49 protein-coding genes (1 of these 49 running past the window's edge) are annotated in these 56588 nt (G+C 72.8%); 11 read left to right on the top strand and 38 right to left on the bottom strand.

Annotated features, from left to right (window positions below; genetic code table 11):
- Nucleotides 1–181 precede the first annotated feature (181 nt).
- The 24 genes from cysD to B086_RS0127715 form a co-directional block, all read right to left on the bottom strand.
- On the bottom strand, nucleotides 182–1114 hold the full coding sequence (cysD, locus tag B086_RS0127600) for a sulfate adenylyltransferase subunit CysD (RefSeq protein WP_018569667.1): 933 nt from the start codon (nucleotides 1112–1114) through the stop codon (nucleotides 182–184).
- Nucleotides 1111–1692: an adenylyl-sulfate kinase gene (cysC, locus tag B086_RS0127605; protein ID WP_051115933.1), complete on the bottom strand. Its 582-nt coding sequence runs from the start codon at nucleotides 1690–1692 to the stop codon at nucleotides 1111–1113. Before cysC ends, cysD begins: the two co-directional genes overlap by 4 nt.
- Before the next feature lie 19 nt (nucleotides 1693–1711).
- Nucleotides 1712–3013 (bottom strand): condensation domain-containing protein, encoded by a 1302-nt coding sequence (locus tag B086_RS0127610; RefSeq protein WP_018569669.1) that lies wholly within the window; start codon nucleotides 3011–3013, stop codon nucleotides 1712–1714.
- The gene (locus B086_RS40975) at nucleotides 3013–4539 is read right to left on the bottom strand and encodes an amino acid adenylation domain-containing protein (RefSeq protein WP_018569670.1); all 1527 of its coding nucleotides are present in this window, start codon (nucleotides 4537–4539) and stop codon (nucleotides 3013–3015) included. Before B086_RS40975 ends, B086_RS0127610 begins: the two co-directional genes overlap by 1 nt.
- A complete protein-coding gene (locus B086_RS0127620) occupies nucleotides 4536–4811 on the bottom strand; it encodes a phosphopantetheine-binding protein (RefSeq protein WP_018569671.1) in 276 nt (91 codons plus the stop codon). The genes B086_RS40975 and B086_RS0127620 overlap by 4 nt, the downstream gene beginning before the upstream one ends.
- 32 nt (nucleotides 4812–4843) lie before the next feature.
- Nucleotides 4844–5227 carry a VOC family protein gene (locus B086_RS0127625; protein WP_018569672.1) on the bottom strand — a complete coding sequence of 128 codons (384 nt, stop codon included), beginning with the start codon at nucleotides 5225–5227 and terminating at the stop codon, nucleotides 4844–4846.
- Between the two features lie 37 nt (nucleotides 5228–5264).
- A complete protein-coding gene (locus B086_RS0127630) occupies nucleotides 5265–6515 on the bottom strand; it encodes an MFS transporter (RefSeq protein WP_026252829.1) in 1251 nt (416 codons plus the stop codon).
- 125 nt (nucleotides 6516–6640) lie between these two features.
- Entirely contained in the window at nucleotides 6641–7390 is a 750-nt protein-coding gene (locus B086_RS40980) for a sulfotransferase family protein (protein ID WP_018569674.1), read from the bottom strand.
- Nucleotides 7387–8475, bottom strand: coding sequence for a M20/M25/M40 family metallo-hydrolase (locus B086_RS40985; RefSeq protein ID WP_018569675.1), 1089 nt, complete (start codon nucleotides 8473–8475; stop codon nucleotides 7387–7389). Before B086_RS40985 ends, B086_RS40980 begins: the two co-directional genes overlap by 4 nt.
- Nucleotides 8472–9296, bottom strand: coding sequence for a [LysW]-aminoadipate kinase (locus B086_RS0127645; protein ID WP_051115934.1), 825 nt, complete (start codon nucleotides 9294–9296; stop codon nucleotides 8472–8474). Before B086_RS0127645 ends, B086_RS40985 begins: the two co-directional genes overlap by 4 nt.
- A 2-nt stretch (nucleotides 9297–9298) precedes the next feature.
- The gene (argC, locus tag B086_RS0127650) at nucleotides 9299–10309 is read right to left on the bottom strand and encodes an N-acetyl-gamma-glutamyl-phosphate reductase (protein WP_018569677.1); all 1011 of its coding nucleotides are present in this window, start codon (nucleotides 10307–10309) and stop codon (nucleotides 9299–9301) included.
- The gene (locus tag B086_RS0127655) at nucleotides 10306–11193 is read right to left on the bottom strand and encodes an ATP-grasp domain-containing protein (protein ID WP_018569678.1); all 888 of its coding nucleotides are present in this window, start codon (nucleotides 11191–11193) and stop codon (nucleotides 10306–10308) included. The genes argC and B086_RS0127655 overlap by 4 nt, the downstream gene beginning before the upstream one ends.
- Nucleotides 11186–11353, bottom strand: coding sequence for a hypothetical protein (locus B086_RS0127660; protein WP_018569679.1), 168 nt, complete (start codon nucleotides 11351–11353; stop codon nucleotides 11186–11188). The genes B086_RS0127655 and B086_RS0127660 overlap by 8 nt, the downstream gene beginning before the upstream one ends.
- 85 nt (nucleotides 11354–11438) lie before the next feature.
- Nucleotides 11439–12368: a transketolase family protein gene (locus B086_RS0127665; protein WP_018569680.1), complete on the bottom strand. Its 930-nt coding sequence runs from the start codon at nucleotides 12366–12368 to the stop codon at nucleotides 11439–11441.
- Nucleotides 12361–13224 carry a transketolase gene (locus tag B086_RS0127670; protein WP_018569681.1) on the bottom strand — a complete coding sequence of 288 codons (864 nt, stop codon included), beginning with the start codon at nucleotides 13222–13224 and terminating at the stop codon, nucleotides 12361–12363. The genes B086_RS0127665 and B086_RS0127670 overlap by 8 nt, the downstream gene beginning before the upstream one ends.
- An 8-nt stretch (nucleotides 13225–13232) precedes the next feature.
- Nucleotides 13233–14498: a DegT/DnrJ/EryC1/StrS family aminotransferase gene (locus B086_RS45700; RefSeq protein ID WP_018569682.1), complete on the bottom strand. Its 1266-nt coding sequence runs from the start codon at nucleotides 14496–14498 to the stop codon at nucleotides 13233–13235.
- Entirely contained in the window at nucleotides 14495–15571 is a 1077-nt protein-coding gene (locus tag B086_RS44760) for a BtrH N-terminal domain-containing protein (RefSeq protein ID WP_018569683.1), read from the bottom strand. Before B086_RS44760 ends, B086_RS45700 begins: the two co-directional genes overlap by 4 nt.
- Entirely contained in the window at nucleotides 15568–16152 is a 585-nt protein-coding gene (locus B086_RS44765) for a hypothetical protein (protein WP_158679243.1), read from the bottom strand. The genes B086_RS44760 and B086_RS44765 overlap by 4 nt, the downstream gene beginning before the upstream one ends.
- On the bottom strand, nucleotides 16149–16727 hold the full coding sequence (locus B086_RS42105) for a GNAT family N-acetyltransferase (protein ID WP_018569685.1): 579 nt from the start codon (nucleotides 16725–16727) through the stop codon (nucleotides 16149–16151). Before B086_RS42105 ends, B086_RS44765 begins: the two co-directional genes overlap by 4 nt.
- A 49-nt stretch (nucleotides 16728–16776) precedes the next feature.
- A complete protein-coding gene (locus tag B086_RS0127695) occupies nucleotides 16777–18003 on the bottom strand; it encodes a cytochrome P450 (RefSeq protein ID WP_018569686.1) in 1227 nt (408 codons plus the stop codon).
- Nucleotides 18004–18111: 108 nt separating this feature from the next.
- Nucleotides 18112–20763, bottom strand: coding sequence for an acyl-CoA dehydrogenase family protein (locus B086_RS42110; RefSeq protein ID WP_018569687.1), 2652 nt, complete (start codon nucleotides 20761–20763; stop codon nucleotides 18112–18114).
- A gap of 37 nt (nucleotides 20764–20800) precedes the next feature.
- Nucleotides 20801–24001 carry a non-ribosomal peptide synthetase gene (locus tag B086_RS0127705; protein WP_158690435.1) on the bottom strand — a complete coding sequence of 1067 codons (3201 nt, stop codon included), beginning with the start codon at nucleotides 23999–24001 and terminating at the stop codon, nucleotides 20801–20803.
- A 661-nt stretch (nucleotides 24002–24662) separates the two neighbouring features.
- Nucleotides 24663–27794 carry an amidohydrolase family protein gene (locus tag B086_RS0127710; protein ID WP_018569689.1) on the bottom strand — a complete coding sequence of 1044 codons (3132 nt, stop codon included), beginning with the start codon at nucleotides 27792–27794 and terminating at the stop codon, nucleotides 24663–24665.
- 164 nt (nucleotides 27795–27958) lie between these two features.
- Entirely contained in the window at nucleotides 27959–28459 is a 501-nt protein-coding gene (locus B086_RS0127715) for an Lrp/AsnC family transcriptional regulator (RefSeq protein ID WP_018569690.1), read from the bottom strand.
- Between the two features lie 141 nt (nucleotides 28460–28600).
- Between B086_RS0127715 and B086_RS0127720 the strand changes: the two genes are divergently transcribed.
- Together B086_RS0127720 and B086_RS0127725 are read left to right on the top strand one after the other, a co-directional pair.
- Nucleotides 28601–29287, top strand: coding sequence for a nitroreductase family protein (locus B086_RS0127720; RefSeq protein ID WP_018569691.1), 687 nt, complete (start codon nucleotides 28601–28603; stop codon nucleotides 29285–29287).
- Nucleotides 29288–29402: 115 nt separating this feature from the next.
- Nucleotides 29403–31394, top strand: coding sequence for a hypothetical protein (locus B086_RS0127725; protein ID WP_158690436.1), 1992 nt, complete (start codon nucleotides 29403–29405; stop codon nucleotides 31392–31394).
- 36 nt (nucleotides 31395–31430) lie between these two features.
- Here the strand turns inward: B086_RS0127725 and B086_RS0127730 are convergent, their stop codons facing one another.
- A complete protein-coding gene (locus B086_RS0127730; protein WP_018569693.1) occupies nucleotides 31431–32294 on the bottom strand; it encodes a class I SAM-dependent methyltransferase in 864 nt (287 codons plus the stop codon).
- Nucleotides 32295–32429: 135 nt separating this feature from the next.
- Between B086_RS0127730 and B086_RS0127735 the strand changes: the two genes are divergently transcribed.
- Nucleotides 32430–33014, top strand: a complete 585-nt coding sequence (locus B086_RS0127735) for a TetR/AcrR family transcriptional regulator (protein WP_018569694.1) — start codon at nucleotides 32430–32432, stop codon at nucleotides 33012–33014.
- 62 nt (nucleotides 33015–33076) lie between these two features.
- On the opposite strand, the gene B086_RS0127740 is transcribed toward B086_RS0127735, so the two are convergent.
- From B086_RS0127740 to B086_RS0127760, 5 genes are all read right to left on the bottom strand, one after another.
- A complete protein-coding gene (locus tag B086_RS0127740) occupies nucleotides 33077–33586 on the bottom strand; it encodes an inclusion body family protein (RefSeq protein ID WP_018569695.1) in 510 nt (169 codons plus the stop codon).
- Nucleotides 33587–33616: 30 nt separating this feature from the next.
- Nucleotides 33617–35446 (bottom strand): thiamine pyrophosphate-binding protein, encoded by a 1830-nt coding sequence (locus B086_RS0127745; protein WP_018569696.1) that lies wholly within the window; start codon nucleotides 35444–35446, stop codon nucleotides 33617–33619.
- Complete coding sequence (locus tag B086_RS0127750) at nucleotides 35443–37569, bottom strand: flavin monoamine oxidase family protein (protein WP_018569697.1); 2127 nt, start codon at nucleotides 37567–37569, stop codon at nucleotides 35443–35445. Before B086_RS0127750 ends, B086_RS0127745 begins: the two co-directional genes overlap by 4 nt.
- A gap of 348 nt (nucleotides 37570–37917) precedes the next feature.
- Nucleotides 37918–38745, bottom strand: a complete 828-nt coding sequence (locus tag B086_RS0127755; protein ID WP_018569698.1) for a M55 family metallopeptidase — start codon at nucleotides 38743–38745, stop codon at nucleotides 37918–37920.
- Nucleotides 38746–38911: 166 nt separating this feature from the next.
- On the bottom strand, nucleotides 38912–39265 hold the full coding sequence (locus tag B086_RS0127760) for a beta/gamma crystallin domain-containing protein (RefSeq protein WP_018569699.1): 354 nt from the start codon (nucleotides 39263–39265) through the stop codon (nucleotides 38912–38914).
- A gap of 470 nt (nucleotides 39266–39735) precedes the next feature.
- On the opposite strand from B086_RS0127760, the gene B086_RS0127765 reads away from it, so the two are divergent.
- The gene (locus B086_RS0127765) at nucleotides 39736–40101 is read left to right on the top strand and encodes a hypothetical protein (protein WP_018569700.1); all 366 of its coding nucleotides are present in this window, start codon (nucleotides 39736–39738) and stop codon (nucleotides 40099–40101) included.
- Here the strand turns inward: B086_RS0127765 and B086_RS0127770 are convergent.
- Entirely contained in the window at nucleotides 40050–41228 is a 1179-nt protein-coding gene (locus tag B086_RS0127770) for a response regulator (RefSeq protein WP_018569701.1), read from the bottom strand. The genes B086_RS0127765 and B086_RS0127770 overlap by 52 nt on opposite strands.
- 525 nt (nucleotides 41229–41753) lie before the next feature.
- Here B086_RS0127770 and B086_RS41010 point away from each other — a divergent pair.
- Both B086_RS41010 and B086_RS0127780 read left to right on the top strand, forming a co-directional pair.
- Nucleotides 41754–42656 (top strand): GNAT family N-acetyltransferase, encoded by a 903-nt coding sequence (locus B086_RS41010; RefSeq protein ID WP_018569702.1) that lies wholly within the window; start codon nucleotides 41754–41756, stop codon nucleotides 42654–42656.
- Nucleotides 42657–42763: 107 nt separating this feature from the next.
- Nucleotides 42764–43312 (top strand): GNAT family N-acetyltransferase, encoded by a 549-nt coding sequence (locus B086_RS0127780; protein WP_026252832.1) that lies wholly within the window; start codon nucleotides 42764–42766, stop codon nucleotides 43310–43312.
- A 23-nt stretch (nucleotides 43313–43335) separates the two neighbouring features.
- Here the strand turns inward: B086_RS0127780 and B086_RS0127785 are convergent, their stop codons facing one another.
- The 5 genes from B086_RS0127785 to B086_RS0127810 form a co-directional block, all read right to left on the bottom strand.
- The gene (locus B086_RS0127785; protein ID WP_018569704.1) at nucleotides 43336–44004 is read right to left on the bottom strand and encodes a DUF5825 family protein; all 669 of its coding nucleotides are present in this window, start codon (nucleotides 44002–44004) and stop codon (nucleotides 43336–43338) included.
- Between the two features lie 53 nt (nucleotides 44005–44057).
- Nucleotides 44058–45971, bottom strand: a complete 1914-nt coding sequence (locus B086_RS0127790; RefSeq protein WP_018569705.1) for a RiPP maturation radical SAM C-methyltransferase — start codon at nucleotides 45969–45971, stop codon at nucleotides 44058–44060.
- Between the two features lie 144 nt (nucleotides 45972–46115).
- The gene (locus tag B086_RS0127800; RefSeq protein ID WP_018569707.1) at nucleotides 46116–47990 is read right to left on the bottom strand and encodes an alpha/beta hydrolase family protein; all 1875 of its coding nucleotides are present in this window, start codon (nucleotides 47988–47990) and stop codon (nucleotides 46116–46118) included.
- The gene (locus tag B086_RS0127805; protein ID WP_234029390.1) at nucleotides 47987–49216 is read right to left on the bottom strand and encodes an MFS transporter; all 1230 of its coding nucleotides are present in this window, start codon (nucleotides 49214–49216) and stop codon (nucleotides 47987–47989) included. The genes B086_RS0127800 and B086_RS0127805 overlap by 4 nt, the downstream gene beginning before the upstream one ends.
- Before the next feature lie 489 nt (nucleotides 49217–49705).
- Nucleotides 49706–50395, bottom strand: coding sequence for a CBS domain-containing protein (locus B086_RS0127810; protein WP_018569709.1), 690 nt, complete (start codon nucleotides 50393–50395; stop codon nucleotides 49706–49708).
- 247 nt (nucleotides 50396–50642) lie between these two features.
- Between B086_RS0127810 and B086_RS0127820 the strand changes: the two genes are divergently transcribed.
- The 5 genes from B086_RS0127820 (at nucleotide 50643) to B086_RS41020 (ending at nucleotide 54734) form a co-directional block, all read left to right on the top strand.
- The gene (locus B086_RS0127820; RefSeq protein ID WP_018569711.1) at nucleotides 50643–51239 is read left to right on the top strand and encodes a hypothetical protein; all 597 of its coding nucleotides are present in this window, start codon (nucleotides 50643–50645) and stop codon (nucleotides 51237–51239) included.
- A gap of 289 nt (nucleotides 51240–51528) precedes the next feature.
- The gene (locus tag B086_RS41015; protein ID WP_018569712.1) at nucleotides 51529–52230 is read left to right on the top strand and encodes a hypothetical protein; all 702 of its coding nucleotides are present in this window, start codon (nucleotides 51529–51531) and stop codon (nucleotides 52228–52230) included.
- The gene (locus B086_RS0127830) at nucleotides 52217–52669 is read left to right on the top strand and encodes a universal stress protein (RefSeq protein WP_026252833.1); all 453 of its coding nucleotides are present in this window, start codon (nucleotides 52217–52219) and stop codon (nucleotides 52667–52669) included. Before B086_RS41015 ends, B086_RS0127830 begins: the two co-directional genes overlap by 14 nt.
- Before the next feature lie 72 nt (nucleotides 52670–52741).
- Nucleotides 52742–53407, top strand: coding sequence for a CBS domain-containing protein (locus tag B086_RS0127835; protein ID WP_018569714.1), 666 nt, complete (start codon nucleotides 52742–52744; stop codon nucleotides 53405–53407).
- A 103-nt stretch (nucleotides 53408–53510) separates the two neighbouring features.
- Nucleotides 53511–54734 (top strand): serine hydrolase domain-containing protein, encoded by a 1224-nt coding sequence (locus tag B086_RS41020; protein WP_018569715.1) that lies wholly within the window; start codon nucleotides 53511–53513, stop codon nucleotides 54732–54734.
- A 51-nt stretch (nucleotides 54735–54785) separates the two neighbouring features.
- Here the strand turns inward: B086_RS41020 and B086_RS0127845 are convergent, their stop codons facing one another.
- Nucleotides 54786–55709: a class I SAM-dependent methyltransferase gene (locus B086_RS0127845; protein WP_026252834.1), complete on the bottom strand. Its 924-nt coding sequence runs from the start codon at nucleotides 55707–55709 to the stop codon at nucleotides 54786–54788.
- 92 nt (nucleotides 55710–55801) lie between these two features.
- Nucleotides 55802–56588, bottom strand: the 3' portion of a protein-coding gene (locus B086_RS0127850) for an NAD(P)-dependent alcohol dehydrogenase (RefSeq protein WP_018569717.1). The gene runs 320 nt beyond the window's last position; only the last 787 of its 1107 coding nucleotides appear in the window; its start codon lies beyond the right edge, outside the window; its stop codon occupies nucleotides 55802–55804.

Here is a 56588-nt window from a genome sequence, read left to right on the forward strand (position 1 = left end):
CCGTCCTGGCCGCGGCCGGCGGAGGCGCGTTCGACGGCTTCGAGCTGGTCGCTCAGGACGGACTTGGAGTCGTGCAGGAGGCGGCCGACGAGGGTGGACTTGCCGTCGTCGACGGATCCGGCGGTGGCGAAGCGCAGCAGGGTGGTGGCCGCGAGGTGTTCGGGTGTCACGGTGGTCATCTCTAGAAGTACCCCTCGCGTTTGCGGTCTTCCATCGCGGCTTCGGAGAGTTTGTCGTCGGCGCGGGTGGCGCCGCGTTCGGTGAGGCGGGAGGCGGCGATCTCGGTGATGACCTTCTCGATGGTGGCGGCGTCGGAGTCGACGGCGCCGGTGCAGGACATGTCGCCGACGGTGCGGTAGCGGACCTGCCGCTTCTCCACCTGTTCGCCCTCGCGGGGGCCGCCCCAGGCGCCCGGGGTCAGCCACATGCCGTCGCGCCGGAACACCTCGCGTTCATGGGCGTAGTAGATGGCGGGCAGGTCGATGTCCTCGCGGGCGATGTACTGCCACACGTCCAGCTCGGTCCAGTTCGACAGCGGGAACACCCGCACGTGCTCGCCGGGTGCGTGGCGTCCGTTGTAGAGGTTCCACAGCTCGGGGCGCTGGCGGCGCGGGTCCCACTGGGAGAACTCGTCGCGCAGCGAGAACACCCGCTCCTTGGCCCGCGCCTTCTCCTCGTCGCGGCGCCCCCCGCCGAACACCGCGTCGAACCGCTCCGTGCGGATCCTCTCCGTCAGCGGCAGCGTCTGCAACGGATTGCGCGTCCCGTCCGCCCGCTCACGCAGCACCCCCCGGTCGATGTACTCCTGCACCGACGCCACATGCAGCCGCAGCCCGTACCGCTCCACCGTGCGGTCCCGGTAGGCCAGCACCTCGGGGAAGTTGTGCCCGGTGTCCACATGCAGCAACGCGAACGGCACCGGCGCCGGCGCGAACGCCTTCAACGCCAGACGCAGCATCAGGATCGAGTCCTTGCCCCCGGAGAACAGGAGCACCGGATTCTCGAACTCCCCCGCCACCTCACGGAAGATGTGCACCGCCTCCGACTCCAGCGCATCCAGATGCGAGAGGGCGTAGAGAGGGCCGGTGTCCAGGTCGGTGTGACGGGAACTCATATCAGACGCCTTTCCCCCAGCAGGTTCAGCAGAGCCGACGCCGATTCGGCGACGGACTGCACATGTGCGGGTATGCGCAGATCAGGGGCTTCCGGGGCCTCGTACGGGTCGTCGACACCGGTGAGTCCGGACAGCTCGCCCGCGGCCTGCCGGGCGTACAGGCCCTTCACGTCGCGCCGGGAGCAGGTGCTCGACGGTGTGGCGACATGTACTTCCAGGTAGGGGGTGTGGGACGCCTGATGTCGTCGTCGCACCGCCTGCCTGCTGTCGGCGTAGGGCGCGATGGCCGGCACCAGCACCAGGACGCCGTTGCGGGCGAGCACTTCGGCGACCAGGCCGATGCGCTGCACGTTGGTGTGCCGGTCCGCGCGGGTGAAGCTCAGGCCCGAGGAGAGGGTCTCGCGCAGTTCGTCACCGTCGAGCACCTCCACCCTGCGTCCTGCGCCGCGGAGGTGTCCGGCCACGGCGCGGGCGATCGTCGTCTTGCCCGCGCTGGGCAGGCCCGTCAGCCACACCGTCGCACCGCACTCGCAGGCGCGCCGCTCCGGACCGGATCGCGGCTCAGTTCTCACCGGCATGTCGCTCTCCTTCTGGACGTCATCCGATCTCGGCCAGCCTGTCGAACAGGGTGCGCACCGGTACGTGAGGGTCGTCGGCGGCCGTCGACAGGGCGGTCAGCCACTGCTGGAGCATGTCGACCGCTTCGTCGGCGGTGAAGTAGTCCGTGGCGTAGTCCGCCCGTACGTTCCAGCCCTCGCCGTCGGCGACGACGTACTGGAGCCAGTCGAACTTCGCGGAGGCGCCCGCCACGTACACCCGCTCGCAGCGCAGTCCCGGCAGCGTCAGCCGGCTCGGGATCTCGTCGAGGACGAGGCAGATACGGCCCAGGTGCTCGCCGGACAGCACTCCCCGGGTGCGGGTGACACCGCCGCCGAGCATGGCGTAGGGCACCTGGCGGTGCCGCAGCACGTCCAGCGAGCTGCGTTTCGCGGCGGCGCACACCTCGGCGAACGTGGCCCGCGCGGGGACCTGGAACCGTACCGGCAGCAGGTCGGTCAGACAGCCGAAGACGTCGTCGAGGTCCGGTTCGCCGCGCCGGGACACCGGGATGCCGATGACGATGTCCTCGCCGTTCACCGCCGCCGCGGTGACGGCCGTGCAGGCGCTCATCAGCACGTGGGGCGTGGTGCGCAGCGTGCGGGCCGCCGCGCGGACGGCCCTGCCCAGTCCGGCGGGGACGGTGGCGCGCACGCAGTCGCAGTCGGGGCCGCGCCGGGCGGCCGCCGGGCGGATCCGGGGCGGCAGGTGGGTGAGCGGCGGTGCCCCGTCCAGGTAGCCGGCCCAGAAGGCGAGGTCCTGCGGTGCGATCCCGGCCGCCCGCGCCCGGACGGCGTGCTCGCCGAGTGTCAGGGCGGGCGGGGTGAGCTTCGCCGGTTCACCGCCGGTCTCCTCGGTGTACAGGGCGGACAGCTCGTGGTCGAGCAGTGCCAGGGAGGCGTCGTCGACGGCGATGTGATGGATCTGGAGGAGCAGCACGTGTTCGTCGGGCGCGTAGTCGTACAGCGTCAGCCTGGCCGGAGACACGGTCAGGTCGAGGGGGCGCCGGCCGGCCCGGCGCAGGGTGTCGTGCAGGTCTCCGCCGGGCCATGGGAGCCGTTCCAGGGGGACGGTGCCGGCCGGGTCGATGCGCTGTACCGCGCCGGTGTCGTCCAGCTCGAACCGGGTGCGTAACGCGGCGTGCCGTCCCACCAGCGCGGCCAGGGCGCGTTCCAGGGCCGGTACGTCGAGCGGTCCGGCGAGGTACTGCGCCCATGTCTCCAGGAACGGCGAGGGGTCCGGCATGAACTGTTCGGCGATCCAGAGCGCCTCTTGCTCGAAGGTCTGCGGGAAGGCGCGCATCACACCCGGCGCCTCTCCAGAGCGGGCAGGTCGACCTTGCCGTTCTCCCTGCGGGGCAGGTCGTCCAGTTGCTCGAACCTGCCGGGGACGGCGTAGGCGGGAAGCAGCGCGCCGAGGGCCGCGCGCAGCTCCCGCGGGGTCAGCTCGACGCCCTCGACGAGGGTGTAGACCAGCGCGATGTGTGCGACGGTGCCGCCCTCGTCCGTGCGCGCCACGGCGGCGCAGGTGCGGATCTGCGGGACGGTGGACGCGGCGGCCTCGATGTCGCCGAGTTCGATCCGGTTGCCGCTCAGTTTGATCTGCCGGTCCCGGCGGCCGTGGAAGTGCAGGACGCCGTGGTCGTCGAAGACGCCCATGTCTCCGGTGCGGTAGGCGCGGCGCCGCTCGCCCGCCATGTCCAGTTCCGGGAACTTCTCGCGGGTGAGGATGTCGTCGTTGAGGTAGCCCAGGGCCACCCCGGGGCCGAGTGCGACGATCTCGCCGCGTTCGCCGCGCGGTGCCGGTGAGCCGTCCTCGCGCAGCAGGATCACCGTGGTGCCGGGCACCGGCACACCCGCCGGGATGCCCGCGGGGGCGTTCCTGTCGTCGGGTCCCATCCGGTGGACCGTGGTGAGCATGCAGTTCTCGGCCGGTCCGAAGCCGTTCCAGAGGGGCAGCCCGGGGAAGCGCCGCAGGAACATCTCGACATGGCGGGGAGACTGCTTCTCGCCCCCGACGTAGAGCGTCTTCAGTCCCTCGAAGGCGTCCAGGTCCTCGTCGACGACCAGGTTGAACAGCGAGGTCGTGAGCCAGACCGTGTCGATCCCCTCGTCGGTGACGAGGGAGCGCAGCCGGCTGGGCATGAGGTGGTTCTCGTCGACGACGACCACGGCGCCGCCGGTGGTGAGCTGGCCCCACAGCTCGAAGGCGTACATGTCCCAGGCGGCGGGCGCGACCTGCGGGGTGAGGTGTCCGGGCCCGAAGCCGTCCAGGCCGCCCGGTCCGAACATCCGGGTGACCGCCCGGTGGGGTATGAGCACCCCCTTGGGGACACCTGTGCTGCCGGAGGTGAAGAACACCATGGCGGGATCGTCCAGGGCGGCGTGCACCGGCTCGAACCGGTCCGCCCGCGCGGACCCGGCGAGCGCGGTGAGGGGGACCGGGTCGAGGGCACGGGTGACGCCGAGGGGTTCGCCGCCGGGACGGCCGACGACGACCGGGCGGTCGAGCTGGCGGAGGATCGACTCGATGCGGGGGGCGGGCCAGCGCGGGTCGAGGGTGGCGTAGGCGGCGCCGCTCATCAGCACGCCGAGCTGGAGGGCGACCAGTTGGGCGCCGCGCGGTACCAGCAGCGGCACGATGTCGCCGGGCCGTACGCCCCATGCGGTGAGCTGCCCGGCCAGTGCCGCCGCCGCGTCGGTGAGGGTGCGGTAGTCGATGCGTTCGTCGCCGTGCACCAGGGCGAGGTCGCGGGGTGCCGTGGCGGCGTGCTCCATGACCGCGGCGTGCACGGTGCGCGGCGGCGGTGTGTTCGTCGGCTCGTTCACGCCGCACCGAGCCGGATCTGCTCGGCGAAGTCGGCCAGTTCATCGTGTTCGAGCAGCCATGCGGGGTCGACGCGGATGCCGAGGCGGCGTTCGACGCGGGCGCAGATCCGGATGGCCGACAGGGACGCGCCGCCGAGGTCGTAGAAGCTGTCGCGCCGGCCGACCCGGTCGACGTCCAGCACCTCCGCGATGACGGCGGCGAGCACCTCCTCCAGTTCGTCCGCGGGTGGCTCGTACTCGGCCTTGCACACGGCGTCGCGGTTCTCGGTCACGGGATCTCCTGTTCTCGTCTGGTCGGCTCGGCTCACGATTCCGTGGGTGCGTCGGTGTGCCGCGAAGCGGTCAGGATGCAGAACTCGTTGCCCTCCGGGTCGGCCATGACCACCCAGCCGCCGCTCTCCCGGAAGTCGGTGACCAGGCTCGCTCCCAGGGAGAGGGCGCGGGCCACCTCCTCGTCCTGCGAGCGGTCCTTGGGCCGCATGCAGAAGTGCACGCGGTTCTTCACCGTCTTCGCGTCGGGCACGAGGATGAAGAGCACCGTGTAGCCGTGTTCGGTGATCACGTAGCACTCGTCCGAGCCCGGCCGCACCCCCTCCTGCGGGGAGAACTCGGCCATTTCGCACCACCACCGGGCCTGCGCGTAGGGGTCGCGGGCGTCGATCGTGGTGTGGGACAGGGTCAGGCTCATCTGGTGCGCTCTTTCCGGATCCGGTGCGGTGTCGTGGTCAGGCGATGGGTTCGGCGGCGGTGGGGTGGACGGTCTGCTCGGCTTCGCGCAGCGCCCGGGTCGTGACGCGTGAGGCGAAGACGAGCGCGGCGAGCGCCAGTCCGATGCCGCACACCACGAAGGTGCTCCGGGGTCCCAGCCAGCGTCCCAGTCCGCCGCCGAGGAAGGCCCCGACGGGCACCGCGCCGAGCACGATCAGGCGGTATCCGGCGGTGGCGCGGCCGAGGAGTTCGTCGGGTACGGCCGCCTGGCGGAGCGTGCTGACCACGATCTGGTTCAGCGCCGTGGCGATCGCGGCGAAGAACATGAAGACCTCGACGAGGAAGACGTTCCCGCTGAGGCCGAGCACCACATAGCTGGCGGCGGGCACGAGCGCGGCGAGCCAGGTGACCGGTCCCCCGCCGATGGCCGGGACCACGCGTGCGGCGATCAGCGAGCCGATGACGGCTCCGACCGCCGGTACGGCGATGAAGATGCCGTACCAGGAGTCGGAGACGCCCAGGGGGCCGGTGGCCAGGAGGACGAGCAGGCCGCCGGTGGCGGACGAGAACAGGTTGATCGAGCCGGAGATGAACGCGACGCGACGCAGCAGCCGGTGGTTCCAGAAGTAGGACCAGCCCTCCTTGATGCTGCGCACGACCTCGCCCGGGGTGTGCTTGGCGCCGCTGGTGTCGCTCGCGGTCGGCAGCATCCGCGGCAGGGTGAACGCGGCCAGTGCGGCGAGGGCGAAGAGTCCCGCGCTGGAGGTGAAGACGAGGATCGCCGAGATCGCGAACAGGGCGGCGCCCGCGGTGGGCCCGACGAAGTTGTTGATGGCCGACTGGGTGGCGAACAGACGGCCGTTGGCCCGTTCGAGATCGCTCCGTTTGACCAGGCGCGGCGGGACGGTCAGGGCCGCGTTGTCGACCAGTGTCTCGGCCGTGCCGGCGAGGAACACGGCCAGATAGAGGATGGTGATGTGGCGCAGGTCGGCCACGAGGGTCAGGACCAGCAGGCCGAATCCGACGGCGCGGATCACATTGCCCCAGACCATGATGAGGCGTCGGTCGATGCGGTCGGCGAGTGCTCCGGACGGCAGCGTGAACAGCAGCCACGGCAGGAACTGGGCCACCGTCATGCCGGAGATGAGCAGGGGGTCGCGGGTCATCGTCACGGCGAGGAGGGGTACGGCGGCCAGCACCAGCCCGTCGCTGAGGTTCGATAGGCCCTGCGACCACCACAGCTTGGTGAAGCTACGGCCCAATGTCATGTCCGCTCCTCTGTCGTCCTTGCCGGTACCTGTTGCTCGTGTCCCACGCGCCGTGCGGCAGCGTCAATCTAGTGTCCTGAGCCCTGCCACGGACGGTGGTTGTGCCAGTCGAACTCGCTTGCTCCTCAAGGGACTTCGGGCTTTCGGTCGCCGTCCTTGCCCAGGGCCGCCGTGATCAGCTCGTAGTACGGCAACTGGTCGCGTTCGAAGGCGGCGGCGGTCCGCTCCAGTTCGTCCGGCAGGGGTCCCTTCCCGGCCGGGGCGGCTCCGAGCGCGCTGGACTCGCTGGCGCCGGCGTGCCAGCGCCCGGTCGCCCGCCAACTGGGCGGCGGCTCCTTGCGGAAGGCGAGCGACTCGGGCAGGAACGCGATGTCCATGGCCACGCAGTACCGCCGCATCTCCGCCTCCGGGTCACCGGCCACCCGGTCGCCGTCGACCAGGTGCATGGGCAGCCCCGAGGACGTCACGGTCGAGACGATGTCCCACAGATGTCCGAAGCCCATCGCCGCGGAGGTGGCGTCGGACTGCATCCTCAGGTGTGAGCGGACCGTGTCGCCGGGGTCGCGGACCATCGCGGCGTGCCGGCACCGCTTCAGGAAGGCCGGGCCGGCGGCGAGCCGGTCGAGGGGGAAGTCGGTGGTGTCCTTGAAGAAGACGGGCCGGTCGGCCGCCGCGTCGACGAGCGCGGCCATCACCTGCTCCTGGCCGGTGCAGGTGCGCCCGGCGACCTCGGCGGTGCCGAAGTCGCACACGCGCGAGAACGGCTCATGTATCACCAGGAAGTCGCCGCGCTCGTACATCGCGCGCTCGAACGCGGTCGACCGCGAGCGCGGTACGCACCACAGCGCCAGGAGGTCCGGCTGCCGCTCCGTCATGAGGCCGCCTCTCGGAGGGAGTTGTCCAGTTCGCGCAGGGCCGTGCGGAGGATCCGTACGCCGTCCAGGTACTCCTGGACCAGGATGTGCTCGGTGTCGGTGTGGTCCTGGTGGCAGTCCCCGGGACCGTAGGTCGCCATCGGCACCTGCCAGCTCCTGCTGAGCGTGTTCATGTCACTGGTGCCCGTCTTGAGCTTGTGGACGGGCCGCAGCCCTTCGAGGCGGATGGCGCGGGTCAGCGCGCGTACGCACGCCGAACCGCGCGGCACCATGACGGCGGGGACGTCGTACACCGGGACGACGTCGATCCCCTCGCCGAGGGTCGCCGAGACCTGCCGCAGCAGCTCCTCGGGCGAGAGGCCCGGGGGTGTGCGGAACACGAGGGAGCACGCACCGGAGAACGGTTCGAGGCGGCCGTCCCTGACGACCAGGCCGACGTCGCCGAAGTTCGCGTTGCCCCGGGTCCCGTAGGTGTCGAGGAGCCGGCCGAGCGCCCGTACCAGGATCTCGCCGGCCTTCGGCCCGGGGGTCGCGGTGTGGGTGCGCGGGACCTCGCACCGCACCTCGAACTCGGCCATCCCCTTGTAGCCGATGGTCACCGCCGACGCGCCGCTGGGTTCCCCCACGATGACGGCGTCGGGCACCGGCACGGTCGCGCGGACGTGTTCGGCGCCCCGGGACCACAGGGTCTCCTCCTCGACGACGCCCACCCAGTGGACGCGGATGCCGAGGTCGCGGCTGCCGAGCGCGGCGACCAGCATGGCCGCCAGCGGGCCCTTGGCGTCCACGGCGCCGCGGCCGCGGACGAGGGTCCCGGTGTGTTCGAAGGGGACGGCGCCCGGCACGGTGTCCAGGTGGCTGAGGAGCATGACCGTGCGCGGTCCGCGGCCGACCAGGGCGTGCACGTTGCCCGCCTCGTCGATGTGGCTCCGCGCGCCGTGTCCGGCCGCGATGTGCCGCAGCCGCTCGGCCAGGCGCCGCTCGTCGCCGGAGACGGACGGTGTCGCCACTGCCTCGGCGAGCAGTGCGACGGCTTCGTCGTCGGTCAACTCGCTTTTCTGGGTGCTGAGATGTTCGATCGTCACGGCGTGCCAAGACCCTTCCCGATGAGGGTTCCGCTCCCTCGTAGAGCTTTCGCGACGGGCGAGTCCACCCGTCCGTCACACACCTGAACCGCCTGTGCGCCGTTCTCCAGGGCCTCCACCGCGGCGGCGACCTTCATCCGCATGCCGCCCGTCAGCTCCGGCACCAGTCGTCCCGCCTCGTCGCGGCTCAGTGCGGCGATGACGGACGAGGGGTCGGCGGGGTCGGCGAGGACGCCCGGCGCGTCGGTGAACAGGAGCAGCCGGTCCGCCTGCCAGGCCGCCGCGATCGCGCAGGCCATCCGGTCCGCGTCGACGTTGGTCGCCTGCCCGTCGGCGGTCATGCCCGGGGGGCACACGACGGGGACCATGCCGCAGGTGTGCACCGCGTCCAGGACGGCGGTGTCCACGCCGGTGATCCGGCCGGCGAAGTTGTCGCGCACCACGCGCACAGAGCCGTCGAAGACCGCGCGCACGGCCGCCTTGCGTACGGTGCGCACCAGTCCTCCGTCCATTCCCGACAGGCCCACGGCCGTCACACCGCGGGCGGCCAGTTCCGAGACGATCCGCGCCTGGGTGCGGCCGCGCATCGCCATCATGAGCGCGCCGAGCGTCCGCTCGTCCGTGTAGCGCGTGACCATCCCGTCCGGCGAGCGCAAGGTGCGTCGCGGCAGCCCGAGTTCGCCGAGGGTGTCGTCGATGTCCCGGGAGCCGCCGTGCACCACGGTCACGCGGTGGCCGCCGCTCAGGGCGGCGATGTCGTCGGCGATCCGCGCGCTGTCGTCCTGGAGGCTGCCGCCCCACTTCACCACGAGTCTCATCATGTTCACACCGGATGCAGGCCGGGAAACGTCAGACCGCACGTCTCCGGAAGACCGAGCATGAGATTCATGCACTGGACCGCGCCGCCCGCGGCTCCCTTCATGAGGTTGTCCAGGGCGCCCATCACGAGCGCCCTGCCGCGGTGGTCCGCGACGATCCCGACATCGCAGTGGTTCGAGCCGAGCAGGACCTTGGGGTCCGGGTAGCGGTAGGTGCCGCGCGGACTGTTCACCAGGCGGACGAACGGCTCGGCGGCGTAGTCCTCGCGGTACATGGCGAGCAGTTCGCGTTCGCTCACCTCGCCGACGGCCACCTTGGTCACCGTCTGCACGCCGCGCACCTGCGGTGTCGCGGTGACCGTCATGGAGGCCCCGACACCGAGCGCCTCGACGACCTCCGCCTCGTGCCGGTGGTCGAACGGCGCGAACACCCGCAGCACACCGCTGCGCAGCGCGTGCGAGTTGGCCGGGCCGCTGGAGGCGCCGGAGCCGCTGCTGCCGGTGCGCGCGTCGATCTGCACCTCCTGGAGGAGGCCGCGGGCCGCGAGCGGCGCGAGGCTCAGGATCGCGCTGGTGGCCATGCAGCCGGGGACCGCGACCCGGTGCGCGTCGGTGATCTGCTTGCGGTGGAGTTCGGGCAGGCCGCGCACGAAGGCCCTGGCGTGCTCCCCCTCGCGCCGCCAGCCGTAGTAGCGCTCCATCAGGGCGCCGTCCTCGATCCGGAAGTCGGCGGTCAGGTCCACGATCTTCGGTGCGAGCGCGGTCGTCTCGTCGAGGATCTTCGCCGTGGAGCCGTGCACCCCGGCGAGGAAGACGAGGTCGGCCGGTTCCAGGTCCGCGCACCTGCTGTAGCGCAGTCCGCTGCCGCGCAGCGGCGGGTGCGCGCTCTCGACCGCCTTGCCTGCGTGGGTGTCCGAGGTCACGGCGGTGACCTCGACCCCGGGATGGTGGACGAGCAGGCGCAGCAGCTCGCCGCCCACGAATCCCCTGCCGCCCACCACCGCGACGCGCTTCATACGGGCACCTTCACATCGGTCGGCTCGGACACACATGCCTCCACGATCCGCGCGGCGACATCGACACCCGTCGCCCGTTCGAACCCCTGGAACTCCACGCGGGAGTTCACCTCCAGCACCAGGTGGTGCCCGTCCGCGCCCTCGACCAGGTCCACCCCGGCGATCCGGGCGTCCACGGCGGCAGCCGCCCGGACGCACAGCCGCTGGATCTCCTCGTCCGGCGGGTGCTGCTCCACCGTCGCTCCCCGGGCGACGTTGTTGCGCCAGTCGCCGCCCGCCCGGACGATGACGCCCACGCAGACACCGTCGACCACGATGCCCCGGATGTCCGGCGCGCCGGGTCTCACCGCTTCCTGCACGATCACCGTCCGCGTGACGGCCGAGGGCAGCGCGGCGCAGTGTTCGAGCACGGCGTCGGCCGCGTACCGGTCGGTGATCAGGCTGACCCGGTTGCCCCACGACGAGCTGAGGGGCTTGACCACGGCCGGGTAGCCGACCGTCTCGATCGCCTCCCTCCCGGCTTCCGGGGACGGCGCCAGCAGCGTCGTCGGGGTGGGGATGCCGAGCTGCCTCAGCCGTACGTAGGTGGACCACTTGTTGCCGCACACCCGGCTCGCGGTCGCGCCGTTCACCGGATACGCGCCGAACGCTTCCAGTGACTCGGCCGTGAGCGCCGCGCGCTGGCTGGAGATCTCCCGGTTGAGGACCCGCATGCCCCCGAGCCGCTCGGCGTCCCGCGGTGCGAAGGACAGGGTGCGGGGGTCGAGCCGGACCGCGGGGATGCCGCGGCGCTCCAGTTCGTCCAGGAGGCGGCGCTCCTCGTAGCGGACGGTGGACAGGAGGATCCCGACCGGCCGCGGCCGTCTCCCCGGGCGGTCACTCACCCCAGTCCTCTTCGGGCTCGGGCGCGATCGCCAGGGCCAGCGGGGCCGTCGACTGGATCTCCAGTTCCGCCGCGCACCCCGGGCAGCTCACGATCTCCCCCTGATAGCTGTCCGCCGGTATCTGCAACGGGCCGGCGCAGCTGACGCACTGCGTGTCCATCTCGTCTGTCCCTTCTCGAACGGTTCTCGGACGGTTCTCGGTGGGTTCTCGGTGAGTTCTCCGTCGGCTCTCGGTCGGCTCTCGGTCACCGCGGGCCGGTGACGGACTTCAGCACCTGGCGGAGGACGGAGTCGGCGGTGAGCCCGCCGGCCTCCAGCAGGGACGCGTGGGTGCCGGGCGGGAGGAAGCCGGTGACGCCGATCGGGAGCCACGGGATGCCGCGGGCTCCGACCGCCGCGGCGAGCTGCGCGCCCATTCCGCCGGAGGTCCACGCCTCCTCCAGCGTGACCAGCAGACGGCACTGTCCGGCGAGGGCCCGTCCGGTCGCGGCGGCGGCCTCCTGGTCGACGGTGTGGGCGTTGACCACCTGGGCGCTGTGTCCCTCGTCGGCCAGGGCATGGGCGACGTCCAGGGCCGTGGAGAGCATCTCGGGTCCCGTCGCGACCAGGGCGATGTCGCGGCCGGGCCGGACCACCTGGGGTACGCCCAGTTCCGGTGCGGGCACGCCCGCGAACAGCGGCGACGCCTTGCGGCCGAGGCGCAGGTAGGTCGGGCCGTCGTGACGCAGGCACTGCTCCAGCAGCGGCGCCGTCTGGTGCGCGTCGGCCGGGACGACGACGCGCATGTGGGGCAGCGCGCTCATCAGGGCCAGGTCCTCGGTGGCGTGGTGGGTCGGCCCCAGCCAGCCTCCGCTGGCGCCGCCGTGGGTGCCGACGATGCACACCCGGCGCCGCGGATAGGCGATGTCGAGCTTGATGAACTCGAACGCCCGGCTGACGGCGAAGGCGCCGAACGTGCAGACCAGCGCCCGCCGTCCGCAGTGCTCGGCACCGGCGGCGAGCCCGATGGCGGCGTTCTCCGCTATGCCGACGTTGAGGTAATCCATCTCAGCTGTCGGTTTGACGCTGCCGGTGTCGGTGTCGACGACGAGTACGCCGTGCCGTACCGCGAGTTCCGGCAGGGCGTCCGCGAAGGCGGCGCGGGTGCTCGCCCGCTCCGCTGTGACCTCAGGCATGGCCGGGCGCTCCCTTCGTGCCGCCGGGCGGGGCCGTTTGGCGCAGTCCGGCCAGGACGCGTGCGCGTTTCGCGGTGTCGAGCCGCACGAAGTGGGAGACGGCCCGGCCCGCGAGGACACCGGTGCCCTGTGCCTTGACCGTGCGGCAGACCACCGCGGTCGGCCCGTCCGTCTGCGCCGCCTCGTCGAAGGCCGCGCAGAGGGCCGCCGGGTCGTGCCCGTCCACCTCGACGGTGTGCCAGCCGAAGCCGTTCCACCGGTCGGCCACGGGCGCGCCGGGGCTCACCTCGCCGACGGCCCCGGTCTGCTGGAAGCCGTTGACGTCGATCACCGCGACGAGGTTCCCGGCGTTCAGGGCGCGGCTCACCTGGGCCGCCTCCCACACGGATCCTTCCTGCAACTCGCCGTCGCCGAGCAGCACATAGGTGCGGGCGGGTGTCCCGCCGCGCCGACGCTGCGCCCAGGCGGTGCCGTTGGCGAGGGCGAGGCCGTGGCCGAGGGAGCCGGTGGCGAACTCGACGCCGGGGACGGCGGCGTTGCCGTGGGTGGCCAGCCTGCCGCCGGGGCGGCAGAAGGTGCCGATCTCCTCCGGTGCGATGAAGCCGCGCTCGGCGAGTACGGCGTAGAGGGCCATCGCCGCGTGCCCCTTGCTCAGGACGAACATGTCCCGCTCGGCCCGTCCGGGATCGGCGGGGTCGACGTTCATCGTGTGGAAGAACAGCGCCACCAGGATCTCCACGCAGGACATCGATCCGCCCAGGTGGCCGCCCTCGGGGCCGGAGCACATCTCCACGATGTGCTCCCGGACGCGGTGGGCGCGGGCCGCGAGCTGTTCGCGGGCCGCCGGCTCGTGCACGGATCTGGTCAGCGGTCCGCACCTTCCGCGAGTTCCGCCAGGACCTTCAGATGCGACCAGACCTTCTCCAGGACATCGGCGAAGTCCTGGAGCAACGGCCCGGCGTCGGGCGGCAGATGGCGCTGCTGGAGGGTGAAGCTGCGGTCGACGACGTCCTGGGTGACCGGCCACGAGCCCGGCTCCTGGGGGCATATGGACCGCAGCGCGGGCTGCTCGGGGACCGGCATCATCTGGTACCTGGTCGCCGGCAGGCCCTCGGCGCGCAGGGCCCGGATCAGCAGGTTCCGCGCCGTCGCGGTGTCCACGCCGGGCAGGAGCCGGCCGAGGTCGACGACGAACCGCAGGATGTGCCACGCGTGCTCGTGGCCTTCGGGCTCCGCCGGGCACAGCAGGCCGTCCAGGTGCTCCAGCCGCGCCAGGAAGGCGGCGACATTGGACCTGCGGGCCGCGTGGTACTCCTCGAACCGCTCCAACTGGCTGGCGGTGTAGGCCGCCTGGACGTTGCTCAGCTTCGCGTTGAAGCCGAGCCGGTGGCTCACGTACCGCCGGGGGCGGTCCGCGCGGATGGTCTCGCCGAACTGGCGCAACTGGACGATCCGGTCGGCCACGCCGTCGTCGTCGGTGACGACGAGTCCGCCTTCCCCGCAGGTGGGGAGGTTCTTCGTCATCTGGAGGCTGAAGGTGGCGGTGTTGCCCGAGGCGCCGCACAGGGTGTCCCGGTACCGGGCGCCCTGGGCCTGGGCGGCGTCCTCGATCACCACGCAGCCGTGGCGGCGCGCGATGTCGCCGATCGCCTCCATGTCGGCGCTCAGGCCGTGCAGGTGCACCGGGACGACGGCCTTGGTCCGCCCGGTGATCTGCGCGGCCAGGCTCCGCGGTGACATGGTGAAGGTGACCGGGTCGACGTCGGCGTAGCGGGGTGTCGCCCCGACGTGCACCACGGCCATCGCCGTGGCGACGAAGGTCAGCGCGGGGACGACGACCTCGTCGCCGGGGCCCACCCCGTGTGCCAGGAGGGCGAGTTCGATGGCGGTGGTGCCGTTGCTGACGCCGACGCAGCGCCGTACGCCTAAGTAGTCCGCCCAGGCTCTCTCCAGCCGCTCGACGGCGGTCGGGCCGCCGGTGCGGTCGGAGACGAAGACATTCGAGTCCAGGACCGAGAGCACCGCCGCGCGGTCGGCGTCCGTCGTCCTCGGCCAGTCCACCGGCGCGAGCGTACCCAGTACGGGCTCGCCCCCGGTGAGCGCCAGGGTGTCCGCGGCTGCGCCGTTCATGAGGCGTCCGTCCGTTCCGTCGACAGGGCGAGCCGCCAGTCGACGGCCAGTTGTTCGTAGGCGTGCGACAGCTCTTCGCCCCGCCGCCGGATCAGTTCCGGTGCCCCGGGGGTGTGCGCCGCGTGCGCGCTCAGCAGCCGCACGTTCGACCAGGCGGAGACGACCCGGTCCGCCGAGGCCGCGACCTCGGCCAGATGGCCGGGGCGCGTACGGAGCGCGCACTCCTGGGCGAACCGCCCGTGCAGGTACGCCTGCGCCTGCATCGCCCAGCCGAAGGTGTACGCGGGCCGCAGCCGGGCCGGGTCGGCGCTGTGCTCGTCCAGCCGCTCGACGAACCGGCGCAGCCCGCTGCGGCCGGTCCAGACGCGGTCGGCGGGGCCTGCCGTGCCGGTGTCCCACCGGTCGAGGTTGCCCCTGAGCGCCCGTACGACCTGGTCGTCGGTGAGCGGTCCCGGTTCCGGCCGCACCTTCACCGTCAGCACCCGGCCGCCGATCTCCCGGCTGGAGAAGAACACGTCCTGGGTGTCGGTGGGGTTGCCGGACGTCCAGCTCTCCACCAGGTGTTCGGCGGCCAGCCACCCCTGGAATCCCGGTGGTTGGGCGTCGGAGACATAGAACTCCAGCTGTCCGCCGCCGGTGCGCCGCCAGGCGGGCACCACGACGAGGTGGGCCGCGTGCACATCGTGGTAGGCGGGGCGGAAGGGCAGATGGTAGTTGTCCACCGCGACGATGACGGCGGCGTGCTCCTCGATGAGGCCGATCAGGTCGTCGGCGTCCTTCCCGGACGTCCAGGCCGACTCCACGTCGTGGTAGGGGCACAGGTCGGCCGCCACACCGCGGCTGCTCTGCGCGGGACGGTAGAACTCCTCGCACATGACGTCGTCGGGCGCGAACGCGAACTCGCAGGCCCGGCCGAGCACTTCGACCGGCCGCAGACCGTGCTCCAGCAGGATGCTGCCGAGGGTGGTCTGTAGACAGCTCAGCGGATCCTCGTACCACTGGGGGTAGGTGCCGGTGGTGCCGTCCCACCGCGGAGCGCGCAGTGCCGTCCCGGTCGTACCGCTCGCGTTCACGACTGGTCCCCTTCGTCCGCCGGCCGGCCGTCCGCCCGCCGGCCGACCAGCGTCATGGCGAAGAGGTGCACGGCCGGGTTCTTGGGCAGTGACATGGCACCGAGCGGCTGCCGGGAGGTGATCGGCACACGTTGGCACCAGAGTGTGATACCTATGCGTTCCTGCACGTGGTACGGGTAGTGGATGACGTCGGTGCGCAGCGCGAGCTCCTCGCCGTAGCCGGACCGGCCCTCCCACAGGTCGGAGAGCGCCAAGTGGTCGCGGTCCACCGAGCCGTTGGTGAAGTGCCAGGTGAGGACGTCTCTGACCCGCCGCTCGCCGCAGCCGATGACATAGAGCCAGTCCCAGCGCCGCTCGGGGACCGCTATCCGCTGTCCCGAGCACAGCACGTTGTCCGGGCCCCGCCCGTCGAGCGGTGCGCTGCGCAGCGGCACACCGTCCACGACGGCCTCCAGCGGCTCGCTCCGCGCCGGGAGCGAGTTCCGCCAGATGTTCAGCCGTCCGTCGGCGAGATTGTCGGGTGTGGTCGCCGCCTGGTTGTTCAGGAACGGCTCCAGCACGAGCATCTTGTGAACTGTCAACGGAGATCCTTCCGTACCAAGGCTCTGCGCTGTAGGCGGGGTTCGACGACGGTGAATCCGCAGGATTCGAAGGTGCTCACCCGGCCGTGGAAGCTGTGGCGGTCGAATGCGGCCCCGGGATCGCGGTCGTCCTCGGGGAATGCCTCGATGAATTCCGCCTTCTCGTCCCGTGCCCACTGGACCGCCCGGTCGACGAGCACCTTCACCAGTCCCCGGTGGCGGTGCTCACGGGCCAGGTAGAGGCACACGATGGACCAGATGCGCTCGGGGTCGTCACCCTCGACCAGCTTCGCCGCCCGGGATCCGCGCAGCCGCGGGAAGGCCGCCCGGGGACCGGCCCCGAGCCAGCCGACCGGGACGCCGTCGACCGAGCCGAGGACGCCCACCCGCTCGCCGGACGTGACCAGGTCGCGAAGCCGGTCCCGGCGTGCCGCCGTGCCGCAGCCGGAGCGCTCCTTCGATGTCATCCGGAAGTACGTGCACCAGCAGTTCTCCACGAGTCCTTTCGGTTCGAAGAACTCGCTGACGGCGGGCCAGTCGTCCGGTCCGACAACAGTGGTGACGAATTCACTCATCAGTTCTGCCTTCCGCGGTTTCTCAGTCGACCCGGCCGGTCATTCCCGGTCATTTCCAGGTCACTGTCAGCGGCAGACACACTACGCCGTTCAAGAAGTTCGAGATGAGATGTCCGGGATCTCCGCCGAGCGACACGGAACGGACATTCTTCCGCCAGAGATCGAAGAATATCCGCATGCCGAGGGCGGCGACGTGCTGCCCGATGCAGCGGTGCACTCCGACTCCGAAGGCCAGGTGCTGGTTCGGGGAGCGGTCCGGCAGGAAGGCGTACGGCTCCTCGAACACCGCCTCGTCGCGGTCGGCCGAGGCGATCCAGGCGGAGACCAGCGAACCGGCCGGCATCTCGGTGCCGGCGAGCACGGTGTCGGCGGTGGTGCGCCGCAGGACGTGGTTGACGGGGCTCGCCCAGCGCAGTGCCTCGTCGACGAACCTCTGGTCGGTGCGCTCCTGGCGGGTGAACCACGACCACAGATCGCCGTCGCTCGCCAGGAGGATCAGCGTCTGGTTGATCGTCTGGGGCACGGTGGGGTTGGCGCCCATGAGGAACGCGTACGCGTTCAGCAGGGCGACGTCCCTGGCCTCGTCGCCGACGACCTGGGCGGTGACCGGGCACCGTCCGCTCACCGTGTCCCCGGAGGGGTTCGCCTCCAGCACCTCGCCGAGGACGGTCATGATCGTCGTGTGCGCCTCGAAGAGCTCGAACCGGCGCTGGTACTCCGACCCGGCCGGGTCCGCTCCCCCCATGGCGCGCACCGTCGCCCGGCCGGTGACGGTCCACTCCTGCTGCGGGATGCCCATCAGCTGCCCGGTGATCGTCATGGGCAGGGTGACCATCGCCTCGCAGAAGTCGAACGACTCCCGGCCGCGCACGGTCTCGAACAGCTCGGACATGCGGTCCGTGATGCCCTGTTCGAGGCGCTGTGCGGCCGGCACGGTCATCAGCGGGGTGAAGGCGCGTTTGATCTCGGAGTGCAGGGGCGGGTCGGTGAGGTGGATCGCCGCGCCCGCCGCGACGTCCCCGTCCCCCCGTACGGTGAGCATGGTGCTGTACGCCGAGGAGTACGTCCCGGGATCGCCCAGGACCTCGCGGACGTCGGCGTAGCGCGTCGCCGCGTAGAACTCCTGTCCGTCGGGGGTCCACTGGCGGTGCAGGCCGCCGCTGTCGCGCAGTTCCTGCCAGACCGCGTGCATGTCCCGTTCGGCGTACTGCGCTTCCTCGTAGACGTCCGGCGACGCCGTGTCCGAGGGCTCGGGGCCTTTGAGGGAGACTCGCATCGGAAGACCGCCTTCGCATGGGGGGTGAGGTGACGCGGACACTGCTCGTGCGTTCCGGCCGGGGCCGGGCTCGCCGGCGGCCCGCTCGCGGCGGCTGTGCCGCCCGGGTCATCCGTCCGCCACCATGCCCTCGTGGTCCAGGAGTCCCATGTTCTGCGCGCACTTCATGTAGAAGCGCGAGGCGACCGACCACTCAGTGATGCCCTGGGCGCCCAGCACCTGCATGGCGCCGCGCACGACGCGCACCAGGACGTCCTGCTCCACCAGTTCGAAGCGCCGTACGGTGTCCTCGTCCGCGTCCCGCGCGTGCTCGGCGAGTTCGTGGAGCCGCGCGCCCAGGGCGGTCAGCTCGGCGTAGCCGCGGATCAGCGGGAACATCAGGGAGTCGTGGTCGACCAGGCGGCGGCCGAACTGCTCCCGGGTGACGGCGTGTTCCCACGCGGTGCGGAAGAGGCCGATGCCGAGGCCCAGGACGTAGGCCGCGTGGCGCAGCCTGCACGCGCGCTGTGCGCACGGGCCGTGCGGGGCCTGGGTGCCGCCGTCGCCCGCGAAGTGGTGCGGGGTGTAGGCGTTCTCGTACCCGAGGTAGCCCATGGCGAGGCTGATGCCGCAGCCGGCAGTGAGTCCGAGCCCGAGGCCGCCCTCGTCCTCGGGGCGTTCGACCAGGTCGAAGCCGAGGTCGGTGAGGGTCTTCGCCAGTGCCTCGCGCCGCTCGTCCGAGTGGGCGAACAGGGGCTGGGCCTTGATGCGGGCGCCCTCGGGTTCGAGGACCTCCACGACGGTGTCGACGAGGTCGCCGCCGAAGCGGTGCAGGATCTCCAGGCAGCGCCGGGAGCACTCCTCCTTGAGATCCGCCGAGAGGGTGGACAGCATCATCTCCGACGTGCCCGCGGACAGGGTGAGTCCGGGTGACTCGGTCAGCGCCGAGAAGAGTTCCTCGTGGACCAGGTCGTCCGCGCCGGGCGCGGTGGCGAGGGTGCTCCAGCGGCGCAGCACCTCGTGCCCGACCTGCTGGCAGGTCTCGCTGGTGTACAGCTTGGCGACGGCGGTGTCGGTGGCCCTGACGTCGGCGCGCAGGAAGACCTCGGTGGCCGCGCGTGCCAGGGTCGTGGCGCACTCGACCTGGCCCTCCAGCCGTCGCAGCCGCTCGGAGGGGGCGGTCGTGGCGTACAGCGCCTTCAGCCAGCGGGCCGCCCTGACGACATGGTCGATGCCGGTGCGTTCGATGGCCAGGGCGCCGTCGAGCAGGGCCCAGCCGCGGTCCTCCTCGCCCACCCGGCGCCAGCTCTCGACCTCGACGTCGTGGAGGCGTACGCGGCACATCCGTTCGCGTTGCACCGTCTCGACGAGTTCCACGCTCACGCCGTCGGCCGCCAGGTCGATGACGAAGAGGGTGATGCCGTCGTACTTGTGCCCGTCCTGTCCGGTGCGCGCGGCCACCAGCGCCGAACCCGCGATGTCGCTGTAGATGCTGAACACCTTGACGCCGTTGAGGACATAGCTCTCGCCCCGGCGTTCCGCCCTGGTCCGCAGCGCCGCGAGGTCGCTCCCGGCGCGTGGCTCGCTGTAGAGGACGGTGGCGAACTCCTCGCCGCGGGCGATGCGCGGGAGCAGTTCGCGCCTGAGCCGTTCGGAGCCGGACTTCAGGACGAAGTTGCCCACGATCTGCACGGTGAGCGCGTACACCAGGTCCGGCAGGCCGGTCGAGGAGAAGCCCTCGAAGAGTTCGATGGCGCGGCGTGTGGGTGTTCCGGCGCCGCCGTACTCGCTCGGCCAGTCCGGGGTGAGCAGTCCGCGCCGGCCCAGTTCCCGGTACGCCTCGGTGATGGCGTCGGGGTCCATCCGCCGGGCCCTGATCACGAGGTCGCGCCAGTGGGGCGTGTCCACGAGCTGCTTCAGCGACGCGTGCAGAGCGGTCTCGTCGGCCTCGGCCGCCGGGTCGTCCGGGTGCGGGACGGCTGCCGCCGCGGCCGGGGGTTCGTCCCGGACGGCCCGTTCGATCGCGGCGAGGTTGCCGTCGTCCCGGAGCAGGCCGTAGTGGTCGCCGGGCAGGTCCTCAAAGCGCACGCTGCCCGAAGTCACCGTGCGCCAGTCGCACTTGGCGGAGTCCACGGCGCGCACGGAGACGACGTCGAGGTCTCCCGGTGTGGGCTCCCACTCGCAGATGAGCCGTCGGTTGTGCTCGAAGATCTCGAAGCGCTCGGTGAACGTCTCCAGGTCCATGTCGAGTGCGGCGGCGGCCTCCGCCCGGGTGTCCGGCGCGCTCTCGCCGTCGTGTCCGCTCAGTCTGGACACGTCGTCCACGAAGGCCCGTACCGCGTCGCCGGGTGTCCAGCGCGGGTAGACGCCGCCCGACCACGTCGAGTCCAGGAGCACCACCCTGGGACGGCGCCCGCGGGCGGCGAGCAGGCAGGCGATCTCCCAGGCGAGGGCGCCGCCGAAGGACCAGCCGCACACCACGTCGACCTCGGGTCCCCGGCCGGCGAAGCTCTCGACGTAGCGCCGGGCCAGTTCCTGCATCGACGCGGCGGGGCCGCCGTCGCCGGGTGTCCTCGCGGAGGCTTCGAGGCCGAAGCACCGATGGTCGCCGAGCCGTCTGACCAGCGGCTGGTAGGCCAGCAGACTGCCGCCCACCGGGTGGGCGAACAGGAGCACCTGGCCGGAGGAGTCCGGCCGGCTCAGTTCGATGAGACTCGTCGTGTCCGCCCCCGCCGATCTCGTCCGGAGATAGGCGTTCAGGCGTTCCCCTTCACGTTGCATCACGTGTTCCCTGCCCTTGTGGTCGATGTCCGGCTGCTCACTCGGCCAGGAGTCGGGAAACGTCCTCTTCGGACATCTGCTCGATGACTTTCTCGAGTTCCTCGGGGGGCAGTCCGGCCAGCCGGGCCCGTTCCACCTCCAGGGCCATGCTCTGCACGCTGGAGTCCGCGAAGAACGCGGCCAGGGAGATGTCCGTGGCGAAGATCTTCTTGATCTTGGAGACCAGTTGGGCGGCCTGCAAGCTGGTCCCGCCCAGGTCGAAGAAGCTGACGTTCTTGGCGAAGTCGGTGCGGCCGAGGATCGGGCCGAACGCCTTGGTCAGCATCTGCCGTTCGACGTCGCTGAGCCGCTCCTCGGGCTCCGGCTCGGCGGTGGTGTCGACTCCGGGCAGGGCACGCTCGTCGATCTTCCCGCTGGCGTTGATGGGCAGTTCGTCCAGCACCAGGAAGGTGCTCGGCACCATCGTGGAGACGAGATACCTGCGGCAGTGCTCCCGCAGCGCCGTCTCGGACACATCGCGCGCTCCGCCGGTGGCGCAGTAGGCGACGACCCGCTTGTGGTCCTGCACCTGCTGGACCTGGACGTACACGTTGCGGATCCCGTCGAAGGCGCGGATGACGCTCTCGATCTCGCCGATCTCGATCCGCACGCCGTTGATCTTGACCTGCTTGTCGGCGCGGCCGACGTAGACGAGGCGGCCGTCGCCGTTGAGCCGCACCAGGTCACCGGTCAGATAGAGGCGCGCCTCGGGGTCGACGCCGACGGGGTCCTGGATGAACCGCCGCCGGTTGTCCTCGTCCCGGTGCCAGTATCCGGCGGCCAGTCCGACGCCGCCGATGGCCAGTTGTCCGATGACTCCCTGCGGCACGGGTGTGTTCTGCTCGTCCAGCACGTACGCGACATGGTTGTCCATCGGGGCGCCGATGGGCAGGGCGGCGGCCGACAGCGGCTCCTTCAGCTCCTCGACGATGCTGGTGACGGTGCACTCGGTGACGCCGTAGCCGTTGAAGATGCGTCGGCCCTTGCCCCAGGCCCGGACGAGTTCGTGGGAGAAGGCCTCACCGCCCACGAACACGATGCGCAGATCGTCCAGCGGGGCCGGGTCGAGCAGTTTCATGACCGACGGCGGCAGGTCGGTGACCGTGACGCGGTGCTCCTCCAGGAACCGCTGGACGCCCGACATGTCCAGGCGCATCGCGGACGGTACGACGTGGAGCGAGGCGCCGGTGAGCAGGGCGCCGAACATCTCGAAGACCGAGACGTCGAATCCGCAGGACGCGTAGCCGAGGAACCGGTCCTCAGGTGTGAGTTCGAACAGGGTCCGGACGTTGCGTATGAACCCGAGTATGTTGTCGTGGCTGACGAGTACGCCCTTCGGGGTGCCCGTGCTGCCCGAGGTGTACATCAGGTAGGCGATGGCGTCCCCGCCCGGGGCCGTGCCGGGGGTGTCCGCCGCGTCCGGGAGCCCGGCCGGCAGCCGTGACTCCAGGTCGGGTGCGACCCCGGCCGTCGTCGCGTCGCAGACGACGAGCCGCAGTTCGGCGTTGTCGATGATCGCCTCGATACGACCCGGCGGATTCATCGCGTCGACCGGCACATACACGGCGCCCAGTGCCAGCAGCGCCAGTACGGTCGCGGGGAAGTCGGGTGACGGTGTGAGCGCGACGCCCACCCGGTCCCCGGCGCCGACGCCGTGCGCGGCGAGGTGGGCGCGGATCGCCTCGGCGCGCCGCCGCAGCTGATCGTAGGTCAGTTCCTCGTCGGGGGTGCTGACGGCCACGCGCTGCGCGTGTGTGTCCGCGATCTCACAGAAATGTGTGAAGACATTTCCGGTGGGCGTCGGGACCGTGCGTCCGCTGCCGAAACGCCGTTGGATTTCGCGGGATTCCTCGTCATGGGCCCAGGACTGCCGCAGACTGAGGTCGGGAAGGGAGATCGCCCTGCGCAGAATTCCGACGAATACCCGCTGCATGGTGTCGATCGTCGCCCGGTCGAATATATCGGTGTTGTACCCGATATTGATCTCCAGATCCGGGCCGTTCTGCGTGACGGTCCAGGACTGGAAGAACTTGGCGCGCGAGGTCTCCGGTATTTTCTCGTCGGCTTTGATGCCATCGAGCCGGAGCGGCTCCGCCCACTCGTTCATCGTCAGCGTGTACTGGAACAGGGTGGAGCGCGAGGGGTCGCGTGTGACGCCGGCGCCCGCGATGATCTCCTCCAGCGGGAGCTGTCCGTGCGCCTGGCCGTCGCGGAATCGCCGCTGAATTCCCGCGAGACATTCCTTGAAGGTCTCGTCGGGATCGATACGGCAGCGCAGCGGAAGCATGTTGATGAAGAAGCCGACGGTTCTTTCGCACTCGACTTCGGAGCGGTTCGCGGTGGGCATTCCGAAGATGACGTCCTCGGAACCCGAGTACCGGTGGAAGAGGCAGGCCATCGCCGTGGCGTAGACGGTGATCGGGGTGGTGGACAGCGACGAGGCGAGATCGTTCACCTGTGCCGCGAGCCCCGGCCAGATGCTCTCCTGCGCGGAGCCCTCGTAGGTCGCCTCGGGCGGCAGCGGGCGGTCACCTGCAATGTCCATGACATCAACATGGCTGAGTGTGTCCGCCCAGTAGTCCGCGCTCTCCTGCCAGGCCCCCGCGCTCATGCGCTTGCGCTGCCACTCGCTGAAGTCGGCGAACTGCACGGTGGGGGGCTCGATCTTGGGGGTGGTGCCGGTTCTTCGGGCGTTGTACTCCTGCTCTAACTCCTCGAAGAAGATCGAGGTCGACACCCCGTCGAAGATGATGTGGTGGACGACGAAGCCGAAGTAGTGCAGGTCGTCGCCGACGGTGACCAGAGCGGCCCGCCACAGCGGGAACCGCGTCAGGTCGAGCACCGTGTCGCCGAGTTCGGCCATGAGCCGCTCGGCCTCTTCCTCGGACTGCGCGGACTTCCGCTCGACGACGATCTCCGGGCTCTCCACGATGCCCTGGAAATACTCGTCGTTCTCCACGAGGACATAGGTACGCAGCGCCTCGTGCCGCATGATGATGCTCGCGACGGAACCGGTGAGAGCGTCGACGTCGAGATCGCCTTCGAGACGGAACAGGAATCCGACGTTGTAGGTCGACATTCCGGTCCGTAACCGGTCGACGAACCACAAGGTGTTCTGCGAGTACGAGAGGGGGACGTTGTTCCGGTCCTGACGGGGACGCGGTCCGTCGGTGACCCGGGCGCGTGCACGTGCCAACATGCTTGCGAGTGACTGCTTCTTTTCCGTCGCGGTACCGTCATGCACTGAACTCACACAAAGCTCCCTTGACGTCAATTGGCGATACAAAGCAGCAGTTCTGCGGTATTTCAGCAGTGCAGGCACGTGATCGTGCAACACGAGGCACGTCCGACCCCGGCGCATACCCTGCCCCACGGACACCAGGCGGTCAAGGCAGCCAGGAATGTAAGATCCTGCGATCGGACTTGTAAAAGTTCCATGGTTTACCCGGGTGATTGGGTATCGAACGGCCCGGCGGCGCGGAGCGGTGCGCGACGGATTTCAAGATCCGCCTGCACCCGGTACCGCTTCCGCTTCCGGAACGCCTCCGTCGAGTCTTCGCTGATGCGGCCGGATCTCTGTGCGACGGAGGGAGAACTCCGGCCGTCCGCTTCGCTCGCACCGGGCCACGGCCCGGCGGGCTCCCCCCTCCGGCGCCGGTCCCGCCGTCCGCGGGCGCTCGGCCGAGCGGGCCGTGGACGGCCGCGCGCCGTGCCCCGCTCCCCCGCCCGGCCCGGCACCCGCCGCCCGCCCGCCGCGGCGGTGTCCGGCGTCATCGCGGCGGCCGCCCACGGTGAGGCACCCTCCGTCCGACACATCGTCAGAAATGTACAGGTGTGTGTGCACACCCCGACGCGGCCGATCACACGGGTGTCCGGTACCGAGACACCTTGTGGCGCCGGGCGACGAGGTCGTCCCGGCGGTGGGGAACACCGGCACGTACCACCGCGACGGTGTCGACGAGCGCGGCGAAGTCGGTGAAGGGGTCCCCGCCGACCACCGTCAGCTCGGCCAGCCTGCCCGCCTCGACCGTGCCGAGGTCCGGGGCCAGACCGAAGAGGCGGGCCGGGACGGTGGTGGCGGTGTGCAGGGCCTCGGCCGCGGTGAACCCGTGGGCGTGCAGCCCTCGCAGCGCCAGGTGGAGGGAGAGGCCGACCGGCACCAGCGGCGCGTCGGTGCCCAGGGCGAGCCGGGCCCCGCGCTCGGCCAGCCGCCGGTAGTCGCCGAACTCGACGTCCAGCGCCGTGAGTTCGGGTGCGCCGGGGCGCGTGCGGGCGCGGTCGTGGACGGTCGCCGCGTCCCAGGGCGGCATGAGGACGTCCACCCGGGGGTCGTCGGCGAGCGCCGGGTCGGCGCCGAGCAGGACCTGCGCGCTGAACGGCGTCATGATCAGGGCGAAGGCGCCGTCGGTGTACTGCTCGACCAGGTCCTGGTGGATGTGCCCGAGCGGGGTGGTGGCATGGCCGTAGGGCAGTCGCTGGGTGGCCTGGAGATGGGTGGTCAGGTCCTGGCCGGCGGCCCGGCCCGGCGCGCACAGATGACTGCCGCACGGCACCCCCAGCCGGTGCGCCGCCTCGGCGGCCTGTGCCATGTACGTCCCCGGGGCGCGCACATAGGTCTTGACGAAATCGACGTCCAGGGCGGCGGCCCGCGCCAGGGTGCGCCGTACCCCGCTCTCGGTGCGGTGGGCGCGGCCCATGCTGTAGGCGGTGCGCGAGCCGTCGATCAGTTCGGCGCAGGCCAGTGCGCGCGGCCCCAGGCAGGCGCCCGACGCGGTGGCCTCGCGCAGCCGGGCCGCCTCGTACAGCGGGCCGCCCATGCAGGCGGTGGTCGTGATGCCGTAGGCGAGGGCCGTCAGGTTCTGCCGGGCGCCGTAGGTGGCCTGGTAGGGGTGGGTGTGGCTGTCGAACAGGCCCGGCAGGACCGTCCACGAGGAGGCGTCGAACGTGCGGTATCCCGGTCGGCGCGCACGGTGCGGTGCGACGGCGGTGATCCGGTCGCCGCGCACGAGGATGTCCACGTCGTGGCGCGGCGCCCGCCCGGTGCCGTCCCACAGCTGCCCGGCGTGGACGCGCAGTGGTTCCCGGCCGCCGGGACCGTGGCGGCGGGCGGCGGGCACGGTGGGGACGCCGCTCAGGGTGCGGGTCAGGCCCGGCATGCGGGTGTCGTCGAGGGACAGCAGACGCAGGTCCCCGCAGGACAGGTACAGGAGGGTGCGGGAGTCCGCCGCCCAGCTCGGGTGGTCGGCCGGCTCGTCGGTGAGCCTGCGGGCGGGTCCCGCCGGAGTGCCGTCGGGGGTGACCGGCAGCAGCCACAGCGCGGATTCGGCGACGAGCGCCATCCAGCGGCCGTCCGGGGACCACACGGGTCCGGCCGCGACCCGGTCGGACAGCGACTGGTGCGCGGCGGGCAGGTGGCGCCGCTCGGTGCCCGTGCGGACGTCGACGACGCGGATGACGTTGTAGCCCTCGCGGAAGCGGCGGTTGAGCCGGTTGCGGTCGCAGAAGGCCACCCGGCGGCCGTCCGGCGACCAGGTGGGGGTGCCGGGCGGGCCGTCGGTGGCGAGGGGGCGGGCGACGGTCCGTTCCTCGCCCGTGGCCAGGTCGCGGACCAGCAGGTTGCCGCGGACGTCGAGGCAGGCCAGGTGTGTGCCGTCCGGCGACAGAGCCGGGGACAGGCGTCCGCCGCCGGTCACGGCCTCGTCCGTCGAGCCGTCCAGGCGGATCCTGCGTACGGCCGTCAGTCCGTCGCGGTCGGTGCAGTACAGCAGGCTGCGCCCGTCGGGGGCCCAGGCCGGCATCTGCACGTACTCCGTACCGGCGGCCCGCAGCAGCTCGCGCGGCGGTTCGGCGCCGTCGTCCGGGGCCCCGGACGGCAGCAGCCACAGGGAGTTGAGGGCCGCGCACGCCACCCGGCGCCCGTCCGGGGACAGCACCGGGCGGTGCAGACCGCGCACGGGCACGGGGGCGGTGCCGGTCCGTGAGGTGTCGCGCCGTACGCCGCGGCGGAGCGGGCCGGGGACCGGCATCCGGGCGGTGAACGGGATGTCGGTGACGGCCGGGGCGGTCAGGGAGCGGATCCGGATCCGGCCGTCCGCGACGTACAGGAGGCGGTCCTCGCCGAGCCAGCACGGCGGGGCGGCGGCCAGGTCCTCGCCCGCCGCGACCACCCTTCCGTCGACCAGCAGTTCGGCCCGGGACGGCGGGAGGGTGGGCGGGCCGTCCGCGCCGGACAGCCGCAGCCAGGCGATCCGGCCGCGCGGGGACACGGCCGGGCACAGCAGACGGCCCGCGGCCGCGGTGTGCACCGGCTGCGCGGTGCCGTCCGCCAGGGAGACCCGGACCAGTGAGAGACCGCCGTCGTTCCCGCCGTCCGGTGTGTGGGCGGCGCGCACGCACACCAGGGTGCGTCCGTCCGCGGACCAGACCGGGTCGTAGTCCTCGAAGGGGCCTGCCGTCACCCGGGTGAGCCGGGTGCTGCCGACGTCGAGGGTCCACAGGCCGTAGGAGCCGCCGGTCACCGGGTCGCCGCCGCGCTCGGAGGAGAACGCCAGCCGGGTGCCGTCCGGCGACCACGCCGCCCCGCGGTCGTCCCACGGGCCGTCGGTGACCCGGCGCAGTCCGCCGCCGTCGGGCCGCATCGTCCACAGGTGGAAGGCGCCGCCCGCGTAGCCGCACAGGGCGACCGTCCGGCCGTCCGGCGCGAACGCGGGCCGGGTCGCCTCCACTTCCCAGCGGGTCAGCCGCTCGGCCGCGCCGCCCGCACGCGGCACGCGCCACAGCACACCCTGCACCTCGGCGATCAGCGCGTGTCCGTCCGGGTGCGCGGTGACGGACCCTCCGGTCGTCTCGCGGTACGTCAGGACCCGCCCCGCCCCGTCCGCGGCGAACGCCCGGACGGCGGGCGCCCCGACCGGCGCGACCGAGGCGGCCGACGCCCCCAGGAACCGCCGCCTGGTGACGGACCCGTGCCCCGCATCCGTGCCGTGCTCCATGGCGCGTTCCTCCCGTGCCCCGATCCCACCGGCCCGACCGACCACCTGGTCAACCGACGGCGGGCCGGGGGGTCACGGGTCGGGCCGGGTGAAGTGCCGTGGAGGCGACGTGAGGTGACACCGCTTCGTGTTCCGTACCGGGCGGCCGGGACGGACGTCGGTGGTCACTCCCGCACGTCCGGGCCGGGTGGCAGACCGGCCACCTCGTCGACCAGGGGCTGGACCCGGTGGGGGACGACGGCGCTCAGGGCGATGACCGTCGTGCTGCGGCGGACGCCCGGTACGGCGAGGACATGGTCGATCACCTGCTGGACGTGCTGGTTGCTCGTGCCCGCGATGCGGCACCAGATGTCGCCGGGGCCCGTCACGATGTGGGCCTCGATGATCTGCGGGACGGCCCGCAGGCGGGCGGCGATGGCCTCGCGGGCCGGCTGGTCCACCTCGAAGGTGGTGAACGCCTGGACCACGTGGCCGAGGGCGGCGACGTCCACGTCCGGGCCGTAGCCGGTGACCACGCCGGAGGCGGTCAGCCGGTCGAGCCGGGCCTGCAACGTGCCGCGTGCGACGCCGAGCCGGCGGGCGACCTCCAGCAGGCCCTCGCGCGGACGCTCCCGCAGCAGGCGCAGCATCCGGCCGTCGAGCGGGTCGAGTCCCTGGCGTGCCATGGTGCTGTGTCTGCCGATCTGCGCTCTGCGAGGCATCGCCCGGCCCCGTTCTTTGTCAGATTAGCAAAGGACAAGAAGCTGCGTTGCCTATTCGGCTGTCCATGGCTCACGCTGTGGTCCCCCGGCCGAGGAGGAGCAGCAGTGAGGCAGCACACCCACCCGTTCGTCCCGTACCGGCCCGAGCGGTACGGGGAGGCCGAGATGGTCCGGCGGGGCGAGGACTTCGTGTCGTTCCTCGACCGCCGCCGCAGTGTGCGGTTCTTCAGCGACGAGCCGGTCCCGCGCGCGTGTGTCGACCTCGCCATCGCCGCGGCGAACACCGCCCCGTCCGGCGCCCACCTCCAGCCGTGGAAGTTCGCCGTGATCGGCGACGCGGCGACCAGGCACCGCATCCGGGTCGCCGCCGAGGAGGAGGAGCGGGTCAACTACGAGGGCGGGCGGATCCCGCCCGAGTGGCGAGCGGCGCTGGCGCGCCTGGAGACGGACGCGGACAAGAGCTATCTCGACGTCGTGCCGTGGATCGTCGTCTGCTTCGCCGAGAAGAGCACGGCGATGCCGGACGGTTCGCTGCGCAAGAACTACTACGTCAACGAGAGTGTGGGCATCGCGTGCGGCTTCTTCATCGCCGCCCTGCACGCCATGGGTCTGAGCACGCTGACGCACACACCCAATCCGATGGGCTTCCTCACCGAGATCTGCGAGCGGCCCGGCAACGAACGGCCCTACATCCTCTTCCCGATCGGCCGTGCCGCACCCGACTGCGAGGTCCCGGACCTGGCGCGCAAGTCGCTGGCGGAGGCGACCGCCGAGAGTCCCGGCCTGGCCTGAACGGCCCTTTCCCCGGCGGCGGTCCGCCGTCCGTCGCGGTCGCGCGGGATCCGGCGGGCCGCCTGCGATGTCATGATGTGCGCCGGAGACCGACCGAGCGGGCACGGGGGCACAAGTGGCAGGCGCGGGGCCCGGCGGTCCGGGCGGCATGACGGCGGACCGGCTCGGGGCGATGCTCGGAGAGGTCCAGGACAAGGAGGCGCGGCGCGCCCTGAAGCGCGTGCTGCGCAAAGGCGGCGAGGCGGCCGAGGAGGACTGCCATCCCCTGTTCGGCTCCCTGGTGCGGGGCACCGGGGGCCTGGCGTCCGACGCGACCGTCGCGCTGCCGGTCGTCCTCGCCCTCGCCTGCGACCCGGGCATGGGTGCCCGGGTCACCCTGGTCGAACTGGTGGCCTGTCTGGCGAAGGCGGCGGCCGGGCCCGGACCGGTGGACGCGGGCTGGCACGAGGCGTGGCGGTCCCAGCGGCCCCGGCTGAGGGCGCTGCTCGCGGATCCCCGGCCCGAGGTGCGCAGGGAGGCGCTGTCCCTCCCGGTGGGCGCCGGTGCGCTGCTGGAGCGGTGGCACACGGAGACGGACCCCGCCGTGCGGCTGCCGCTGCTGCTCGCGCTGGGGACGGCCGCCGGGAGCGGGCCCGCCGGTGCCGGGGCGGTGGACCGGGTGCGAGCGGTGGTGCGGGAGGTGCTGCGGACCGGCGATCCCGTCCTGCGGGTCGCGGCCGTGCACGCCTGGGCCTCCTTCGACCCCCGGGTCCCGGTCCGTGAGCTGGACCTGCTGGTGGAGGTTCTGTCGGACGCCTCCACGCGTCCGCTGTTCGAGGCGGTGTGGTACGCACCGGACATCGACGGGGCCTTCACCCGCGAGGACGTGGTCTCCTGGACGGCCCTGCTGTTCGAGGACGAGCACGGTACGGCGCTCTCCTTCGCCGTACGGCTCATCGAGACGGCACGCCGGACCGGGGACGCGCCGCTGTGCCGCGCCGCGCTGGACGAGGCGTGGCGCGTGCTGGTGGTCAGGCCGTCCGCGGCACCGGCGCTGCTGCCGCTCGCGGGCGCCCTGCTCCGCGACCCCGACGAGGGTGTGCGGTTCCGGGCGGCCCATCTGCTCGCGGTGCTGGGGCCCCGGTCGGCCGAGTACGCCGACGAGTTGGCCGCCCTGCTGGACGATCCGGGCGGGGCCGAGTTCCTGGAGGGCACCGTGGGCGACCATGCCCGCTGGGCCCTGACACGCATCGGTGATCCGCGCGGGCTGCCGGGTCTGGTCGAGCGGCTGTGCGCGCCGTACGAGGGTCACTACTCCCGCTCGTACGTCATGGGTGACCCCCGGCTGCCGGAGATCGAGGACGTGCTGACCCCCCTGGGGGCGCACGCGGACGCCCTGCTGCCCGCGGTGCGCGCGCGGCTTCGCGGGGGCGGAGCCGACGGGGCGCCGGTCGGCCGCCTCCTGGAGGTGCTCACGGCGTGGGGCCCCGCCGCGGCACCCGCGCTCCCCGAGGTGGTGGCCCTGCTGGGCGACACCCGGTGGTCGCTGACCGCGGTCGACGTGCTGGTCGCGATGGGACCGGCCGCGTCGTCGGCCGCGGACGCCGTGCGCGGGTGCGCGGTCCTCGATCACCCGGGCAACCGGCTCAAGGTGGCGTGGGCCGTCTGGCGTCTGGGCGGCGACCGGGACACGGCGCTGCGCCTGATCGGGGAGGCGGTACTGGCCGAGGAGGGCTCCGTGTACGCGCCCGTCGGCCTCCTCGGTGACTTCGGACCGGCGGCCGCGCCGTACGCCGCTCCAGTGCGTCACGCCGTGGAACACGGCCCCGGCTGGCTGCGGTTGCGGGCGGCGCCGGCTCTGTGGTCGATCACCGGTGAGCGCGAGCCGAGCGTCTCCGTCCTGGAGGAGTACGTCGTCCCGCCCGCGGACGGCGACGACTCCTACGGCTGCTTCCTCGACGCGCTGCGGGCCCTCACCGGCATCGGCACGGTGTCGCCGGGGACGCGCGACCTGCTGCGTGCGGCACGGGAGTCCGACCGGCGCCTCTCCTCGTACCGCGACTACCGGGCCTTCCTGCGCGACGAGGAGATCCGCTCGGCGATCGAGGACGTGCTCGCCCTGCCCTGATGTGCGCGGCGGTACGCCCACGGAACACGCCTGCTGTCACGACTCCGAGCGCGCTGTCGGCCGGTCCGCGGTGACCAGCCAGGACGTGCTGAGCAGCCGGACCGTGCCGTCGTCCGACTCATGGCCGCGCAGACGGGCGGTGAGGATGTGCCGGGCGCGGTCCCGGGTGTCCTGGTCCGCCCGCTCCATCAGGTGGCGGCCGGGGCCCGTGCCGAGCAGGAAGTCCGCCGCGTCCTCGGCTCCGTGCCCCCAAGTGCCGTACGCCCGCACGGGTTCGGTGCTGATGCCGGTGTATCCGGCGGCGGTGAGGACGGCGTGGACGCGTCCGCGGTCGGCCAGCGAGAACATGCCGGGCAGCCCGGGTGTGCCGAAGTCACCGACCGGCAGGAGGCCGCGCAGGGACGCCATCGACGCCGTCCAGTCGTTGAGCGCGGCGTCGGCCGGGCACACGAACGCCAGGCGTCCGCCGGGCCGCAGCGCCCGGCGGACATGGGCGAAGGCCGCGACGGGATCGGTGTAGAACATCACGCCGTAGCGGCTGATCGCCGCGTCGAACGCCCCCGCCTCGAAGGGGTGCACCTGTGCGTCGCCCCGGGTGAAGGAGGCGTTCGCGACGCCCTCCTGCTCCGCGCGCGCCCGTGCCGTCGCGAGCATCGGGCCGGACAGGTCGAGGCCCAGGGCGCTCCCCCGGGGTGCGCGCAGCGCGGCGAGGAGTGTGGTCTGTCCGGAGCCGCAGCCCAGGTCGAGGATCCGGTGCGCTCCGGTGATCGCGGCGGCGTCGAGGAGCGGCTCGTCGAAGCCCCCGTTCACGGCGTTCCAGCGGTCCTGGTGGCGGGCCCAGTGGGCGCCTTCGGGACCGTTCCACGCCTTCTCCTGCTCGCTGTTGACGATGTCCGGCACAGGGCCTCCCGCTGTCGACGGCCAGTATGGGCGTACGCCCAAACAGTATGGGCATACGCCCGTACCGGCAATGCCGACTAGGATCCCGGACGTCGGCCCCTGCCCGGTCGGGGCCGCGGGACGGGAGCGAGCCACATGTCACCGCGCGGAGTCGCGACCCCGGACGTACGCGAGCGGCTGTTCGGGGCCGCCGAGCGGGTCGTGGAGAGGGACGGTCCCGGCGCGCTCACCAGCCGGGCCGTGACCACCGAGGCGGGCTGCGCCAAGGGGCTGCTGCACGCGCACTTCGCGGGACTCGACGAGTTCGTGGCCGAGCTGTGCCTGGACCGGTTCGCGCGGACGGCCAAGAAGGCGCGCGCACTGTCGGAGGCCGCCGGGCGGGGCACGGTGGCGGGGAACCTGGAGGCCGTCGTGCTCGCGCTGTTCGCATCCGGCGGTCCCGCCCTGTCGGGGCTGGCCATGACACGGCCCGTCGCCGCGTCCCGTGTCCGCGCGGCCCTGGAGGGCGGGGCGCCGGGCTTCAGCACGATCCAGGAGGCCGTGACCGAGTACGTCGAGGCCGAACAGGCGCTCGGCAGGGTGGGGCGGACCGTCGACCCCGCCATGGTGGCCCTGGCCGTCGTCGGTACCGCCCACCATCTGCTGCTGACGAGTTGGCCCGGCACGCCCGACCCGCGGCCCGCCATGGCGCGTCTGGTCGCCGCCCTGCTGAAGGACTGAGGCGGCCGTCCGGACCGGGGCGGCGACCACGGCGGCCGCCCCCGCCCGTCACGGCCGGAAGGTCAGGAGTCCTCGATGGTGATGAAGGGGTCCCACTGGAAGTACCCCTTCAACTGCCGGTGCCGGTCGAGGATCTGGAAGGAGAAGTGGTACACGACCTTGCCGACGCTCTTCACCGTGGTGCGCCAGTAGTGGTCCTGGTACTTCTGCGTCAGGAAGTCCGGGCTGCCCTCGCTGCCCTCCTTCGGCAGCGGGTAGACACCGTCGACCACCTCGATCTCGGGCGTCCTGATGAGGGTGTGGCCGGGGTCGCTGCTCACGTACCGGTAGAGCAGGGCCTTGTGGTCGCTGCCGAGCGACAGCGTCGTCTCCCGCCACCGGACGGTGTCCCCGGGCTCCGCCCGGAGGTTCAGTTCGGCGCCCGACGTGCCGACGATGTGGTCGTGGCGCGTCGTCATGTAGATGAGGCTCTGGTCGACGTAGGTCGGTGCGTCCGGATTGCGTGAGGCGTTCGGGTACTGCTCCACTATCGTGGCGGCGTCGAACGCGATCAGTACGTTCAGGTCAGCCATTTCGCTTCTCCAGGGAATGAGAGGTTTCGCCTACGAGGATCTCGGCACCTTGTAGGCCATGGCCCGCGGGTAGTCGTGCCGGTGCAGGCGGACGCGGACCAGGAGCGGTCCGGCGTTCACCGGGTCGTGCGGGTCGGCGAGCCGGGCCAGCAGGTCGTCCAGTTCCGCGGGCCGGGCCACGGTGATCCCGTTCGCCGGGGTGTCCTCACCAGCGAAGACGGCCGCGAGGCGGTCGTAGTGCCAGGGGTGCAGGATGTTGTAGAAGTCCGCGTCGGCCGGGTCCCGTTCGGCGTAGTGGGCCGGGTTCACCAGCATCTGCTCGATCCCGTAGAAGTGCCCGTTGTCCAGGACGAACACCACCGAGCGCAGCCCGAGCCGGGTGTGCGTGGAGATCTCCTGGCAGGTCTCCTGGAAGGCGCCGTCACCGACGAACACCATCGGACGGGCGCCCGCGCGCCCGGGGGCGAGCGCCGCACCGGTGGCCGCGCCGAGCGACCAGCCGATGGACAGCCAGCTGATCTGCGACAGGAAGCCGCCCGCGGGCACGGACAGGTTCATCGAGCCGATCAGGGAGAACGCGGCGTCGGAGACGACCGTCCAGCGCTCCGGCGTCTCCTGGCCCAGGAACTGGTTGATCCGGTCGAACACGCCGTCGTACGTGAGCCGTTCGGCCTGGCGGAAGCGCGGACCGCCGGCGTTCAGCGAGGCCCGGTGCTGCGCGAGCCCTGCGGGGCGGTCCGCGGGCGCTCCGCCGTAGCTGTAGGACTCGGCGTAGTAGTCGGCGTACAGGCCCCCGGTGCCGTACGCCTTCACCAGGGCGTCCTGGAGGGCGGGCAGCAGATGGGCGAGCTGGACGTCGGGGAAGTAGGAGGTGCCGACGCTGACACCGCCGTGCGCCGCCATCACCCAGTCGGTGCCGACGCTCTGCTCGCCGTCGAGGTTCTTCGACGTGGACCAGGCCCCGAGCCCGATCCGGCAGGTGGCCCAGTCCTTGAAGACCGCGTGGACGTCCGGGTGGCTGGCCCTGCCGTTGTAGACGCCGTGGAACTGCGGCAGTTGCCCGTCCACGACGCCCTTGGCGCCCACGGTGGTGCAGAACGGCACACCGGTGGCCTCCACCAGGTCGACGAGTTCCCCGCCGAGCCGGAACCGGTCGGTCTCCTCCCCGGCCCACACGATCGGCCGGGGCCTGCCGTCCGGGCCGGGGTGCTGCTCGATCAGGGTGAGGATCGCGTGCACGGCGTCCTCCAGCAGCACCCGGCCGCGCTCGCCGAGCGGCCGTTCACGGCGGACGAGCGGCGCCGCGGGGGCCGGGCAGGGCGCGTCCCACAGGTCTTCCATGACCTCCAGGTAGACGGGTCTGCGCTCGGAGAGGCACGCGGTGAGCGCGGCGTCGATCTGGGTCGGCGCCAGGCCCGGGTGGGAGACGGCCTGCGCGTCCACGGTGACCTGGCGGTAGACGTCCAGGTTGCTCTCCGCGCGCGGACTCATGTGCGAGGTGAGCAGACCGACGGCGCGGAAGTTCTGCCACTGCTCGTAGGGCGGGCACGCGTTGACGGCGATGAGCGGGACCTGCTCGACATACGCGCCGCCGCAGGAGTTGAGCAGGTTGAAGGCGCCGACGCTGTAGGTGACCGCCGCCGCGCCCACACCGTGGACACGGGCGTAGGCGTCGGCGGCCTGGCCCGCGCCGCCCTCGGTGGGTGTGCCGACCCACTCGATGTCGCCCTCGGAGCGCAGGGTGGTGAGGAACGGTCCGAGGTGGTTGCCGGGCACGCCGAACAGATGGGTGATGCCCAGCTCGGCCAGCCGCAGGGCGAGATAGCGGGCGACCGTGCAGGAGGGCGGGGTCCCGCTCATGAGGACTCCCCCGGCTGCCGCGTGTGGGTGGTGCTCTGGTCCTGCCCCAGATGCTGTCCGTGCTGTCCGTGGGCCTGCTCGTGCTCCGGCCTGTCGGTGACCGGCGGGGCCCGGTGGACGGCGAGCGCGGCGCGCACGGCGCTCTCCAGGGCGCCCTCGATCCAGGCGTGTTTGAGGGAGGTGTGTTCACCGGCGAAGTGCACCGGGCCCTCGGGCCGGGAGGCGTCCAGGTGGAAGCTGGTCATCTGGTGCGCGGTGTAGAGGGCGGCCTCGCCGAAGGCGTAGGGGTCGCGGGCCCAGCTCTGGGTGGCGCCCCGGCCGGTGAAGAACACCTCGATGCGCCGGCCGTGCAGGGCCTGGAGGTTGCGCAGGGCGTAGAGGTAGCGCTCCGTCTTCGGCATGGAGTCCCAGCGCGCGGCGTCGTCGGACCAGGAGTACGAGGCGAGGACGACGCCGCCGCCGGTACCGCCCTCGGCCGGGTGCGAGGGGTAGTACATGAACCGGTTGGGGTTGTCGGTCGTCGAGCCGCCGCCGAAGCAGTGCGTGGCGGGGCGCACGGCCGGGCCGCGCAGCGGCAGGGTGCCGTCGACCTGCCGCATCTCCTCGGTGACGAGGTTGTCCTTGACCGCGGCACCGAGCAGCCCGGCCTCCGGTTCGGGCAGCGTGGGCAGCGGTGCGGCCGCTGCGGCACCGGGCCCGTGACCGCTCCGGCCCCCGCCGCGGTAGTACGCGTACAGGCCCGGGGCGATGTCCTCCAGCGCGTCCCGCCATTCCGCCTCGGTGAACTCCCACCAGCGGTGGCTGAATTCGAGCAGCACCTTGGTGGCCTGGTCGTAGTGGGTCTCGATGACGGCACGGCGCTTCTTGTACGACATGGAGGGGACGATCTCCACGAAGCGCAGGGCCGAGAAGGGGACGGTGACGACGGCCAGGTCCGCCGTCCACAGCCGGGGCAGTTCCTTCGGATCGTCCTCGTCCAGGGTCTGTACGGCCACGCCCCAGCCGTCGGGGCCGACCGCACCGGTGCCCTCGGGGTCGGTGTCGCGGCTGGGGTCGTGGTACTCGATGCGGATGACACGCCGGCCGAGTTGCACCTCGTCGCGCAGGCCCTGGTACAAGGCGTGCGGCAGGCGCCAGTTGCCGCCCGGTATCTCCCAGTAGCGGACGCCGGGATTGATGTCGCTGCGGCCGAGGAAGCTGTGGAAGAAGGAGAGATGGAGCCGTGAGGACATGTTCTCCAGGGTGCCGACCGCCTCCACGGCCTCGTCGCTCAGACCGGCGTGATCGCGCAGGAACGAGCCCATCGAATGGCCGTCGAAGTCGCGGATCACCCGCGCCCAGCCCTCGACCCACTGCTCGAACGGCTTGTCGACACGCACGCCGTCGACAAGATCGGAGTAGTAGTCGCGCACGCTCTCCAGCGCCTGGTCGACCAACTGCGCCGCGGATGCGCGGACTTCGTCGTCGGTGAGGTGGAAGCCCTCGTTGATCCTCTCGGGACCGGCGGCGTAGTCGGCGCGCCGCACCTGGACGCGGTTGGCGCGGATCCAGGAGTTGCCGCGTTTGTCGGGCTCGTGGAAGTCCGGGCTGTCGTCGCCGTAGGTCCAGGTCCGGCCGGTGAAGGAGGTGTAGGTGACCGGCGGGACGGGCACGTCGGGGCCGCTGCCGGTGTGCGGGTCGATGTCCACGTTGTAGAACTGGCGGCGCCCGAGCCCGAGTTTGTCGACCAGGGCCAGGACCAGGGGATGGAAGTCGGGCAGCCGCATGGCCCCCGCCTCGGCGTACTGGGCCGGGTCGGCGAAGGGCTGGTGGTGCTTGGTGGTGCGGAAGGTCTTGATACGGCCGCCGACCCGGCTGGCGTTCGCCTCCAGGACGGTGACGTCGTGTCCGGCGTCCTTGAGCAGCCGCGCGGCGACGAGACCGGTGATGCCGGCGCCGATGACGAGGATCTTCTTGCGCGGGTGCGCGGTGGGCCCGAGGCGGCCCGTGTCTATGAGGGTGTGCAGGTAGTCGAGCTTGAGGTCCCTGCCGTCCGGTCCGACGAGGAGGAGGTCGCGGGCGAGCCCCAGACAGGTCTGCCAGCGGGCACGGGTGGCGGAGTTGTCCCGTGGAGTGTCGGTCATAGCCTGGGATCGTAGATATGCCGAAACGATTTAGTAATTCAGCGCCGGGAAAAGTCCTGAAAATGGCACGAAGAACCAGTGACCTGTTTTCGCCTCGCTCGAATTTTCGACAGGAAAGCGTGCGATTCCCAAGGTACGGAAGTGAGGCCGGTGACATGCGGGAGAGCATTCTTCTCATGGAACAAGGAATTCCAGGAGCAGGGGTGTTCCGGCCTCACCGCCGACCGGACAAAAAACGACCGTCCGGGCGCCCGGCGGGATCTCCGGCCGGTGCCGCGAGTCTCCTCATCCGGCCAACGCGCCCCCGCCCGTGAGCCGTCCGGCACGGGTGCGCGACCGGGGCCGGACTCAGCCGGGCCTGACGGTGGCGAGCTGGGCGAGCAGCAGGACCAGGCGGTAGGCGGCGGCGAAGTCGTCGGCGGTGAAGGCGACGGTGCGGGCGCCGTCGCCACGTGAGACACCCGGCACGAGCGCGGCCAGGTCGACCGTGGCCGGCGAGAAGAGATCCACCTCGACGTCGAGCGGTCCGGCGAGGGCCAGCGGGGCGACCTGGGCGCGTCGGGCCACGGCCTCGGCGGCCGCGCGGCGCAGCCGCTCGCGCGCCTCCTCGGGGTGCAGGGCGACGGCGGCGCTCTGGCCGAGGGACTGCTTGACCGCGACCGTGTGCGCGGAGGGGACCAGCGCCAGCAGTTCGGCGCAGGCGCTGTCGTCGCCGCTGAGCAGCGCCACCGGTACGCCGAGGTGCCCGGCCATGGCGGCGTTGAGGCCGATCTCGCCCATGGAGCGCCCGGCCACGCGTACGTCGAGGATGCCGTCGTTCATGGTGTGGGCCAGCACGGCCGGGCCGCGTCCGGCACGGGCGTGGTAGCCGATCAGCAGCAGCGCGTCGGTGTCCTCGTCGAGCCCGCCGAGCATGCCCAGCGGGCGCGGTTTGCCGCGGACGAGGCGGGCGCGCCGGTCGAGCTGCTCCGGCAGCAGGTTGCGGAACGGCCCGTGCGCGTCGGCGACCCACACCACGGCGTCGGGCTCGGCGTCCAGCACACCGGCTGTCACGCTGTTCGCCTCGGCCGTCATCGCCGCGCGGCCGCGTTCGTAGTCGTAGCGGTCCGGGTTCGTCTCGGTGGGATGCACGATCCCCGAGATGCCCTCCATGTCCACAGAGATCAAGATCTTCATGCCGCGGAGCCTATGTGCCGCGCGCTCCCCTCCGACAGGACATGCCCCGGGCTGCGACAGGACATGGCGCGGGCGCGGCACGGCGGACCCGGGCCCGTGGACGCCGGGCCGGCCGCGCCCGCACCGGCGCGGCCGGCCCGCCTCGCGGCGGCCGGGTGCCGGGACGTCACAGGATCTGGATGGCGACGACCTTCGGCGGATAGTTCGGGAAGGTGATGTCGTGCCAGCGTTCGATCTTCACCGAGTCGCCGTTGGCGTCGTAGTAGATCAGGTCGTTGTTGCCCGTGGAGATCCGGTCGACCCACCAGCCGCCGAAGCCGGTCTTCCCGGCGTTCGCGTAGCAGTCGACGCTCTGCCGGCCGTCGAGGTGCGACCAGATCTTCAGGAAGTTCTCGCCGCCCACGCACTGGACGTGGTCGATGGCGAAGGCGTTGCCGCCGGGCACGCCGATGGTGAACGAGGCCGCCGCGGCGAGCGCCACGGCCAGGGACCGCAGGGTCCTCTTGCCCTTCGAGATCACAGGTGCTCCTTCAGACTCACAGGGTGTGCTTCGTACGTCGCCTTCCCGTCGGCGCTGTCCTCCGGGCGGGAGCGGCTGCACGGAGACGCTCCCATGCCGGAACGATTCGCCTTTTTCCTGGATTTTCCACGTGATCTTTGATTTGTCCGGAAAGCGGCGTTTGCCGTGGCGGTCGCGCCTCGGGACGGGGGCCGGTGCGGTCCGAAGGCGCGGCAGGATGACGTGAACCGGATTCGCCGGTGTGGGTCTGCTCCGGTGGCCGGGTTGACGCCGGTGCCCACGGTGGCGACGGCCTCCGCGCCGCCACCGGCTCCGTCCGCGCCGCTGCTGCATTGGCAGCACCGGGGTCACCGGGTCGGGGGAAGCCGCGGCCGACCGGCGCGCCGGGCCGCGCCGACCGGCGTGACCATGGCAGCAAGGTGACCGGGCGAACTCCGTGCCGTCACCGCATCCGGCAGGAGGAACAACCGATGAGTCCTACCCTCAGGCGCCTGATCGGCGTCACCGCGGCGGCGGTCACAGGAGCGGCGACCCTGCTCGTCGCCGGGGCCGGCACCGCCGGTGCCGCCGAGCGCGCCCACTGCGACCGCGCCGAACAGAACCTGTGGAGCGACGGGCCGAGCCGCGGCCTGACCGCCCACCACTGCGACATCCCGTCCGGCAGGGGCCGCTGGTACACCGTCGAGATCGACACCCTCGTACAGACCCACCGCAAGGGAGACACCCTGGACGGCGCGGTCGACCGGACCAGGACCCTGCACGACCGGACCTTCAGGTGCCTCGGCTACACGTCGGAGGACGGCACGGTGAACTGGTTCGGCTGCCCGCCGTCCTGAACGGGTGGACGCTCCGGCGCACCGGGCAGTCGCCGCTCCCCGGCGAGGCGCCGCTGTTCGAGGTAGATGCCGGTGAACACGGCGACCTTGGCGCGCAGCACCCACGGGTCGAAGGGTTTGCCGATGTAGTCGACCGCACCGGCCGCGTAGCCCCGGGCGGAGTGTTCGGGGTCGGTGCCCATGGCGGTGAGGAAGATGATGGGCACGTCGTGGGTGCGGGGCCGCCGTTTGATGTGGGCGGCGGTCTCGTAGCCGTCCATGTCGGGCATCTGGACGTCCATGATGATCACGGCGAAGTCGTCGTGGTCGAGGAGGGCCTTGAGGGCTTCACGGCCGGACGGGACGGCGACCAGTTCCTGGTCGAGGGTGGCCAGCACGGCGGTCATGGCCAGCAGGTTGTCCGGCTGGTCGTCGACGATGAGCACCCTCGGCAGGGCCTGGGGGACCGCCGGTGCGACGGACGGCGCGGTCCACTGCGTCTGTTCGACCGCCTCCAGTTGCCGTTCCAGCAGGGTGCAGCGCTGTTCGGCCTCGTCGCGCTGCCGCTGGGCCGCACGGAGCTGGGCGGCGAGCCGGGCGGCCTCCTCCCGCAGATGATCGCGCTCGCGCAGCAGGCCGGTGACGTCGGGGTCGGCGGCGGCCAGGCGTTCGGCCCGTTCGCGTTCCGCGCTCCACTCGGCCTCCAGCTGGTTCAGCCGTACCTCCAGATCGGCGATGCGGTGCTTGCGGTCCAGCAGGGCGTCGCCCAGGGCGTCGCCGCGCGCGGTGGAGCGGCGGGAGGCCCGGTCGGCCTCGGCGAGCTGCTGTTCGAGGACCTCGACCGCGTGCCGGGGTGAGGTGGTGGTCTCCACGGCCGCCTGATACAGCCTGCGCACCAGTTCGATGGCCTCCGGGGTGGCGGCGGTGCCCCGGTGTTCGGCGACGTCCGTGAGCAGATCCGTCACGACTTCCCAGGGCGGGACGCGGGTGCCGCTCAGATAGCGGGAGAAGGTCCCGGCGTCGCGGATGCGGCGGGCCGCGTAGCGGCGGACCGAGACGTCCAGCCCTTCGAACAGCTCACGCAGTGCCAGGGCCAGCGCGCGCGACTGCGGTGTCAGGCCGGGCGCGAGAGGACGCAGCTCACCCACGGGCGCTCCCGCCCCTCGTCCTCGTCGGCGCCTGCGGTAACAGCGTCGGCGCCGCCCACACCGGCACACGTGAACGATCCATCGAACCCGCCCTTCCTCACCCGGCCGGACCCCGGCCGGGACGGCGCACCCCGGTGGGCCCGCCCTGCGACGCGTCACACAATGACGCCAGGCGGTTCCGTTGCGCAGGGCGACCGGTGAACCGGCAACACATCGGGGCCCGTTGCCGGACCGCTGCCGCCACCCGCAACACGTCCGGCACGCAGGTCATGACCGGTCCGCCGACCGGTGTTGCGGCAACGTCGGCGACAACGGCGACAACCGTGCCACCCCCACCGCGGCGCAACGGGTCGGATGCGCCGCGGACTTGAGACAGCCCGGCACCCAGGGTTCGTCCGCCGGGTCGGCGAGGCCGAGGGTCCGGCGGCCCGTCAGAGGTGCGTCTCGGGGAGGACGACGCTCCGGGGTCCTCCGTGGACGGAATCCGGATGCGCGCCGGTGACGCGATGGTGTGTGATCCGGGGTATGGCGACGGAGTTGGGTACACCGGGCATCGGCGGGCTGGACGAGGTCGTGGACGCGCTGCGGCGCTGGCAGCGCGACGAGGCGCCGCTCCAGTTGCACCCGGGCGACCTCGGCTGGTACCGGCGCCGCGGCGCGCGGGCGTGCGCCGCGGCGGTCCGGACGTGGCGCAGGCAGGGGCGGATGCTCGCCGTCGGGCTGCTGGACGGCCCCGGCCTGCTGCGCCTCACGACCGCGCCGGAGGCAGCGCACGACGAGGAGCTGGCGCGGAGCGTGGTCGAGGACGCGGCGCGGCCCGAGCGGGGCGTGCTGGGAGCGGGGACGGTGTACGTCGAGGCGCCCACGGGCTCGTTGGTCCAGGATCTGCTGGCCGAGCGGGGCTGGCACGCCGACGACTCGTGGACGCCGCTGCGCCGGGACCTCGCGGAGCCGGTGGAGGACCCGGGGCTGCGGATCGAGGTGGCCGGTCCGGAGCGGGCGCGGGCGTGGGCGGCCGTGCACCGGTCGGCGTTCGAGGGGTCGGCGTTCACGGCGTCGCACTGGCACGCGATGGCGGGCGGGAGCCCGTTCACCGACGCGCGGTGTCTGCTCGCCTACGACGAGCGGGACACCGCGGTGGCGGCGGTGGCGGTGTGGTCGGCGGGACCGGGACGGCCGGGGCTGCTGGAACCGATGGGCGTGCACCGGGATCACCGCCGCCGCGGCCACGGCGCGGCGGTCACCCGTGCCGCGGCGGCCGCGCTCAGGCGGCTGGGCTCCTCCGGTGCCCTCGTCTGCACGCCGAGCGCCCGCACCGCCGCCGTCGCCACCTACCGGGCGGCGGGTTTCCGGCTGCTGCCCGAGCGGCGGGACCGGCGCCGGGACGCGTTGCCCGCGTCCGCGCGAGCGGACCGGCCGGGTACCTGACCGGTCCGGTGCCTGACCGGCCGCTTCCTTCCCGTCCGGTCCGTACGTCCCAGGCCCGTCCGGTGCGGTACTTCCCCGGGCGGGACGCGGCGACGATCATGGCGGTCATGGACCGACCGAGTCAGATCATCGAGTGCGAGGGCCTCCTCCTGCGGCGCTGGCGGGCCGGGAGCGACGCCGCCCAGGCGTTCCGGCTGATCGAGGAGTCCGCGGACCATCTGCTCCCGTGGGTGCCGTGGGTCGCCGGGCACAGCGAGGGACGCACCCGGGACTTCCTGGAGAGGTCCGAGGCCAGGTGGGAGAGCGGGGAGATATACAACTACGCCGTCGTCGAGGACGGCACGCCTGTCGGCATGTGCCAGAGCCACCGGGCCGAGCCAGGGGGATGGCGGCTGGGGTACTGGCTGCATCCGGCCGCCACCGGCCGGGGCATCGCCACCCGGGCGACGGCTGCCCTGGCCGCCGAGATGTTCACGCTGCCGGACGTGGAGTACCTGGAGATACTCCACGATCTGGCCAACGTCCCCAGTGCCGCCGTCCCGCGCCGGCTGGGGTTCACCGAGGTCCGGCGTGAGCGGGCTGCCGGGCCCGTCGCTCCGCCCGGCAGCGGCATCGACGTGGTCTGGCGCCTCGACCGGCCCCGGGAGCGGATCTGAGACCGGTTCCGCGACCGGCGTCCTCAGATGGTCATCGACTCCTGGAGCCAGCGGCTGACCCGGTAGGGCAGCCACCAGGCGAGCGGGCCGACGTCGAGGACGAGTCTCTCGCCCCGGAAGTCGTCGAGGACGCCGGAGGGCAGGGTGTGCGCGGGGGCGCCGTACGCCAGGCGTTCGATGGCCTGCTCGTAGTGGGGCTCATCGGCGGTGAAGCGGCGCAGGTCGCCCCAGCGGCGGTCGCGGATCTGCACGAAGCCGGGGCCCTTGCGCCACAGGCACTTGCACAGGTAGTGGCCGCGGCGCCAGGCGCGCAGCGCCTCGTCGGCCGCTTCGGGGCCCTCGATGCGCTGCGGGGGCTGGAGATGGCTGAGGGCCTGCCAGTCGTCGGCCGCCTCGGGACCGGGATCGAGGCGCAGTTCCCATTCCACCAGGACGGCGCGCGCGGTCAGGTCCCGGACCAGGCTCAGCGCGGCCACCGTCTCGGCGGCCCGTCCGGGGTCGACGGTGCCCGCGAGGTCGACGGTCTCCGGCAGCCGGACGCGCCGGGCGCCGAGCTGCCACAGCCGTTCGCTCTCGTCCTCCAGCGGTCCCGGCAGGGCGAGTTCACCGAGGGACATGCCGGGCAGTTCGCAGGCGGCGGGGTCGTGGTCGCGCCAGGCGAGGACGGCGGGCGGACTGAGGGTGGTGCTCATACGGGGTGCTCCTCCTCGGGGTTCGGGGCTCGGGTTCAGGGCGCGGGGCGCGGTCAGGCGTGGACGGGTTCGGCCAGCGCGGGCAGCGGCGCGTGGGCGTGGCGCATGAAGTCCAGCCGCAGCAGGTCCTCGTTCACGGCGGCCGGGGCGATGTGGACGTACTGTCCGCCGTCGGTGAAGACGATGCCGAGGGCCGTCCAGGAGTCCAGGAGTTCCTGTACGGCGGCCTCGTCGCGGGCGTCCCCGGGGACCTGGCGGGCGGCCTTGCGGGCGAGGGCGGCGGGGGTGTGCGGCTGGTCGAGCAGCCGGAACGCGGCCCGCTCGAAGGGGTCGGTGAGTTCCCTCGTCCGCCAGTCGAAGGCGCGGCGCCGGGAGACGAGGACGATGCGGTCGCCCAGGTCGTCATGGGTGAGCCGGGCGTCGGCGTGGTGCTTCTTCCAGGCGGCCAGGGCGTCGTTGAGCGCGGTGACGGTCGGTTCGCCGATGCCGCGGGCGGGTGCCTCGAAGACGTAGGCGAGGTCGTAGAGTTCGTCCTCCGGCAGGTCGTACGTGAAGCGGTAGTGCTCCTCGGGCCGCAGTCCCGTGAAGCCGAGTTCGGGGCGTTCGAAGTACGGGCTGAAGCGCTCGATGGCGATCCGGGCCGACAGGTCGACCGGCGGGTCGAGGTGCTCCAGCGCGGGGAGCTGGGCGATCACCGGTTCGTAGTCGGCGGCGCTCTCGCCGGGGAAGCCGTGCAGGTAGTTCCAGGCGACGGACAGGCCGGTCTCGGCTCCGTCGCGGAGCATCCGGACGTTCTGGCAGCCGCTCACGCCCTTGTCCATCAGGTCGAGCACCCGGTGGTTGAGCGACTCGATGCCGGGCTGGACGTAGATCATGCCCGCGTCGGCGAGGGTGCGCAGTTGGGCACGGCGCATGTTGGCCTTGATCTCGATGTGCAGCCGCAGGTCGTACTCGCTGTCGATGATCCGGGGCAGTACGGTCGTCAGGTAGCCCATGTCGAGGATGTTGTCGACGACATACATGTCCAGGACCCGGTGGCGGCGGGCCAGGTCGATGATCTCCTCGTAGAAGGTGTCGGGGCTCTTCGAACGGAACTCCATGAACGAGCCGTTGAGGCCGCAGAAGGTGCAGTGGTGCTTCTCGCCCCACCAGCAGCCGCGGGCGCCCTCGACGACCAGTTTGGGTTCGACCCAGTTGCGGGCGGCGGAGGCCGCGAGCCGTTCGAAGTAGCCGCTGTAGTCGGGCGGCAGGATCGCGGCGGGCGGCAGCGGGCGGGTGGCCATGGGGTTGGCGACGCTCTCACCGCCGGGGCCGCGGTGGCACAGGCCGGGCACGTCGGCGAGGTCCGTGGCGTCGGCGAGCGCGGTGAGCAGCTGCGGGAAGGCGGCCTCGCCCTCGCCGCGCACGACGTGGTCGACGAAGGGGAAGTTGCGGTGCACGGCGGCGCCCTGCGCGCCGTCGCAGTTGGCTCCGCCCATGACGGTGACCAGGTGCGGGGCGAGCTGCTTGACGCGGCGGGCGGCGGCGAGCGCGGCGGTGTTCTGCTGGAAGGTGGAGGTGAAGCCGACGACGTCGGGGGCGTGGGCGACGATCCGGCGGGCGATCTCGTCGACGAACTCGGGTACCACACGGTGCAGTTCGCGGGTCATCTCCATCCGCTGCTTCTTGAGCTTGCCGCGCATGACCTCGGTGAATTCCTTCTCGCGCCAGCCCGGGTCGTCGTAGAGGGCGGAGGAGAACACCCAGTCGCCGCAGCCCATGAAGTAGGACGAGAGGGAGTAGTACTCGTAGTCGTCGCCGGTGAACTCGGTCCGGGCGGTGATCCAGTCGACGAATTCGAGGTTGGCGTGCAGGACTTCGGCTCGGGCGCCGGGCACGCGCTCGTCCACGCTGCGTTTGAGTATTCCCAGCGCGAGGGACGGCAGGTCGATGGGCGACCAGGGCATGTTGACCAGCAGGACACGCATGTCGGCTCCTCGGGGGTGAGGTGCCGGCCGGCCCGGCGGCGCGCCGCCGGGCCGGCCGGGCGGGGTCAGTCCTCTTCCGCGTCCTCGGCGTTGCGGAACGGAATGGTGACGGTGATGCCGATGCCCGGCTTGCGGTTCTCCTCGTCACCCGCGAGCGGGTCGTTGTGGATGATGTCCTTCTGCATGGGGTTCTCTCCTCTCGGTGGTGTGTCCGGTGGTGCGGTGTTCCCCGCTCCGGGCGGAGCGGGGCGTCGGGGGGCGCCGGGGCGGCGGGCCGCCCGGGGTGCGGCCGGGGCCGCGCAGATGGCGGTCGAGGAAGACCACCGCGCGGCGCAGCACGGTGACGTGGTCTTCGCCGTCGTAGCCGTCGTGGCCGGAGTCGAGCCACAGCGACTCGTGCGGGACCGCGGCGGCGCGCAGCGCGTCGAGGTAGCCGCGGACCTGGCCGGGCGGGCACTTGGCGTCGTGGGTGGCCGCGACGACCAGCAGCGGGGCGCGGACGGCGGCCGCGTAGCGGATCGGGGAGCTGCGCGCGTAGCGTTCGGGCACCTCGTCGGGGGTGCCGCCGAAGAGGCGTTCGTCCAGGGCGCGCAGCGCGGGGGTGGTGGTGCGGTGGGCGGCCGCGCAGTCGGCGACCGGTTTGACCGCGACGCCGGCCTGCCACAGGCCGGGGCGGGTGCCGAGGGCGAGCAGGACGAGGTAGCCGCCCCAGGAGGTGCCCCACAGTCCGGTGGCGTCCGCGCGGACGAGTTTGCGCGCGACGAGGTCGGCCCGTACGGATGCCAGGTCCTCGGCCTGGGTGAGGCCGACGCCGCCGCCGAAGGCGTGCCGCCAGCGGGGTCCGTATCCGGTGGAGCCGCGGTAGTTGACGCGGGCGACGGCGAAGCCGGAGGCGAGCAGGGAGTGGACGACGCCGTCGTAGGCGTCGCGGTCGTGGTCGGCGGGGCCGCCGTGCACCAGGAACACCGCGGGGACCGGGCCGCGTGCCGTGTCGGGCAGGCTGAGCAGGGTGTGCACGGGTCCGTCGGGGCCGGTGGTCCACACGTCCCGGTGGGTGCCGGGGATCCGGTCGGCGACGGTGGGCAGCGGGGGCAGCGGGGTGTGCCGGGTGGAGGTCAGCCGGGGCGGGTGGGCGGCGTCGGTCCACAGGCAGTGCAGGTCGCCGCCGGGGCGGGTGGCCGCGTCCAGGACGGTGCCCGGCGGGGTGGGGACGGGGGTGAGGGTGCGGCGGGTGAGGTCGGCGCGGTGCAGGGCGGAGCGGCCGTGGCGGTCCTGGCGTATCAGGACGGAGCGGCCGTCCGCGTCCCAGCGGGCGGTGATCTCGGTGTCGAAGGCGCACCAGGTGTGGGTGACGAGGCCGTTGCCGGGCCGCCAGGTCGCCAGGACGTACCGGTCGTCGTGTTCGCGGACGAGCAGGAGCTCCTCGCTGTCCGCGCCGGGGGCGAAGCCCAGGGACCACAGCCGGCCGCCCGTGCCGCCGGGCAGGACGGCGCGCACGGCTCCCGTGCCGGTGGTGAGGACGGTGACGGCCGCGGCGTCCGCGACGGCGAGGAGTCCGCCCGCGGGGGTGATGCCGGTGAGCGTGGTGTGTCCGTCGAAGCGTGCGAGGGTGCGGGCGGCGCCGCCGCGCGGGCCTGTGCGGACGGTGGTGGTACGGCCCTCGCCGACGGCGACGGCGACGGTGGCGTGGTCGCTCACCGCGAGCCCGCGCGGCAGCCCGGACGGCACGTTCGTCAGTCCGGGCCGGTCCAGGCCGCCGGTGAAGGGCTGGAAGCGCCACTGCCCCGCCCCGTGCTCGTCCTCGTCGAACCACCACACGTGTGCGTCGCGGTCGACGGCGCAGTGCAGGGTGCCTCGCGGCCGGTGGGTGACCTGGCGGGCGCCGCGGCTGACGGCGTCCCAGGTGAACACCTCGCAGCGGCCCTCGGCGTCCGCGGTGAACACCATCTTCGCCGGGTCGGCCGCGCACACCTCGGGCAGGGCGGCCCGGTACACCTGGTATCCGCCGCCGCCCGTCATCCGGCGGCCTGCGCCGTGAGGGCCGCGCGCACGGGGCGCCGGCAGGTGTGGACGGCCAGGAGCGTCAGCAGGACGCCGCAGGCCACGGCGGGCGCGGCGGTGGACAGGCGCCCGGCGAGGGCGCCGGACAGGACGGGGGCCAGGGCGGCGGCGCCCGTGGCGGCGGTGGCCAGGACCGCTCCGGTACGGGCCTGGAGCGCGAGCGCGGTCGCCTGGAGGGCGCGGGCCTGGAGGACCACCGAGGCCAGTGGCATCAGCAGGCACACGAGGCTGAACAGCGCTCCGTACGCCCACGCGTCGGTGGTCAGGGCGAGCGCGGCGGCGAGGGGGACGAGCAGCCAGGTCACGCCGGTCACGGCCCGTACGGCGCCCAGGCGGCCGACGACCCTGGGCGCGGCGAGCGCCCCGGCCAGGCCCGCGGCGCCCGAGACGGCGAGCACGGCGCCGAGGACCGCGCCGCCGTGTCCGGCCCGCTGGAGGGTGAAGACGGCTCCGTAGTACAGCGCCACCACGACGAGGTTGACCGTGGTGCACCACACCAGGACCAGCCGCAGCAGCGGCGAGGAGCGCACCAGGCGCAGCCCGGCCGCGCTCTCGCGCAGCAGTCCCCCGCCGGGCTCGCGCGGCGCCGGTGCGGTGAGATCCGCGCGCATGGCGCCCACGCACAGGGCGCTGACGAGGTAGGAGAGCGCGTCGGCGAGGAAGGGCAGCGCGCGGGCGGCCTGGTACAGCAGCCCGCCGAGGGCCGGGCCGGTGATCAGTGCGCCCTGGTCGGCGGCGGCGAGCCGGGCGAGGGCCCGGGGCTGCTCGGGGCCGGGGCAGATCAGCGCGACCGTCCCGCGGGACGCCGCCTCGAAGCAGGCGGTGGCGATCCGTTCGACCAGGACGGCGGCGAGGATCAGCCACAGGGACGGCTGGCCGCCGGTCAGGGCGAGGGTCGCCGCTCCCATGGCGAGGGCGGCGACGAGCGCCGAGCCGAGCATGACGCGTTTGCGCGCGCCCCGGTCGGCGGGGACGGCCACGACCGGGCCGAGCAGGAGCCCGAGGGCGGTGGAGACCCCGGCGACGAGACCGACGGTCTGGGGCGGGTTGCCCAGTCCCAGCAGGAGCAGCGGGAGGACGGCACCGGATGCCTGGCTGCCGACTCCGTCGGCGGCGTTGGCCCACCACAGAAGTCGGTAGTCCCGTGGGTCCGTCCGCTCGCGGGACGGTCGTGCGGTCGACACCGGCCGTTCCACTGACCACCTCACCGACGTGGCGAAACAATGGAGAAAGTGTGGAGAGAGCGAAGTGAGCGGGAGCCTAATCCGGCCCGGACGAACGCGACAAGGGTGCGGCGGGGCTGGCCGGATCCGTCCGCCGGGGCGCCGCCGGGAAGGAGGCGGGGACCGGTCGTCCGCACGGCGGAAGGGAGGCGGGCATTCCGCGGGTGGAGCAAGGAATGCCGCTTCTCCGCGCGGGGTGGCCGGGGTTCCGCGCGCCGGGGCGTGGTGGCGCGCGGGGGTCCGCCGGGAGCGGGACGCCCGCCGCCGGGGCGGAGGGCGCGCGGGGCGTATTCGGCCGAGAACGTTCGCCCGCGCCGGGGCCGTGGAGTGGCCCGGGAGGTGTTTTCGGGCGGGAGCGTGCGCCAGGTGCTCAGGAGTGGGGGCGTGCGCGGCGGGCGCCGTGCGCGTGGTGCGGTCGGGCGGCGGGGTGCGCGCCGGGCCGGTGCCGGACTACGCAGAAGCGGTGCCGGACCCCGGCAGGTTCGCGCCGGACGGCACAGGACCAGCACCCTCCCGCCCCGACGCCGTGATCGCGGACCGTACGTCCACCACGCCCTCCACCGAGCCGACCAGGCGCAGCACGAGCGGCAGCGAGGAGGCGTCCGGCGCGTGACCGGTGAGGGAGACCACCCCTTCACGCACCTCCACGCACACCGTGTCGAGCGGCACGGGGAACCGTCCGGCGACCAGCCGCCGGACCTCCTGCGCGATGTCCTCGTCGCTGCGCAGGAACACCTTGAGCAGGTCGGAGCGGCTGACGATGCCGATGAGCCGGCCCGCGTCGTCGACGACGGGGAGCTGCTTGACGCCGTGCCGTGCCATGAGCCGGGCGGCCCCGGCCACGGTGGCGTCGGCGTGGACGGTGACCGCGGGGACGGTCGCCAGGTCGCGGGCGGTCACCGCACGCGCCGCCGCCGCGCCGGACGGCTCCTCCGGGCCACCATCGCGGGCCTCCTCCGCGCGCAGCAGATCGGCCTCGCCGACGATGCCGGTCACCCGTCCGCCGCCGTCCAGCACGGGCAGCGCGCCGACGCCCCGGCTCCGCATCGCACGCACGATCTCCTTGAAGGCCGCACCCCCGGCCAGGGCGACGACGCTGCTGGTCATGACGTCGCTGACGGTGTACTGGACGCCTCGCATGACGTGCTCCTCGCGACCGCCGTGGCCGTCCTGGTCACGGGCACGTACCCGAGTCTGCGCGGCGCGCGGACGTCCGCGCGCGGGCCGGACGGCCCCGGCCGCACGCCGACCGGCTCGTCCGCGCCCCGGCAGGAGGTCCCCGGGGAATGAGGGCTGTCCGGCCCAAGCGGTCGGGGCGGGCCGCCTGGCACCTTCGGAAGCGAGGGGCCGGGCAGGAGCGAGAGGCCGGGCAGGGAGATGGCGCCCGATGAACGGCATGACACATCCGAGGCACACCCGGCGTGCGAGGCGGCTGCTGTGGCGGTGGCACGGCAACCCGCTGCGGCGCCGTGAGGATGTCGCCGGGGCCTGGATCGCGCTGCTGACATGGGTGCTGATCCTGGTGGGCGGCGCGCTCGTCTGGACGGTCACGGCGCGGGCGGCCGGGCAGGAGTTCGCGGGCCAGCGTGCCGACCGGCACGCCGCCGCGGCGGTCCTGCTCACCGACGCTCCCCGCGGCCTGTCGCCGTCCACCGACGGCTCCGAGACACCGGCCCGGGTGCGCTGGACCGCCCCGGACGGCACGACGCGCACCGCGCACACCCTGGTGCCGAGCGGGCTGCCCGCCGGAACGGCGATCACCGTCTGGCAGAACGGCCGGGGTGCCCTGACCACCGAGCCGCCCGGACCGGCCGAGGCACACACCCAGGCCGCCCTGTTCGGCGGGGCGGCGGCCCTCTCCTTCGCCGGTCTCGCCTACGGCACGGCCGCCCTCGCGCGGTGGTGTCTCGACCGGCGCCTGTACGAACGGTGGGGAAGGGAGTGGGAGGTCGTCGGCCCGAAGTGGGACCAGAAGACGGGCTGACGGGCCGGAGCCGGGGACCGGGGACATGCTGAAGACGGAAGACGTGGTCCGCACACCGGGCCCGGCCCACCGCGGGCGGGTGTCCGCCGGAACGAGCGCCAGGAGGTGGCCCATGCGCCACGCCGACCACCCGGACGCGGGACAGCACCCCGCCCGGCGACCGGCGAAGGCACCGGAGCCGGGGAACGGGCCGCAACCGGGCAGCGGATCCCGGCCGGGCAGCGAATCGCGGCCGGGCAGCGAATCGGGGCCGGGCAGGGCCGTGGAGGTGCCCGCGCGGCAGACACGTATGACCGGGTTCCTCGCGCTGCCCCCGCGGGCCCCCGCCGTGGTAGTCCTCGCGCACGCGGGCACCGGGGCCGCACGTGATCCCCGGTACCGGCGGGTGGCCGCGGCGCTGCGCCACGCGGGTCTGGGCACCCTGCTGCTCGACCTGCTGACCGAGGACGAGGGCCGCAGTCCGCACTGCGTCTTCGACGTCACGCTGCTGGCCCGGCGGCTGCGCGCCGCGACGGACTGGCTGCGCCGGGAGACCGGCCTGCCCGTGGGCTACTGGGCGACGGACACCGGCGCCGGGGCCGCCCTGGAGGCGGCGGCGGCCGACGACGGCGTCCGCGGCGTGGTCAGTGCCGGCGGGCGCCCCGAACTGGCCCGACCGGCGGCACTGGCCCGGGTGCGCGCCCCCACGCTGTTCGTCGTCGGGGCGCTGGACACCCGGCTGGTCGGCCCGACCCGGCTGGCGGCGGACTGGATGGGCTGCGCCCCGCGTGTCGACGTCGTCCCGGACGCCGGGCACCTGTTCGCCGAACCGGGCGCGCTGGAGCACCTCGCGGAGCGCAGCCGCGCGTGGTTCACCGCCCGTCCGGCCGCGCCCGCCGCCCCGTCCGCCGTGCCCGGCGGCGCTCCCCGGCTGGCCGCCGGGCAGGAGGACTGGCAGCGTGGGGACGGGGAGCGCGACGTTCGAGCGGAGGGCGCTCATGGCATCGGCTGAGTCACGTCCCACGGTGGTCGTCGGGGTGGACGGCTCCCCGTCGTCCCGTGCGGCACTGCACTGGGCGGTCCGGTACGCGCGGCTGGTGGACGGTGCCGTGGAGGCGGTCCACGCCTGGAGCACCCCCACGGAGTTCAGCTGGAGCGGACTGGTCATCGACCCCGACTTCGACATGGACCACGCCCGTGAGCGCTTCGCCCGGGAACTGCGCACCGCCTTCGGCGACGAGCGCCCCGAGCGGCTGCGGGAACGCGTCGTCGAGGGCGACCCCTCGGAGGTGCTGATCCGTGCCTCGCAGGGGGCGGACGTCCTCGTCGTCGGCCGGCGCGGACACGGCGGCTTCGGCCGCGCGATGCTGGGCTCGGTCAGCCAGCGCTGCGCCCAGTACGCGGCCTGCCCGGTCGTCGTGGTGCGGGAGGAGCACGACGGGAGCCCCTGACCTGCCGGGCCGCGGCGGCGTACCGCCGGAAGCGGGCCGACGGAGCCCGGAGAGGATCCGAGGAGAGAGAACATGCAGCACCGAACGGTCGAAGACCTCATGACGCAGGACGTCGTCCGGGTACGGCGGGACACCTCGTTCAAGGACGTGGCGCGGACCCTGGCCGACCACGACGTGAGCGCCGTCCCCGTCGTCGACGACCTCGGCCACCCGCTGGGCGTGGTGTCGGAGGCCGATCTGCTGCACCGGGTGGCCGGCCGCCCCGACCCGGCGGGACTGCTCCCGCAGCGCGCCTCCGACCTCGCTGACGAGGCGTCGGAGGGTGCCGTCGCGGCGGAGGTGATGACCGCTCCCCCGGTGTGCGCCCGTCCCGGGTGGAGCGTGGTCGAGGCCGCGCGCACGATGGACGCCCACCGGGTCAAACGCCTGCCCGTGGTGGACGAGAGGGGCGTCCTGGCCGGGATCGTCAGCCGGGGCGACCTCCTGCGGATCTTCCTGCGCCGCGACGAGGCGATCCGTGAGGAGATCGCCTCGGACGTCCTCGTGCGCACGCTGGGGCTCGCACCGGACGACTTCACGGTCACGGTGGAGGACGGCCGGGCCGCGCTCACGGGGTCCGTGCCGGAACCGAGCCTCGTACCGGTGATCGAGCGGCTGTGCCGGGGTGTCGACGGGGTCGTCTCCGTCACCGTGGACGCCGGGGCCCCGAGCCGTACGGGTCCGGCCGGTCCGCACTGAGGACGGCCGACGCGGCGGTGGCCCCGTCCTGTGGACAACCCGACCCCCGAACCTCCCGCTGGCAGGATGGTCCGGCCGCCCCGGCCGTTCCTAGGCTGCCCGCATGCCGACCACCCGCCCGAGAGCCCCCTTCCGTACCGCCCGCCCCAGGGCCCCCTTCCGTATCGCGACCGTCCTCGCCCTGCTCTCCCTCGCCCCGCTGGTGCCGGCGCAGGCGGGAGCGGCGACCACCGCGCGGACGTCCGTGCTCCAGCGGGACACCGACACACTGCACGCCGACGGTGTCACAGGGGTGTCGGTCCGGCTGGAGACACCGCGGGGGACGACCACCGCGCGCAGCGGGGTGGGTGATCTCCGTACAGGGCGGCCCGTACCTCCGGACGGGTATGTGCGGATCGGCAGCACCACGAAGACGTTCGTGGCGACCGTGCTGCTCCAACTCGTCGGCGAGGGGCGGGTGTCGCTGGACGATCCGGTGGAGCGGTGGCTGCCGGGCGTGGTCCGCGGCCATGGCGGCGACGGGCGCCGGATCAGCCTGCGCGAGCTGCTCCAGCACACCAGCGGGCTGCCCGACTACGTCGGTGACGTGGTGCCGGAGCTGAGCGCGGCCGGGTACCGCGCGCACCGCTGGACCACGTACACCTCCGCGGAGCGCGTCGCGTTCGCCCTGCGGCACCCGCCGCTCTTCGCGCCCGGCCGGGGCTGGGCGTACTCCAACACGAACTACGTCCTCGCGGGCATGGTGATCCAGGCGGTCACGGGCCGTACCTGGGAGCAGGAGGTACGGGCCAGGATCGTGCGTCCGCTGCGGCTCGGGCACACCTTCGCCCCCGGCGACCGGCCGTTCCTGCCCGCTCCGCACGCCCGCGACTACCAGCAGTTCGAGCCGGGCGGGGCGCTGACCGACACCACGGTCGCCTATCTGCCCTTCGACGGGGACGCCGACGGGTCGATGGTGAGCACGGCGGCGGACACCGGACGGTTCTTCCGGGCGCTGGCGCGCGGCGAGCTGCTGGCGCCCGCGCAACTGGCCGAGATGCGGCGCACGGTCGAGGTTCCGCCCGGTCACGGCTCACCGCCCGGTACGCGCTACGGTCTCGGTCTGGAACGGATCCCGCTGTCCTGCGGGGGCGGCTCCTGGGGGCACAGCGGCGACGGGTTCGGCTATCTGGTGTGGCCCGCCGCGACCGCCGACGGGCGGGCCTCCGTCACCGTGGTGCTGCACAGCCGGCCCGGTGCCGAGGAGAGCGCCGTACGGCAGATCCAGGACGTCACCCGTCTCGTCGACCACGCGCTGTGCTCCGCCCGTGGTGACGGGCACCGCTGACCCCGGGCGGCGGCGTACCGGGCCGTACCGTGACGGGCCGCCCGGTGGACGTCACTCCCGCGTCCGGTGCGCGAACACCCACCGGTTGCCCTCCAGCGCGTCGTTCGGCTCGGGGAGCGGGCCGCGGCCGTGCCGACGGGTGAAGTCGAAGGGGGTGTGCGTCGCGGTGGACCAGCCCGTGGCGGCGAGGCGGCCCGCGGAGTCGGGGCGCGGTCCCTTGTCGAAGAGCTGGAGCAGGTCGATGCCGATCTGCTGCCTCGTCGCCGTGTAGATGGCGCTGTCGCGGTAGTCCAGCAGGTCCTTCTCCAGTTTGGCCTCGAAGGCCAGTGCGCTGCCCCGGGCGCTGAGCCGGTCCACCGTGTCCACGAGATAGGTCTCGGCGGGGGCCGGCAGGTAGAACAGCAGGCCCTCGGCGAGCCAGGCGGTCGGTGCGGCCGGGTCGAACCCGGCGCCGGTCAGCGCGGTGACCCAGTCGCCGCGCAGGTCGACCGGAACGGGGACGCGCTCGGCCCGCGCGGTGGCCGAGAGTTCCGCGAGCACCCGGTGCTTGAAGGCGAGGACGCCGTCCCGGTCGATCTCGTAGACCACGCAGCCGGACGGCCACTCCAGCCGGTAGGCGCGGGTGTCCAGGCCCGCGCCGAGCAGGACCACCTGGCGGGCGCCGGTGCGGACCGCGCCGAGGAGGAAGTCGTCGAGGACCCGGGTGCGCAGCCCGAAGTAGCGGGCGAAGCGGCCCCACAGCGGATTGCCGTCGCCGTCCGGGACCTGCTCGATGCGCACCGGCCAGTCGGCGCACGCGGGTGCGGCGCGCACGAAGTGCTCCGCGTGGACGTCCTGGGCCAGGCTGTCGTCGCGGTGGGTCTCGATGGCCCGTGCGGCGGCGACCAGGAGGGCGGTCAGGCCCACTCCCCCGTCCACGCCCTCGGTCTCCCGGGTCTCCTCCGGTCGGGTGTGCTGCGGCGCCGTGCCGGTCATGTCTCCTCCGTGGGCGGGAGCGGCGACCGTGAGGTGCCGGGCGGTCGGATACGGGCGCGGACCGGGTGAGTCCGCGGTGCTGCGTGCCTGGCTCATCGGCCTCTTCCCTCGGGGAGCAGGACGGGTTTGACCACCCGGCCCGCCTCGCAGTCGCGTTCGGCGTCGTTGACGGCGGTCAGCGGGTAGGTGCGGATCAGCTGGTCGAAGGGGAACCGCCCGGCCTGCCAGAGTGTGGTGAGCCGGGGGATCAGCAGTGCCGGTACGGCGTCCCCCTCGCAGATGTGCCGGACGGAGCGGCCCCGGTCCAGCGTGCCCGTCTCCAGCGGCAGCGCGGTGTGCAGCCGCGCCACCAGGCCGAGGACGCCGGTGGGGCGCAGGGCCCGGAGCGCGTCGTTGATGAGCGGTGGCGCGGCCGTGGTGTCGAGCGCGTACCGCGCGCCGCCGTCGGTGAGCCGCCGGATCCGTTCGGGCAGGCCGGGCGTGTCGGCGTGCAGCGCGAGCGCGCCGAACCGCTCGGCGAGGGCCAGCCGCCCGGGGTGCCGGTCGACGGCCACGGTCAGCGCGCCGGCGGCGGTGGCCGCCATCACCGCGGCCAGGCCGACCGCTCCGGCGCCGTACACCGCGAGGGTGTCGCCGGGGCTGGTACGGAAGGTGTTCAGCACGGCTCCGGCGCCGGTGAGGAAGCCGCAGCCGAGCGGGCCGAGCAGTTCGAGGGGCAGCGCGGGGTCGACCCGGACGGCGTTGCGGGCCGACACGAGCGCGTACCGGGCGAACGAGGACTGGCCGAACCAGCGCGGGGCCAGCGCTCCCCCGGCCGCGTCGGTGAGCCGGGGGGTGTCCTCCTTGCGTCCGCCGAAGAGGTTGAGGGCGGCGAAGGAG

Source organism: Streptomyces sp. PsTaAH-124 (genome assembly GCF_000373685.1).
Taxonomy (GTDB): Bacteria; Actinomycetota; Actinomycetes; order Streptomycetales; family Streptomycetaceae; genus Streptomyces; species Streptomyces andamanensis.

What these genes read in the sequence shown, in the direction of transcription:
- cysD (WP_018569667.1), bottom strand. Translation starts at nt 1,114, where the DNA reads ATGAGTTCCCGTCACACCGACCTGGACACCGGCCCTCTCTACGCCCTC.
- cysC (WP_051115933.1), bottom strand. Translation starts at nt 1,692, where the DNA reads ATGCCGGTGAGAACTGAGCCGCGATCCGGTCCGGAGCGGCGCGCCTGC.
- B086_RS0127610 (WP_018569669.1), bottom strand. Translation starts at nt 3,013, where the DNA reads ATGCGCGCCTTCCCGCAGACCTTCGAGCAAGAGGCGCTCTGGATCGCC.
- B086_RS0127625 (WP_018569672.1), bottom strand. Translation starts at nt 5,227, where the DNA reads ATGAGCCTGACCCTGTCCCACACCACGATCGACGCCCGCGACCCCTAC.
- B086_RS0127630 (WP_026252829.1), bottom strand. Translation starts at nt 6,515, where the DNA reads ATGACATTGGGCCGTAGCTTCACCAAGCTGTGGTGGTCGCAGGGCCTA.
- B086_RS40980 (WP_018569674.1), bottom strand. Translation starts at nt 7,390, where the DNA reads ATGACGGAGCGGCAGCCGGACCTCCTGGCGCTGTGGTGCGTACCGCGC.
- B086_RS0127645 (WP_051115934.1), bottom strand. Translation starts at nt 9,296, where the DNA reads ATGATGAGACTCGTGGTGAAGTGGGGCGGCAGCCTCCAGGACGACAGC.
- argC (WP_018569677.1), bottom strand. Translation starts at nt 10,309, where the DNA reads ATGAAGCGCGTCGCGGTGGTGGGCGGCAGGGGATTCGTGGGCGGCGAG.
- B086_RS0127660 (WP_018569679.1), bottom strand. Translation starts at nt 11,353, where the DNA reads ATGGACACGCAGTGCGTCAGCTGCGCCGGCCCGTTGCAGATACCGGCG.
- B086_RS0127665 (WP_018569680.1), bottom strand. Translation starts at nt 12,368, where the DNA reads ATGCCTGAGGTCACAGCGGAGCGGGCGAGCACCCGCGCCGCCTTCGCG.
- B086_RS45700 (WP_018569682.1), bottom strand. Translation starts at nt 14,498, where the DNA reads ATGAACGGCGCAGCCGCGGACACCCTGGCGCTCACCGGGGGCGAGCCC.
- B086_RS42105 (WP_018569685.1), bottom strand. Translation starts at nt 16,727, where the DNA reads ATGAGTGAATTCGTCACCACTGTTGTCGGACCGGACGACTGGCCCGCC.
- B086_RS0127695 (WP_018569686.1), bottom strand. Translation starts at nt 18,003, where the DNA reads ATGCGAGTCTCCCTCAAAGGCCCCGAGCCCTCGGACACGGCGTCGCCG.
- B086_RS42110 (WP_018569687.1), bottom strand. Translation starts at nt 20,763, where the DNA reads ATGCAACGTGAAGGGGAACGCCTGAACGCCTATCTCCGGACGAGATCG.
- B086_RS0127705 (WP_158690435.1), bottom strand. Translation starts at nt 24,001, where the DNA reads ATGTTGGCACGTGCACGCGCCCGGGTCACCGACGGACCGCGTCCCCGT.
- B086_RS0127710 (WP_018569689.1), bottom strand. Translation starts at nt 27,794, where the DNA reads ATGGAGCACGGCACGGATGCGGGGCACGGGTCCGTCACCAGGCGGCGG.
- B086_RS0127715 (WP_018569690.1), bottom strand. Translation starts at nt 28,459, where the DNA reads ATGGCACGCCAGGGACTCGACCCGCTCGACGGCCGGATGCTGCGCCTG.
- B086_RS0127735 (WP_018569694.1), top strand. Translation starts at nt 32,430, where the DNA reads ATGTCACCGCGCGGAGTCGCGACCCCGGACGTACGCGAGCGGCTGTTC.
- B086_RS0127740 (WP_018569695.1), bottom strand. Translation starts at nt 33,586, where the DNA reads ATGGCTGACCTGAACGTACTGATCGCGTTCGACGCCGCCACGATAGTG.
- B086_RS0127745 (WP_018569696.1), bottom strand. Translation starts at nt 35,446, where the DNA reads ATGAGCGGGACCCCGCCCTCCTGCACGGTCGCCCGCTATCTCGCCCTG.
- B086_RS0127750 (WP_018569697.1), bottom strand. Translation starts at nt 37,569, where the DNA reads ATGACCGACACTCCACGGGACAACTCCGCCACCCGTGCCCGCTGGCAG.
- B086_RS0127755 (WP_018569698.1), bottom strand. Translation starts at nt 38,745, where the DNA reads ATGAAGATCTTGATCTCTGTGGACATGGAGGGCATCTCGGGGATCGTG.
- B086_RS0127765 (WP_018569700.1), top strand. Translation starts at nt 39,736, where the DNA reads ATGAGTCCTACCCTCAGGCGCCTGATCGGCGTCACCGCGGCGGCGGTC.
- B086_RS41010 (WP_018569702.1), top strand. Translation starts at nt 41,754, where the DNA reads ATGGCGACGGAGTTGGGTACACCGGGCATCGGCGGGCTGGACGAGGTC.
- B086_RS0127780 (WP_026252832.1), top strand. Translation starts at nt 42,764, where the DNA reads ATGGACCGACCGAGTCAGATCATCGAGTGCGAGGGCCTCCTCCTGCGG.
- B086_RS0127785 (WP_018569704.1), bottom strand. Translation starts at nt 44,004, where the DNA reads ATGAGCACCACCCTCAGTCCGCCCGCCGTCCTCGCCTGGCGCGACCAC.
- B086_RS0127790 (WP_018569705.1), bottom strand. Translation starts at nt 45,971, where the DNA reads ATGCGTGTCCTGCTGGTCAACATGCCCTGGTCGCCCATCGACCTGCCG.
- B086_RS0127800 (WP_018569707.1), bottom strand. Translation starts at nt 47,990, where the DNA reads ATGACGGGCGGCGGCGGATACCAGGTGTACCGGGCCGCCCTGCCCGAG.
- B086_RS0127810 (WP_018569709.1), bottom strand. Translation starts at nt 50,395, where the DNA reads ATGCGAGGCGTCCAGTACACCGTCAGCGACGTCATGACCAGCAGCGTC.
- B086_RS0127820 (WP_018569711.1), top strand. Translation starts at nt 50,643, where the DNA reads ATGAACGGCATGACACATCCGAGGCACACCCGGCGTGCGAGGCGGCTG.
- B086_RS41015 (WP_018569712.1), top strand. Translation starts at nt 51,529, where the DNA reads ATGACCGGGTTCCTCGCGCTGCCCCCGCGGGCCCCCGCCGTGGTAGTC.
- B086_RS0127830 (WP_026252833.1), top strand. Translation starts at nt 52,217, where the DNA reads ATGGCATCGGCTGAGTCACGTCCCACGGTGGTCGTCGGGGTGGACGGC.
- B086_RS0127835 (WP_018569714.1), top strand. Translation starts at nt 52,742, where the DNA reads ATGCAGCACCGAACGGTCGAAGACCTCATGACGCAGGACGTCGTCCGG.
- B086_RS41020 (WP_018569715.1), top strand. Translation starts at nt 53,511, where the DNA reads ATGCCGACCACCCGCCCGAGAGCCCCCTTCCGTACCGCCCGCCCCAGG.
- B086_RS0127845 (WP_026252834.1), bottom strand. Translation starts at nt 55,709, where the DNA reads ATGACCGGCACGGCGCCGCAGCACACCCGACCGGAGGAGACCCGGGAG.